At 70.6% G+C, this 57,671-nt stretch carries 46 protein-coding genes and 1 tRNA gene (2 of these 47 running past the window's edge); 23 read left to right on the forward strand and 24 right to left on the reverse strand.

The features are described from left to right. The 6 genes from AB5G72_RS15345 to gdhA form a co-directional block, all read right to left on the reverse strand. A protein-coding gene (locus AB5G72_RS15345) for an AMP-binding protein (protein ID WP_440220311.1) crosses the window boundary here: on the reverse strand, positions 1–348 show its beginning. It extends 2,292 nt beyond the left edge of the window; only the first 348 of its 2,640 coding nucleotides appear in the window; its start codon is at positions 346–348; its stop codon lies off the left edge, out of view. A gap of 54 nt (positions 349–402) precedes the next feature. Further along, entirely contained in the window at positions 403–840 is a 438-nt protein-coding gene (locus tag AB5G72_RS15350; RefSeq protein WP_120286434.1) for a heat shock protein transcriptional repressor HspR, read from the reverse strand. Further along, positions 837–2,018, reverse strand: a complete 1,182-nt coding sequence (gene dnaJ / locus AB5G72_RS15355; protein WP_120286435.1) for a molecular chaperone DnaJ — start codon at positions 2,016–2,018, stop codon at positions 837–839. The genes AB5G72_RS15350 and dnaJ overlap by 4 nt, the downstream gene beginning before the upstream one ends. A gap of 105 nt (positions 2,019–2,123) precedes the next feature. Next, a complete protein-coding gene (grpE, locus tag AB5G72_RS15360) occupies positions 2,124–2,756 on the reverse strand; it encodes a nucleotide exchange factor GrpE (protein WP_440220312.1) in 633 nt (210 codons plus the stop codon). Continuing rightward, positions 2,753–4,606 (reverse strand): molecular chaperone DnaK, encoded by a 1,854-nt coding sequence (gene dnaK, locus AB5G72_RS15365; protein ID WP_440220313.1) that lies wholly within the window; start codon positions 4,604–4,606, stop codon positions 2,753–2,755. The genes grpE and dnaK overlap by 4 nt, the downstream gene beginning before the upstream one ends. Positions 4,607–4,947: 341 nt before the next feature. Continuing rightward, a complete protein-coding gene (gene gdhA, locus AB5G72_RS15370) occupies positions 4,948–6,294 on the reverse strand; it encodes an NADP-specific glutamate dehydrogenase (protein ID WP_253002516.1) in 1,347 nt (448 codons plus the stop codon). Between the two features lie 239 nt (positions 6,295–6,533). Here gdhA and AB5G72_RS15375 point away from each other — a divergent pair, with 239 nt between their 5' ends. Continuing rightward, complete coding sequence (locus AB5G72_RS15375) at positions 6,534–8,162, forward strand: S1 family peptidase (protein WP_440220314.1); 1,629 nt, start codon at positions 6,534–6,536, stop codon at positions 8,160–8,162. A 174-nt stretch (positions 8,163–8,336) separates the two neighbouring features. Continuing rightward, complete coding sequence (locus tag AB5G72_RS15380) at positions 8,337–11,555, forward strand: (Fe-S)-binding protein (protein ID WP_253002518.1); 3,219 nt, start codon at positions 8,337–8,339, stop codon at positions 11,553–11,555. Positions 11,556–11,636: 81 nt separating this feature from the next. Here the strand turns inward: AB5G72_RS15380 and AB5G72_RS15385 are convergent, their stop codons facing one another. Then, positions 11,637–13,481: an NAD(P)-binding domain-containing protein gene (locus AB5G72_RS15385; protein ID WP_440220315.1), complete on the reverse strand. Its 1,845-nt coding sequence runs from the start codon at positions 13,479–13,481 to the stop codon at positions 11,637–11,639. Between the two features lie 68 nt (positions 13,482–13,549). Between AB5G72_RS15385 and AB5G72_RS15390 the strand changes: the two genes are divergently transcribed. Together AB5G72_RS15390 and AB5G72_RS15395 are read left to right on the forward strand one after the other, a co-directional pair. Next, complete coding sequence (locus AB5G72_RS15390; protein ID WP_440220316.1) at positions 13,550–14,632, forward strand: GAF domain-containing protein; 1,083 nt, start codon at positions 13,550–13,552, stop codon at positions 14,630–14,632. Positions 14,633–14,698: 66 nt separating this feature from the next. Next, a complete protein-coding gene (locus AB5G72_RS15395; RefSeq protein ID WP_069389501.1) occupies positions 14,699–15,952 on the forward strand; it encodes a pyridoxal phosphate-dependent aminotransferase in 1,254 nt (417 codons plus the stop codon). Between the two features lie 11 nt (positions 15,953–15,963). Here the strand turns inward: AB5G72_RS15395 and AB5G72_RS15400 are convergent, their stop codons facing one another. The 4 genes from AB5G72_RS15400 to AB5G72_RS15415 form a co-directional block, all read right to left on the reverse strand. Then, positions 15,964–17,367: a UDP-glucose dehydrogenase family protein gene (locus AB5G72_RS15400; RefSeq protein ID WP_440220317.1), complete on the reverse strand. Its 1,404-nt coding sequence runs from the start codon at positions 17,365–17,367 to the stop codon at positions 15,964–15,966. A gap of 95 nt (positions 17,368–17,462) precedes the next feature. Beyond that, a complete protein-coding gene (gene dcd, locus AB5G72_RS15405) occupies positions 17,463–18,026 on the reverse strand; it encodes a dCTP deaminase (protein ID WP_067719486.1) in 564 nt (187 codons plus the stop codon). Further along, positions 18,007–18,795 carry a hypothetical protein gene (locus AB5G72_RS15410; protein WP_440220318.1) on the reverse strand — a complete coding sequence of 263 codons (789 nt, stop codon included), beginning with the start codon at positions 18,793–18,795 and terminating at the stop codon, positions 18,007–18,009. Before AB5G72_RS15410 ends, dcd begins: the two co-directional genes overlap by 20 nt. 170 nt (positions 18,796–18,965) lie before the next feature. Continuing rightward, positions 18,966–19,814 (reverse strand): hypothetical protein, encoded by an 849-nt coding sequence (locus AB5G72_RS15415; protein WP_440220319.1) that lies wholly within the window; start codon positions 19,812–19,814, stop codon positions 18,966–18,968. Positions 19,815–20,030: 216 nt separating this feature from the next. Between AB5G72_RS15415 and AB5G72_RS15420 the strand changes: the two genes are divergently transcribed. Next, complete coding sequence (locus tag AB5G72_RS15420; protein ID WP_067719492.1) at positions 20,031–20,285, forward strand: hypothetical protein; 255 nt, start codon at positions 20,031–20,033, stop codon at positions 20,283–20,285. Between the two features lie 61 nt (positions 20,286–20,346). Beyond that, positions 20,347–20,417, forward strand: a tRNA-Gly gene (locus AB5G72_RS15425). 53 nt (positions 20,418–20,470) lie between these two features. Here the strand turns inward: AB5G72_RS15425 and AB5G72_RS15430 are convergent. Then, positions 20,471–21,487: a methyl-accepting chemotaxis protein gene (locus AB5G72_RS15430; protein ID WP_268092671.1), complete on the reverse strand. Its 1,017-nt coding sequence runs from the start codon at positions 21,485–21,487 to the stop codon at positions 20,471–20,473. 103 nt (positions 21,488–21,590) lie between these two features. Between AB5G72_RS15430 and ppsA the strand changes: the two genes are divergently transcribed. Both ppsA and AB5G72_RS15440 read left to right on the forward strand, forming a co-directional pair. Then, positions 21,591–23,894 carry a phosphoenolpyruvate synthase gene (gene ppsA, locus AB5G72_RS15435; RefSeq protein WP_440220320.1) on the forward strand — a complete coding sequence of 768 codons (2,304 nt, stop codon included), beginning with the start codon at positions 21,591–21,593 and terminating at the stop codon, positions 23,892–23,894. 188 nt (positions 23,895–24,082) lie between these two features. Continuing rightward, positions 24,083–25,921: an acyl-CoA dehydrogenase gene (locus tag AB5G72_RS15440; RefSeq protein WP_120286447.1), complete on the forward strand. Its 1,839-nt coding sequence runs from the start codon at positions 24,083–24,085 to the stop codon at positions 25,919–25,921. 179 nt (positions 25,922–26,100) lie between these two features. On the opposite strand, the gene AB5G72_RS15445 is transcribed toward AB5G72_RS15440, so the two are convergent. Continuing rightward, positions 26,101–28,041 carry a VanW family protein gene (locus AB5G72_RS15445; protein ID WP_440220321.1) on the reverse strand — a complete coding sequence of 647 codons (1,941 nt, stop codon included), beginning with the start codon at positions 28,039–28,041 and terminating at the stop codon, positions 26,101–26,103. Positions 28,042–28,236: 195 nt separating this feature from the next. Further along, positions 28,237–29,550 (reverse strand): acetyl-CoA C-acetyltransferase, encoded by a 1,314-nt coding sequence (locus AB5G72_RS15450; RefSeq protein WP_120286449.1) that lies wholly within the window; start codon positions 29,548–29,550, stop codon positions 28,237–28,239. Between the two features lie 123 nt (positions 29,551–29,673). On the opposite strand from AB5G72_RS15450, the gene AB5G72_RS15455 reads away from it, so the two are divergent. From AB5G72_RS15455 to AB5G72_RS15470, 4 genes are all read left to right on the forward strand, one after another. Continuing rightward, entirely contained in the window at positions 29,674–31,023 is a 1,350-nt protein-coding gene (locus AB5G72_RS15455) for a 3-oxoacyl-ACP reductase (protein ID WP_069389503.1), read from the forward strand. 6 nt (positions 31,024–31,029) lie between these two features. Beyond that, entirely contained in the window at positions 31,030–31,935 is a 906-nt protein-coding gene (locus tag AB5G72_RS15460; protein ID WP_120286450.1) for a MaoC/PaaZ C-terminal domain-containing protein, read from the forward strand. A gap of 237 nt (positions 31,936–32,172) precedes the next feature. Next, positions 32,173–33,417, forward strand: coding sequence for a PQQ-dependent sugar dehydrogenase (locus AB5G72_RS15465; protein WP_440220323.1), 1,245 nt, complete (start codon positions 32,173–32,175; stop codon positions 33,415–33,417). 119 nt (positions 33,418–33,536) lie between these two features. Continuing rightward, the gene (locus AB5G72_RS15470) at positions 33,537–34,799 is read left to right on the forward strand and encodes a PQQ-dependent sugar dehydrogenase (RefSeq protein ID WP_440220324.1); all 1,263 of its coding nucleotides are present in this window, start codon (positions 33,537–33,539) and stop codon (positions 34,797–34,799) included. Positions 34,800–34,841: 42 nt separating this feature from the next. Here AB5G72_RS15470 and AB5G72_RS15475 read toward each other — a convergent pair whose 3' ends face one another. Together AB5G72_RS15475 and AB5G72_RS15480 are read right to left on the reverse strand one after the other, a co-directional pair. Further along, the gene (locus AB5G72_RS15475; protein WP_440220325.1) at positions 34,842–35,648 is read right to left on the reverse strand and encodes a fructosamine kinase family protein; all 807 of its coding nucleotides are present in this window, start codon (positions 35,646–35,648) and stop codon (positions 34,842–34,844) included. Further along, positions 35,641–36,903, reverse strand: a complete 1,263-nt coding sequence (locus AB5G72_RS15480) for an MFS transporter (protein ID WP_440220326.1) — start codon at positions 36,901–36,903, stop codon at positions 35,641–35,643. Before AB5G72_RS15480 ends, AB5G72_RS15475 begins: the two co-directional genes overlap by 8 nt. 78 nt (positions 36,904–36,981) lie before the next feature. Between AB5G72_RS15480 and AB5G72_RS15485 the strand changes: the two genes are divergently transcribed. The 4 genes from AB5G72_RS15485 (at position 36,982) to AB5G72_RS15500 (ending at position 41,394) form a co-directional block, all read left to right on the forward strand. Then, on the forward strand, positions 36,982–37,923 hold the full coding sequence (locus tag AB5G72_RS15485) for an SRPBCC family protein (protein WP_206472993.1): 942 nt from the start codon (positions 36,982–36,984) through the stop codon (positions 37,921–37,923). 160 nt (positions 37,924–38,083) lie between these two features. Then, positions 38,084–39,136 (forward strand): beta-ketoacyl-ACP synthase III, encoded by a 1,053-nt coding sequence (locus tag AB5G72_RS15490; RefSeq protein WP_120286456.1) that lies wholly within the window; start codon positions 38,084–38,086, stop codon positions 39,134–39,136. Between the two features lie 109 nt (positions 39,137–39,245). Continuing rightward, a complete protein-coding gene (locus tag AB5G72_RS15495; protein WP_440220327.1) occupies positions 39,246–40,325 on the forward strand; it encodes an SGNH/GDSL hydrolase family protein in 1,080 nt (359 codons plus the stop codon). A 79-nt stretch (positions 40,326–40,404) separates the two neighbouring features. Continuing rightward, the gene (locus AB5G72_RS15500; RefSeq protein WP_440220328.1) at positions 40,405–41,394 is read left to right on the forward strand and encodes an SGNH/GDSL hydrolase family protein; all 990 of its coding nucleotides are present in this window, start codon (positions 40,405–40,407) and stop codon (positions 41,392–41,394) included. Between the two features lie 112 nt (positions 41,395–41,506). Here AB5G72_RS15500 and AB5G72_RS15505 read toward each other — a convergent pair whose 3' ends face one another. The 5 genes from AB5G72_RS15505 to AB5G72_RS15525 all read right to left on the reverse strand — a co-directional run bounded on the left by AB5G72_RS15505 (position 41,507) and on the right by AB5G72_RS15525 (position 45,809). Then, positions 41,507–42,790, reverse strand: a complete 1,284-nt coding sequence (locus AB5G72_RS15505; protein WP_440220329.1) for a Dyp-type peroxidase — start codon at positions 42,788–42,790, stop codon at positions 41,507–41,509. Next, complete coding sequence (locus AB5G72_RS15510; protein WP_440220330.1) at positions 42,783–43,364, reverse strand: copper chaperone PCu(A)C; 582 nt, start codon at positions 43,362–43,364, stop codon at positions 42,783–42,785. Before AB5G72_RS15510 ends, AB5G72_RS15505 begins: the two co-directional genes overlap by 8 nt. A 70-nt stretch (positions 43,365–43,434) precedes the next feature. Further along, the gene (locus tag AB5G72_RS15515) at positions 43,435–44,070 is read right to left on the reverse strand and encodes a hypothetical protein (protein WP_440220331.1); all 636 of its coding nucleotides are present in this window, start codon (positions 44,068–44,070) and stop codon (positions 43,435–43,437) included. A 76-nt stretch (positions 44,071–44,146) separates the two neighbouring features. After that, positions 44,147–44,656 carry an NUDIX hydrolase gene (locus AB5G72_RS15520; RefSeq protein ID WP_440220332.1) on the reverse strand — a complete coding sequence of 170 codons (510 nt, stop codon included), beginning with the start codon at positions 44,654–44,656 and terminating at the stop codon, positions 44,147–44,149. A gap of 118 nt (positions 44,657–44,774) precedes the next feature. After that, positions 44,775–45,809 (reverse strand): hypothetical protein, encoded by a 1,035-nt coding sequence (locus AB5G72_RS15525; protein WP_440220333.1) that lies wholly within the window; start codon positions 45,807–45,809, stop codon positions 44,775–44,777. Between the two features lie 424 nt (positions 45,810–46,233). On the opposite strand from AB5G72_RS15525, the gene AB5G72_RS15530 reads away from it, so the two are divergent. The 4 genes from AB5G72_RS15530 (at position 46,234) to AB5G72_RS15545 (ending at position 51,011) form a co-directional block, all read left to right on the forward strand. Further along, positions 46,234–47,685 carry a hypothetical protein gene (locus AB5G72_RS15530; RefSeq protein ID WP_440220334.1) on the forward strand — a complete coding sequence of 484 codons (1,452 nt, stop codon included), beginning with the start codon at positions 46,234–46,236 and terminating at the stop codon, positions 47,683–47,685. A gap of 71 nt (positions 47,686–47,756) precedes the next feature. After that, a complete protein-coding gene (locus AB5G72_RS15535; protein WP_440220335.1) occupies positions 47,757–48,695 on the forward strand; it encodes a PspA/IM30 family protein in 939 nt (312 codons plus the stop codon). A 27-nt stretch (positions 48,696–48,722) separates the two neighbouring features. Then, the gene (locus AB5G72_RS15540; protein WP_440220336.1) at positions 48,723–49,217 is read left to right on the forward strand and encodes an SRPBCC domain-containing protein; all 495 of its coding nucleotides are present in this window, start codon (positions 48,723–48,725) and stop codon (positions 49,215–49,217) included. A 153-nt stretch (positions 49,218–49,370) separates the two neighbouring features. Further along, complete coding sequence (locus AB5G72_RS15545) at positions 49,371–51,011, forward strand: DUF222 domain-containing protein (protein ID WP_440220337.1); 1,641 nt, start codon at positions 49,371–49,373, stop codon at positions 51,009–51,011. Between the two features lie 32 nt (positions 51,012–51,043). Here the strand turns inward: AB5G72_RS15545 and AB5G72_RS15550 are convergent, their stop codons facing one another. Further along, positions 51,044–52,513 carry an NYN domain-containing protein gene (locus AB5G72_RS15550; RefSeq protein ID WP_253002543.1) on the reverse strand — a complete coding sequence of 490 codons (1,470 nt, stop codon included), beginning with the start codon at positions 52,511–52,513 and terminating at the stop codon, positions 51,044–51,046. A 99-nt stretch (positions 52,514–52,612) separates the two neighbouring features. Here AB5G72_RS15550 and AB5G72_RS15555 point away from each other — a divergent pair, with 99 nt between their 5' ends. Beyond that, positions 52,613–53,473 carry a mycofactocin-coupled SDR family oxidoreductase gene (locus tag AB5G72_RS15555; RefSeq protein WP_069390118.1) on the forward strand — a complete coding sequence of 287 codons (861 nt, stop codon included), beginning with the start codon at positions 52,613–52,615 and terminating at the stop codon, positions 53,471–53,473. A gap of 130 nt (positions 53,474–53,603) precedes the next feature. Here AB5G72_RS15555 and AB5G72_RS15560 read toward each other — a convergent pair whose 3' ends face one another. Next, entirely contained in the window at positions 53,604–53,744 is a 141-nt protein-coding gene (locus tag AB5G72_RS15560; RefSeq protein WP_167492364.1) for a hypothetical protein, read from the reverse strand. 296 nt (positions 53,745–54,040) lie between these two features. Here AB5G72_RS15560 and AB5G72_RS15565 point away from each other — a divergent pair, with 296 nt between their 5' ends. Both AB5G72_RS15565 and AB5G72_RS15570 read left to right on the forward strand, forming a co-directional pair. Further along, entirely contained in the window at positions 54,041–55,282 is a 1,242-nt protein-coding gene (locus AB5G72_RS15565) for a fatty acid desaturase family protein (RefSeq protein WP_206473025.1), read from the forward strand. Between the two features lie 185 nt (positions 55,283–55,467). After that, positions 55,468–56,067, forward strand: a complete 600-nt coding sequence (locus tag AB5G72_RS15570) for a TetR/AcrR family transcriptional regulator (RefSeq protein ID WP_069390120.1) — start codon at positions 55,468–55,470, stop codon at positions 56,065–56,067. 46 nt (positions 56,068–56,113) lie between these two features. Here the strand turns inward: AB5G72_RS15570 and AB5G72_RS15575 are convergent, their stop codons facing one another. Then, positions 56,114–57,671 carry the 3' portion of an ABC transporter permease gene (locus AB5G72_RS15575; RefSeq protein ID WP_440220338.1) on the reverse strand. The gene runs 1,052 nt beyond the window's last position, so only the last 1,558 of its 2,610 coding nucleotides appear in the window; its start codon lies off the right edge, out of view; it ends in the stop codon at positions 56,114–56,116.

The following is a 57,671-nucleotide window of genomic DNA, read 5'->3' on the forward strand; positions in this document are numbered from 1 at the left end:
GGCCGGGAGGGGTCGGCCGTCCCCCGCGACAACGTCGGGGTGCCACGCCGCGAGGAGGTTGTCGGTGGCCGCGCCGTCCGGCGGCAGGAGGAGCACGACGTGGCCGGCGGAGTGGGCGGCGAGATAGTCCACGAGGAACTCGATGGTGTTCGTCGCCACCAGGCCGATCAGGCGACGACCGGTCGTCACGGGCGGGTACTCGGCGGCGCGCTCAGCGCTCATCCGGGAGAGCGCGGAGTAGGTGTACTCCGCCTCGTCGGTCACCACGGCGACCGCGGTGCCGCGCCCGGCGGACTCGTCGAACAGGCCGGGCGGAGCCTGCCCCTGATGCGTACGTGCGACGGTCACGCGCCGAACTATATTAGGTGAGGCTTCGCTATGAAAGTCGGGCGGATCCGGTCATCAGCCGTCGCGGCGGCCCGTCTCCCGCTGGTGACGGGGCCGCCACACGACCACCGACGTCGAGCGGGGCACGTGGACGAGTTCACCGCCCGCCCGGCCGGAGGACCCGGAACGGCGGCGGAGTTCGGCGACCTCCTCGACCAGTTCTGACACGCGGCTGCGCAGGGCGTCGACCTGATTGGTCAGCTCGATGATCCGCTTGATGCCGGCGAGGTTGACGCCCTCCTCCTGGCTGAGGCGCTGGACCTCGCGCAGCAGTGCCACGTCCCGCAGCGAGTAGCGTCGCCCACCGCCGCTGGTGCGCTCGGGGGTGACGATCCCGAGGCGGTCGTAGGTTCGCAGGGTCTGGGCGTGCAGCCCGGACAGTTCGGCGGCCACCGAGATCACCAGGACGCTGTCGTCGGGCCCCAGCTCCCCGACGTCCCGCCGGGGGCTCATGCCGACCCGGCCCAGCCCGACCGCGGATCGAAGCCGGCGGCGCGCAACGCGTCGTCATAGGCGGCGAGCTCGGCTTCGGCCATCCCGGCGGGGGGCGTGGCCACCCGGAGGGTGACCTTGAGGTCACCGGTTCCGGACTTGCGTGCGATACCCCGGCCGCGCACCCGAAGGATCTGTCCGTCGCGGGAGCCTGCGGGGATCTTGACGGTCACCCGCCCGGTGAGCGTGGGTACCGACACCTGGGCGCCGCGGACCAACTCCGGGTAGGACACCGGCAGGTCGACGAGCAGGTCGGCCCCGTCGCGGTCGAACACCTGGTCCTTCTGGACGGTGACCGTCACGTACAGGTCGCCCGACGGTGCCCCGCGGAAGCCCGCCTCACCCTGCCCGGAGAGCCGGATGCGCTGGCCGTCGGAGACGCCGGCCGGGACCTTGACGTTGATGGTGCGGGTGCGGTCCGTGACGCCGCTGCCCGCGCACTCCGTGCACGGGTCGTCGATCTTGGACCCGGTGCCGCCGCAGTCGGTGCAGGGCTCGGCGAAGCCGAAGGCCCCCTGGGTGCGCTGGGTGACGCCCGCACCGTGGCAGGTGCCGCACACCTTGGGGCTGGTCCCCGGCTTCGCGCCACTGCCGTGGCAGATCAGACACGGCGAGGCGGAGGAGAGTTTGATCTGGACCGTCTCGCCGAGGGCGGCCTCACGGAAGGACAGGGTCAGGGCGGTCTCGACGTCCTGGCCGCCCCGCGGGCGCTGTGCCCGGCCGCGGCCGGCCCCGCCGCCACCCGGGCGGGCCTGGTTGAACAGGCCGCCGAACAGGTCCGAGAATCCCCCGGCACCGCCGGCGGGCCCGCCGCCACCGAAGAGGTCGTTGATGTCGAAGTCACCGCCGGAGGCGGTGTACCGGCCCCCGCCGCCCGGGGCGAAGCCGCTGAACCCGCCGGAGGTGACCTGGTCGCGGAAGGCGTCGTACTCCTTGCGCCGGGCGGGATCGCCGATGACGTCGTTGGCCTCGCTGATCCGCTTGAACTTGTCCTCCGCGGCCGCGTTGCCCGGGTTGGAGTCCGGGTGGTTCTCCCGCGCGAGCTTGCGGTAGGCCTTGCGGATCTCGTCCTGGGTGGCGGACTTGGAGACGCCCAGTTCGGCGTAGTAGTCCTTCTCGACCCATTCGCGCTGACTCACCAGACGCCTCCCTTCTTCTTGTTGCAGTTCTTCTTCTAATTGCAGAGGTCGGGTCTACGAATTCTCTCAGTTCCCCGGCACATCCGGGGTGATGAGCCGGTGGGCTCAGCGGACGCTGACCATCGCCGTCCGCAAGGTCCGCTCACCGTGGCGGTAGCCCTTGCGCAGGACCGTCCCCAGCACGGGCTCGGATCCCTCGGATTCGTCCTGCACGGCCTCGTGGAGGGCCGGGTCGAACGGATCGCCCTCGTTTCCGAAGGACTCGACACCCTGGGATGCCAGTAGCGCGCGGACCTTGTCGGCGAAGACCTTGAGCGGCCCCTCGGCGAGGTCGCCGTGCGCCTCGGCCCGGTCGAGGTCGTCGACGATACCCAGCAGCTCGGTGAGGACCGAGCCCTTGGCGGTGTCGATGATCGATTGGCGGTCACGTTCGACGCGGCGCCGGTAGTTGGCGAACTCCGCCGACACCCGCTGCAGGTCGGCGGTCCGCTCGTCGAGCTGCGCCTGCAGCTCGGCCACCGGATCGTCCTCGCGGACGTCGCCGGTCGGGGCATCGCCGGCCGGAACCTCGCCGGTCGGGGCGTCCGCCGCGTCGGCTGCGGTGGCGTCGGCCGCCGGCGCTGCGCCCTCGTCGTCGACGATCTCGGCCTCGACCGCCTCGGCGGCCTGCTCGGCCTCGTCGTCAGCGCCGGCCCACGCCGCCTTCTCGGAGGCGTCGGTCTGCTCGGGGCGGGTCACTTGGACTCACCCTTCGACTCGTCCTCGTCGACCACCTCGGCATCGACCACGTCGTCGTCGGCCGAGCCCGCACCCGACGCGTCGCCGGCCTCGGCACCCTCGGCCGCGGAGGCCTCGTAGATGGCCTGGCCGACGGCCTGCGCCTCGGTGTTGACCTTCTCGACCGCGGACTTGATGGCGTCGACGTCCGAGCCCTCGAGGGCGGTCTTGGCCTCGGCGATCGCGGCCTGGAGCGACTCCTTCTTGTCGGCCGGGATCTTGTCCTCGTTCTCCGAGACGAACTTCTCCGTCTGGTAGATCGTGGACTCGGCCTGGTTGCGGGCGTCCGCCTCCTCGCGACGCTTGTGGTCCTCGGCGGCGTGCTCCTCGGCGTCCTTGATCATCTGGTCGATCTCCTCCTTGGACAGGCCGGAGCCGTCCTGGATGATGATCGTGTTCTCCTTGCCGGTGCCCTTGTCCTTGGCGGTCACGTGGACGATGCCGTTGGCGTCGATGTCAAAGGTGACCTCGATCTGCGGCACGCCACGCGGCGCGGGGGCGATACCGGCGAGCTCGAACGAACCGAGCAGCTTGTTCTGCGCCGCCATCTCGCGCTCGCCCTGGAAGACCTGGATCTGCACGGACGGCTGGTTGTCGTCGGCGGTCGTGAAGGTCTCCGAACGCTTGGTCGGGATCGTGGTGTTGCGCTCGATGAGCTTGGTCATCACGCCACCCTTGGTCTCGATGCCCAGCGACAGCGGGGTCACGTCGAGCAGCAGGACGTCCTTGACCTCACCGCGGAGCACGCCGGCCTGCAGCGCGGCACCCACGGCCACGACCTCGTCCGGGTTGACGCCCTTGTTGGGCTCCTTGCCGCCGGTGAGCTCCTTGACCAGGTCGGTCACGGCGGGCATACGGGTCGAACCGCCGACCAGCACGACGTGGTCGATGGAGCCGACCGAGATGCCGGCGTCCTTGATCACGGCCTGGAACGGGTTGCGGCAGCGATCGAGCAGGTCCTGCGTGATCTTCTGGAACTCGGCGCGCGAGAGCGTCTCGTCCAGGAAGAGCGGGTTCTTGTCCGCGTCGACGGTGATGTACGGGAGGTTGATCGAGGTGGACTGCCCGCTGGACAGCTCGATCTTGGCCTTCTCGGCCGCCTCGCGCAGGCGCTGCAGGGCCATCTTGTCCTTGGTCAGGTCGATGCCGTTCTGCGCCTTGAACTTGTCGACGAGCCAGTTGACGATCCGCTGGTCCCAGTCGTCGCCACCGAGGTGGTTGTCGCCCGAGGTCGCACGGACCTCCACGACGCCGTCGCCGATGTCGAGCAGGGAGACGTCGAAGGTGCCGCCACCGAGGTCGAAGACCAGGATGGTCTGCTCCTTGTCGCCCTTGTCGAGGCCGTAGGCCAGGGCTGCCGCGGTGGGCTCGTTGACGATGCGCAGGACGTTGAGGCCCGCGATCTGACCGGCGTCCTTGGTGGCCTGACGCTGGGCGTCATTGAAGTAGGCCGGAACGGTGATGACGGCGTCGGTGACGTCCTCACCGAGGTAGGACTCGGCGTCGCGCTTGAGCTTCTGCAGCGTGCGGGCGCTGATCTCCTGCGGGGTGTAGGTCTTGCCGTCGATCGAGTCCGACTTCCAGTCCGTGCCGATGTGGCGCTTGACCGAGCGGATGGTGCGGTCGACGTTGGTGACCGCCTGGTTCTTCGCCGGCTGACCGACGAGGACCTCGCCGTTCTTGGCGAACGCGACGACCGACGGGGTCGTGCGCGCGCCCTCGGCGTTGGCGATGACCGTGGCGTCGCCGCCCTCGAGGACCGCGACGGCCGAGTTGGTGGTGCCGAGGTCGATGCCTACTGCACGTCCCATGATGTTCTCCTTCTACTGACGTGTACGGGTTCTCTCTAAGCGGACCCGGCTCAAGGCTCGGATCGATGGCTCCACCCTGCCTGGCGGTGGCCTCCCGCGTCAACCCGAGTTGAGCCTGGCCCGCTGAGGTTTGTCGCCCCGTATAACCCCCACTTTGTCGAATCCATTCCGGCGGTGGCGCAACTCACACCATTGATTGAGCCCGCCGGGCTCAACAATGGGAAGAGCGCCCCGGCCGCCGCCTCTCGGCGGTGCGGCTCGGAGCGCTCTTCGTATGGGAAGGGAAGGTGCGGGAAGGAGAAGGAGGTACGACGACGAGGTCCGCCGTCACCCGGATCAGATCAGATGACACCCTGCGCGAGCATGGCGTCGGCGACCTTGCGGAACGCGGCGATGTTCGCCCCGGCCACCAGGTCACCCGGGGCGCCGTACTCCTCGGCGGTCGCCGCCGCGGTGGCGTGGATGGAGGTCATGATGCGGTCGAGCTCGGAGTCCACCCGCTCGAAGTCCCACAGCAGCCGACCGGCGTTCTGCCGCATCTCGAGACCGCTGGTGGCCACGCCGCCGGCGTTGGCGGCCTTGGCGGGCCCGAAGAGGATGCCGGCCCGGTGGATGACCTCCACCGCCTGCTCCGTGCACGGCATGTTGGCGCCCTCGGCGATCACGCGGCACCCGTTCTTGGCGAGCGTGCGCGCCTCCTCGGCGTCGAGCTCGTTCTGGGTGGCACAGGGCAGCGCGATGTCGCACTCCACGTCCCACACGGAACCGGTCTCCAGGTAGGTACAGTTGCCCCGCTCCCGGGCGTAGGCCGACAGCCGTTCGCGGCGGACCTCCTTGACGTCCAGGAGCAGGTCCAGGTCGAGACCGTCCTCGTCGTGGACGTAGCCCTGACTGTCCGAGCAGGCCACGACGGTCGCGCCGAGCTGGGCCGCCTTCTTGGCCGCGTAGATCGCGACGTTGCCGGAGCCGGAGACGACCACCCGGGAGCCCTCGAGGCTGTACTCGGTGTCGCGGAGCATCTCGCGGACGAAGTAGACGAGCCCGTAGCCGGTCGCCTCGGTGCGCGCCCACGAGCCGCCGTAGCCGACGCCTTTGCCCGTGATGACGCCCGCCTCGTTGCGGCCGGTCACCTTCCGGTACTGGCCGTACAGGTACCCGATCTCGCGCCCGCCCACGCCGATGTCACCGGCCGGGACGTCGAGGTCGGCACCGATGTGGTGCGCGAGCTCGGACATGAAGGACTGGCAGAAGCGCATCACTTCCGCGTCGCTGCGGCCGTGCGGGTCGAAGTCCGAACCGCCCTTGCCGCCGCCCAGGCCGAGACCGGTGAGGGCGTTCTTGAAGACCTGCTCGAACCCGAGGAACTTCAACGTGTCCTCGTCCACGGACTTGTGGAAGCGCAATCCGCCCTTATACGGGCCGAGATCGGAGCTGAACTGCACACGGAAGCCCCGGTTGACCTGGACCGCGCCGGTGTCGTCGACCCACGGCACCCGGAAGGACACCACGCGCTCGGGCTCGATGATCCGCTTGAGGATCCCGCCCTCGACATATTCCGGGTGCTGCTTGACCACGGGTGCGAGCGACTCCAGCACCTCGTGCACAGCCTGCCGGAAGAGGTGCTGTCCGGGATTGCGTCGCACCACGGTGTCAAGGGCGTCGTGAAGTGCGGCGTCAGCGTCGGACATGGGACCTCCGGGTAATAAGTCTTTGGTGATGACGCGTACGTCGTTGCCGAAGAGGCAGCCTAGCGGCAGGGCCCGCGATTCTCCGACTCAGCGTCGTCACATCAATCGACAATCGAATCCCACTAATCACACGTGTCACACTGGACTCACTAATCACATCTCCGTAATCTGAGCCGCGACAACCCGATCCACTGCCGGTCGACGCGCCGTCGCCCAGCCGTGCATTCCGGAAGGCCATCATGCGTATCACCTCGAAGTTCGCCGCCGTCGCCGCCGCCGCGGCACTGGTGGTCACCGCGACCCCTGCCGGCGCGGCCCCCTCCCCCACACCCGGTAACCCGGCTCCGTCCGCCTCCCGACCCGCCGTCGCCCAGCCCCTGCCGGCGTTGGCCGATGCCCTCGGTCCGGAGCTGACCTCACTCGTCGAGGCACTGCGACGTGATCTCGGACTCACTCCCGAGCAGTTCCTCGCCCAGGCCGGCATCGGGGAACGTCTGGCCGAGGCCCGTCCCCGGTGGGAGCAGCAGTTCCGTCAGTCGTTCGGCGGCGTCTGGCTGGACGAGGAGGGCACCGGCCTGGTCGGCGTGGTGGCCGGCGCCGCCGGAGACGAGCTGCGCGACGAGGCCACCCGGTCCGGGTTCACGGTCAAGGATGTGGCGCTGACCACGAGTGAACTCGAGGCGCGCGAGCGTCAGGTCATCAAGATCATCGAGGGCACCCCCGAGGACATGCAGGACCTCGTCACCGACGTCCGCGTCGATCCCACCCGCAACGCGGTCGTCGTCACGACCCGCGGCGGCGAGGCCGCGCAGCTCGGCAACCTCGACGCCCGACTGCGGGACCTCGCCGAGATCGACATGATCGAGGCCCCTGACCCGGCGTTCGACACGGCCCCGTTCGGCAGCGAGGGGGGCACCGGGTCCGACGGCGAGCCGACCGTCGACGGCATCGAGCCGGCCACCACCCGCGCGGACGACCCGGACGGGACCGGCGCGGCGCCCGGTAGCGGCGGCGACTCCGGCTCGCTCGGCAGCCTGGCCCTGCTCAATGACGCCGGCCTCGTCCCCGAGGGCCCCATGCGCACGGTCATCGACCTCCTCGCCGGCCTGACCCCCGGCACCGGGTCGATCATCGACGGGATGATGGCCCAGACCATGGTCGACCCCGGCACCCCCGTGCCCGAGGACCAGCCGCGGGCCATCGAATCGGTCCCCGCTCCGGCGGGGCCCGTCACGGGCGGTACCGGGTACCAGGTGGGCGTCCCGGGAGGAATCCTCGAGTGCTCGACCGGGTTCAACGGTGAACTGGACGGCAAGCCCGTCGTCATCACCGCCGCGCACTGTGCCGGCGCCGACGGCACCCGCGCGGCCCTCGCCGACGGCGAGGAGTTCGGCACCATGACCCGCAGCGAGCGGGAGGGCATCGACACCGCCCTCATCGCGGTCGACGACGACGTGGCGGACCGGTTCCGCACCAACCTGGTGGGAGACGGGCCGGACAGCACCCAGGAGATCATCGGCACCGCGGACCCGGTCGTCGGCCAGAAGGCCTGCAAGACGGGGTTCCGGACCGGCTTCTCCTGCGGCACGATCTCGCAGGTCGGCACGACAATCGACGTGGCGGGCACGCGCACCATCTCGAACGCCTTCACCGTGGACCTGTGCGCCCTGCCCGGCGACAGCGGCGGCGTCGTCTTCTCCGGCGACCGGGCCCTGGGTATCTCGAGCGCGTCCAACGTCGCGGACTCCGTCACCTGCGCCGACGCCGATGCCGTGGCCCGGACGGCCGGGTTCACCCCGCGCCTGTCGGCCGTCCCGATCGCCGACGTCCTCGCCGCACACCCCGGGCTGACGCTCCGGACCAACTGATCCTCCCCTTCCACGCGGGCCCCGCCTGCGAGTGGAGTCTGCTCCGGTAAGGGCAGCCTCAACTCGTCAGACGGGGCCCGCGTGGCTTACCTTTGACCTCGACACAGTCGACGGGCGCCCACAGGGTCCTATGAGTGCTCGTGCGTCGAGAAGTGCGACGAAAGGCCGCGAACCATGTCAGGCGTGACCATCACACTCGGGACGATCGGCGTCCTGCTCAGTCTGTTCTGCTGGGCTTCCTTCATAGGCGGCGTCACGCGCATGGTGCGCAGCCTGTTCCTGGGACAGAAGGACGGATTCGACCGGCTGCGGCCGATCCTGCCCCGATTGAAGAACGTCATCGTCGAGGTGGGCGCCCACACCCGGATGGCCCGCAAACGTTCGGTGGGCTTCTTCCACTGGTTCGTCATGGTGGGCTTCCTGCTCGGCTCGATCGTCTGGTTCGAGGCCTATATCCAGACGTTCAACCCCCGCGGCGGCTGGCCCTGGCTGTCCGACCAGGCCTGGTACCACGCCGTCGACGAGTTCCTGGGCCTGGGCACCGTCATCGGCATCACCGTGCTGATCATCATCCGTCAGATCAACCAGCGTCGCGGCCTCAACCGCTTCGTCGGCTCGGACCGCAAGGCCGCCTACTTCGTCGAGACCGTCGTGCTCCTCGAGGGCCTGGGCATGATCTTCGTCAAGGCCGGCAAGCTGTCGCTGCAGGCCGCCGACGGGTACGACTTCCACTGGTCCACGGACTGGGTCACCGGCCCGCTGTCGACGATCCTGCCGGCCAACGAGCTCATGGTCTCGGTCTTCGCGCTGATCAAGCTGCTCACCGGCATGATCTGGCTGTACGTCGTGGGCCGCAACATCACGTGGGGCGTCGCCTGGCACCGCTTCTCCGCGTTCTTCAACATCTACTTCAAGCGCGAGGCCGACGGCCGCACCGCGCTCGGCCCGCTCAAGCCGATGACCATGGACGGCGTCCCGCTGACCATGGAGAAGGTCGAGGAGCTCACCGAGGCCGACGAGGACTTCGAGCCCAAGCTCGGCGCGGGCGCCATCGAGGACTTCTCGTGGAAGGGCTGGCTGGACTTCTCCACCTGCACCGAGTGCGGCCGCTGCCAGGAGCAGTGCCCCGCCTGGAACACCGGCAAGCCGCTGAGCCCCAAGCTCATGATCATGTCCCTGCGCGACCACGGCGCCGCGAAGGCCCCGTACCTGCTCGCCGGTGGGCAGACCACGATGGGCGAGGAGACCGGACTGGTCGACGCCGAGGGCAACCCCGACGAGGCCAAGCTCGCCAAGATCCCGGAGGCGGCCCGCCTCGAGGCCCAGCGCCCCCTCGTCGGTCACACCACCGCGGACCTCTCCGACGACCCGATGGCCGCCGGCATCATCGACCCCGAGGCCCTGTGGTCCTGCACCACGTGTGGCGCCTGCGTCGAGCAGTGCCCGGTGGACATCGAGCACGTCGACCACTTCATCGACATGCGCCGCTACCAGGTCCTCATCGAGTCCGAGTTCCCGACCGAGCTCGCGGGCCTGTTCAAGAACCTCGAGAACAAGGGCAACCCCTGGGGCCAGAACAACTCCGGTCGCGACGAGTGGATGAACTCCCTCGACTTCGAGATCCCCGTGATCGGCAAGGACATCGAGGACTTCGCCGACACCGAGTACCTGTTCTGGGTGGGCTGTGCCGGCGCCTTCGAGGACCGCGCCAAGAAGACCACCCAGGCCGTGGCCTCGCTGCTGCACACCGCCGGTGTGAAGTTCGCGGTGCTGGGCCAGGGCGAGACCTGTACCGGCGACTCGGCCCGCCGCGCGGGCAACGAGTTTCTGTTCCAGATGCTCGCCCAGCAGAACATCGAGGTCATGAACGACGCGTTCGACGGCGTGCCCGCCGCGCAGCGCAAGGTCGTCGTGACGTGTGCCCACTGCCTCAACGCGCTGAAGAACGAGTACGGCGACTTCGGCGGCGACTACCAGGTGGTCCACCACACGCAGCTGCTCAACCGTCTGGTGCGCGAGAAGCGCCTCGTGCCGGTGGCCCCGATCGACGGTGGCGTCACCTACCACGACCCGTGTTACCTCGGCCGCCACAACCAGGTCTACGAGGCCCCGCGTGAGCTCATGGACGGCTCGGGCGTGACCCTCACGGAGATGCCCCGTCACGGGCAGCGGTCCATGTGCTGTGGCGCCGGTGGCGCGCGCATGTGGATGGAGGAGACGGTCGGCAAGCGGATCAACATCGACCGTGTCGACGAGGCCCTGTCGACCAAGGCCACGAAGATCGCCACGGGCTGCCCGTTCTGTCGCGTGATGCTCTCGGACGGGGCCACCGCCCAGACCGACGGCACCGAGCAGGAGGGCCAGGTCGAGGTCGTGGACGTCGCCCAGCTGCTCCTGGAGTCCGTCTCCCGTGACGGCGGCCTGCCCGAGCCTCGCGAGGCCGCGTGGCTGGAGCAGCCCACGCGTGAGAAGACGAAGGCGGAGAAGGAGGCCGAGCAGGCCGAGCGCGACGCCGCCGAGGCGGAGTCCGCCACGGCCGCCGCCCCCGCTGCCCCGGCCGAGGCCGCGCCGGACAACGCCGTCGTCGACGAGGGCGAGGGCGCGGAGGTCGCCGCCGCCGGCACCGGTGGCGCGGCCAGCGCGGCCGAGGCCGGCCCGTCGGCCGCCGATTCGACGGGCGCACCCAAGTCGGGTGGCCTCAAGCTCGGTGGCGGCGGCAAGGTCCCCGGCGGCCCCAAGGCCCCCGGCGCTCCGAAGGCCCCCGGCGCCGCCGGGAGCGGCGAGTCCGCCACCGAGGCCCAGTCCGCGGTGAAGGACGCCGAGCGCACGGAGGAGACCCGCGAGGCCGCGCAGGGCTCCGCTCCGGCCACCACCGGCGCTCCCAAGCCGAGCGCCGGCGCGCCGAAGTCCGGCGGGCTCACCCTGGGTGGCGGGGCCAAGGCGCCCGGCGGGGCCAAGGCTCCGGGCGGCGCGAAGGCCCCGGGCACGGCCAAGGCAGCGGCGTCCGAGCCGTCCGCGGGCGAGTCCGCCGCCGCGCAGACCGAGACCGCCGATGCCGGGTCCGCCACGGACACCGCACCGGCCGCGCCCGCGAAGCCGGCCGTCGGCCTGGGCCTCAAGGGTGGAGCGAAGGCGCCCGGCGCGCCCAAGGCGCCCGGTGCTCCGAAGGCCCCGGCCGCCGCCCCGGCGACCGAGGCCCCGGACAAGGCCGAGCCCGCCGACTCCGCCGCCCAGGCCGAGACGGCCGAGGCTGAGTCACCTGCGACCGAGTCAACTGCGACGGAGTCAACTGCGGCAGAGTCGACGTCGACCGACGCCCCGGCGAAGCCCGCGTCGGGCGGGACGATCCCCCGCTCGAAGAAGTCCGGAGGTTACGGCCTCTCTCTGGGCTGACGCCCACCGGACGCCACCGCGGCCCGTGATCAGGTCTCCTGATCACGGGCCGCGGTCGTTTCATTTCCGTGTTGTCCAGCGTCAGCAGGGGTGGTGAACTTCTTGAACCTGGTAGACGGGTGTCGGGATACCCTCCATCCGGGCCTTGAGCTGCAGCGCGAGGTACCTCGAGTAGTGGCGGGACTGATGCAGGTTGCCCCCGTGGATCCACAGTTGCTCGACGTTGGTCGGCTTCCACATGTTGCGCAGCTCGCCCTCCCACGGGCCGGGGTCGCGTGTCGTGTCCGACCCGTAGCCCCACACCTTCCCCACCCGGTCGGCGACCTCCTGGGACACCAGGTCCACGAGCCACTGGTTCATCGACCCGTACCCGGTGGCGTACACGATGATGTCCGCCGGAAGCACCCGGCTGCCGTCGAGCTCGACGCCGTCGGGCAGGATGCGTGACACCTGGCCGCTCTCGAGCGCGACCTCGCCGTCGATCAACAGCTGACTCGCACCGACGTCGATGTAGTAACCCGACCCGCGCCTGAGGTACTTGAGGAACAGACCGGAACCGTCCTCCCCGAAGTCGAGGTCGAATCCCACCTCGCGCAACTGTCGGTAGAACTCCGCGTCCTTCTCCGCCATCTGCTCGTAGACCGGGATCTGCGCCCCCGGGAGCAGTCGGTAGGGCCATGAGGCGAAGAGCATGTCCGCCTTCTCCGTGGTGACACCGGCGTCGAGAGCCTCTTCCGAGTAGAGGGGGCCCAGGGCGAGGGACATCAGGGATTCACTGCGGGAGATGTGCGTGGATGAGCGCTGCACCATCGTGACGTGCGCACCGTGATCCCACAGAGCCGCGCAGATGTCGTGAGCCGAGTTGTTCGACCCGATCACCACGGCCCGTTTGCCCGCGACGTCGCCCTCGCCCGTGAACTCGGACGAGTGCCACTGCCGGCCGGCGAAGTCCTCCGAGCCCTCGAACCGCGGGATGTTCGGGTACCCCGACACCCCGAGCGCGAACACGAGTTGGGTCGGGCGCAGCACGACCTTCTCGCCGCGGCGGTCGACCTCGACACGCCACGTCCCCGAGTCCTCGTCGAAGTCCGCCTTGAGACACTCCGTTCCGGACCAGTAGTCGAGGTCCATGATGGCGGTGTAGTGCTCGAGCCAGTCACCGACCTTGTCCTTCGCGGGGAACACCGGCCAGTCTTCGGGGAAAGGGATGTACGGCAGGTGGTCGTACCAGACCGGGTCGTGGAGATGGAGCGACTTGTAGCGCTTGCGCCATGAGTCACCCGCGCGTTCGTTCTTCTCGATGACGATGGTGGGTACCCCGAGGCGCTTGAGACGAGCGGCGAGCCCGATACCGCCCTGGCCGCCGCCGATGATGACGGCGTAGGGCTGCTCGGTGTACCCGAGGGTCTCCTGGCGCTCGATCTTCTGCTCGAGCCAGGTCTTCCGGCCCCGGGTGATGACGTGGTCGACACCCTGGTCGCGACCGTGGCGCTTCTTCTCCTCGTGGCCCTTGAGTTCCTGCAGGGTCGTCAGAAGAGTCCATGCCCGCCCGTCCCTCAGTCGGAGGTGGCCCCACCCGCGGCCCGTGGCCGTCTCGAAACGCACCCACGCCTCCACCACCCCGTCGCTGTCGGTGGCGGGTTCGTCGAGGGCCCACCCGGACGGTTCGACGGCTGCGAGCTGGCGGCTCAGCATGTCGCGGATCTGGTCGCGGCCCTCGAGTGTTCTGAGGTTCCAGGTGAAGGCGACGAAGTCGCGCCAGTACCCGTCGGTGCCGAACAGGTCGGCCGCCCGGCCCGGGTCCCCCGATCGCAAGGCCTCGTCGAAGGCCGCCAACCACCGTTCGACCACTGTGTCCGGTTGAACGCGGTCGACGTCCGGACCCCCGGGGCCGCGGTCTGCCGGTGCCTGCTGAGTCTCGGTCATGTCCACTCCTCCACTTCCTGTAGCTTCTGGGATGACGTAGATCACACTTTCTTCCCAAGGGGGTGGCAATGTCGTTGCACGCGACGTTGCGGTTCTCCGACCCGGGGGCGTTCGCGGCGCAGTCGATCAGGGCGCACGAGTCCGCCCTGGCCGGTGGGCTCCCCCCCGATCTGGACTCACGGCTCCTGCGCGCATGGAGGCGCAGCGGGGAGGCCGGCGTCTCCACCGACCAGGAACTCCCGGCGAGCGTGCTGTCCGGCGACGAACTCGTGACCGCTCGAGCGGACACCCCGCTGCGTCACATCGCGGACGACGTCGTCTCCTCACTGGCGGACACCTCCGCGGCCGGGCGACACGTGGTCGTCATCTCCGATGTCCGTGGTCGCGTGCTCTGGCGCTCGGGCAGTGCGCAGGTGCTCCGTCGGGCGGATTCGATCGCGTTCGCCGAGGGGGCCGACTGGTCCGAGCGGGGTATCGGCGCCAACGGGATCTCGATGGCGCTGGACGCAGGGACGCTCACGCACGCCACGGCGGGGGAGCACTTCGTGCGCGCCCACCACGGATGGACGTGTACGGCGAGTCCCATCAGGGACCCCCACGGACGGGTCCTCGGTGTCCTCGACGTCTCGCATCCCCTCCGGTTCTCGTGCGCCGAGACCGTCTCGCTGGTCCGGTGCGGTGTCCGCCTCGCCGAGACGCTGTTGACCGCCCGGGGCACCGCGACCCCCGCCGTCGCCCCCGGGCCGGATACCCCCGGCCCGCACGACCCACATTCCGAACCCGATGGGACGCGCTCCCCCGTGACCTCGATCCGTCTTCTCGGGTGGAAGCCGGCGGTGGTCCGTGCCGACGGGACCTCCGTCGCCCTGACCCCGAGGCGGGCAGAACTCCTCGCGCTCCTGGCCTCGCGGGAGGCGTGGTCAGCGCGCGCCCTGTCCGAGGCCCTCTATGACGACGGGTCCGCCACGACCACGGTGAGGGGCGAGGTCCGGAGACTTCGCCAGGCCACCGGTCTGAGCATCGGATCGCAGCCCTACTGTCTGGCGGCGCACGAGCGGCAGTGTGTGGACTACTTGTCCGTCGAGCATCCTGATGACCTCCTGCCGGACTCGGAAATCCCGGCGATCGTCGACCTGCGGTACGGGATCTGACCCCGCACCCCTCCCGGCCGGTCCGTGACACCGGACACGCGGACCGAGGTGGCACAATCGCAAGGTATGACGCCTGAGACCACGGGACGAACGCTCCACCAGCTGCGCACGCTCGACCAGTCCTCCAAGCTCAAGGACGTCCTCTACGAGATCCGCGGGCCGGTACTGGCCAGAGCCCATCAGCTCGAGGCCGAGGGTCACCGCATCCTCAAGCTGAACATCGGCAACCCCGCGCCGTTCGGGTTCGAGGCGCCGGACGTGATCATGCGGGACATGATCGCCGCGCTCCCCCACGCGCAGGGCTACTCGGAATCCAAGGGCATCCTGTCGGCCCGCCGGGCGATCTTCACGCGCTACGAGCTGGTCCCGGACTTCCCTCGTCTCAGCGTCGACGACATCTACCTCGGCAACGGCGTGTCCGAGCTGATCACGATGACCATGCAGGCGCTGCTCGACGACGGCGACGAGGTCCTCATCCCGGCGCCCGACTACCCGCTGTGGACGGCCATGACGTCGCTCGCGGGCGGCAAGCCCGTCCACTACCTCGCGGACGAGGACGACGACTGGAACCCGTCGCTCGAGGACATCGCCTCCAAGATCACCCCGCGCACCAAGGCCATCGTGGTCATCAACCCCAACAACCCCACCGGCGCGGTCTACTCGCGTGAGGTCCTGCAGGGGATCGTCGATCTCGCCCGCGAGCACAGCCTGCTCATCCTGGCCGACGAGATCTACGACCGGATCGTCTACGACGAGGCCGAGCACACCTCCATCGCCACCCTCGCCCACGACCTGCTCGTGCTGACCTTCAACGGACTATCCAAGACCTACCGCGTGGCGGGCTACCGGGCGGGGTGGCTGGCGATCACGGGCCCCAAGGCGCACGCGGCCGGCTTCCTCGAGGGGTTGGAACTACTGGCGTCCACCCGCCTGTGCCCCAACGTGCCCGCGCAGCACGCCATCCAGGTGGCGCTCGGTGGCTATCAGTCGATCAACGAGCTCATCGAGCCCGGCGGCCGGCTGCACGAGCAGCGGGGCATCGCGTGGGAGAAGCTCAACACGATCCCGGGCGTGAGCTGTGTCAAGCCCATGGGCGCGCTGTACGCCTTCCCCAAGCTGGACCCGAACGTCCACGAGATCCACGACGACCGGCTGTTCGCCCTTGACCTGCTCGAGCAGGAACGGATCCTCATCACCCAGGGCACGGGCTTCAACTGGCCGGACCCCGACCACTTCCGGGTGGTCACCCTGCCCGCCTCTCGCGATCTGGGTGTGGCGATCGAGCGGATCGGCAACTTCCTGGCCTCGTACCGGCAGTAGCGGCGGGAGGGTCAGGCCCGGGTTCGTGCCACGGGCGACGGCCCGGTGGATCCCGGCCCGGCGGGTGACGCCGACGGCACCGGCACCCCGCGTCCGAGGGCTCGGTAGGTCCAGCCGGCGGCGCGCCAGTGGTCGGCGGGCATGCAGTTGCGTCCGTCCAGCAGCACCCGGCCGCGCGCCACCCCGGTGACCGCGGCCGGGTCCAGCTCGACGAACTCCGGCCACTCGGTGGCCACCAGCACCACGTCCGCACCCTCACAGGCGGCCAGCGCCGACCCGACGTACGTCAGCGTGGGAAACAGGGCCCGGGCATTGTCCAGGGCCTGTGGGTCGTACACCACGGTGCTCGCGCCCTTGAGCGAGAGCATCCCCGCCACGTTCAGCGCCGGCGAGTCCCGCACGTCATCGGAGTTCGGCTTGAACGCCGCCCCCAGCACGGCGACGGTCTTGCCGATGACCGTCCCGCCGCACGCCTCGACGGCCAGGTCCACCATCCGCTCGCGTCGGCGCATGTTGATCGAGTCGACCTCCCGCAGGAACGTCATCGCCTCGTCCGCGCCCAGCTCACCGGCGCGGGCCATGAAGGCTCGGATGTCCTTGGGCAGACACCCACCGCCGAAGCCCAGGCCGGCATTGAGGAAGCGCCGCCCGATCCGCTTGTCCATGCCGATCGCATCGGCCAACACCGTCACATCGGCGCCGGCGGCCTCGCAGACCTCCGACACCGCGTTGATGAAGCTGATCTTGGTCGCCAGGAAGGCGTTCGCGCTGACCTTGACCAGCTCGGCCGTGGCCAGGTCGGTGACGATCACCGGGCACGGATCGGCCTCCAGGATCGGCGCGTACGCCTCTTCAACCAGCTCCCGCGCGAGCCCCAGTGCCGACTCACCGCCGGCCAGGCCGATCACGATCCGATCCGGCGTCAGGGTGTCCGCCACGGCGAAGCCCTCGCGGAGGAACTCCGGGTTCCACAGCACCTCGACGCGCACCCCGTCCGGGGCGCGGGAGTCGGCGATCTGTTGCAGCCGCGCGGCCGTGCCCACCGGCACCGTCGACTTGCCCACCAGCGCCGCATCCGCGGACAGCAGGGGCGTCAGTCGCGCCACGACGTCCTCCACGTGCGAGGTGTCGGCAGCGAACTCACCCTTGCGCTGCGGGGTCCCGACCCCGATGAAGTGCAGGTCCGCGAACGCGGCCGCCTCGGCGTAGTCGGTGGTGAACCGCAACCGCCCCGACTCCACGTGCCGCAGCAGGATCTCCGGCAGCCCCGGCTCGTAGAACGGCACCTCGCCCCGGCGCAGCCGCTCGATCTTGGCCTCGTCGACGTCCACCCCCAGCACCTCGTGGCCCAGCTCGGCCATGCAGGCGGCGTGGGTGGCACCGAGGTACCCGGTCCCGAACACGGTCATACGCATGGCGCTGTTCTACCCCGTCGACGCGGCGCGGTGGGAACGGGCTGGTGAACGGAGGGCGAGCAGTGCGCGCCGGATGGCCGCCGCCGTCCGCCGGGTCACCGGAAGTTCAGGTACGCCTTGGAGGCGGTGGGGCCGCGCTGGCCCTGGTACTTCGAGCCCACGGAGGCACTGCCGTACGGGGTCTCGGCGGGACTGGAGAGCCGGAACAGGCACAGCTGGCCGATCTTCATCCCGGGCCACAGCGTGATGGGCAGGTTCGCCACGTTCGACAGCTCGAGGGTGATGTGGCCGTCGAACCCGGGGTCGATGAAGCCGGCGGTGGAGTGCGTGAGCAGCCCGAGTCGACCGAGCGACGACTTGCCCTCGAGCCGGCCGGCCAGGTCGTCGGGCAGGCGGAGTCGCTCGAGGGTGGCCCCCAGGACGAACTCGCCGGGGTGCAGGACGAACGGGTCCCCCTCGGCGGGCTCGACCAGTTCGGTGAGCTCGTCCTGCTGCTGCGCGGGGTCGATGTGGGTGTAGCGCGAGTTGTTGAAGACCCGGAACATCCGGTCGAGCCGGACGTCGATGCTCGACGGCTGGATCAGCGCGGGGTCGAGAGGGTCGATGCCCAGCCGCCCGTCGGCGAGCTCGGTACGGAGGTCACGGTCGGAGAGCAGCACGGTCCTGAGGGTACCGCGCGCCCCCGGCGAGCAACCGGAGCTGGGTCCCCAGCTCGGTGACGTCCGTGCAGGCCTCGGCGAACGGCAGCCGTTCGCGCCGCGCGCGGCCCTCGCGGTCCGTCAGCTCGAGGTCGACGCCGGCGCGGTCGATGCCGATCAGGAGGGGGCGCTCGGCGGGCAGGCACCGGCAGACACGCAGGGCCAGCCGCGGCACCACCTGGCAGCGCGGATCGTTGAGGTGGTCGAGCCAGTGCCCCTCGAGGTCGGTGAAGGGGTCGGGCCCAGAGGTGGCGAGGTCGTCGAGGGCGATGTCGGTGACGCCGGAGTCGTCGGTGAGCAGGATCCGCTCCGTCCGGAGCCGGACGAGCGCCGACTCGGATCCGACCCCGAGCAGGGCCGAGTCGGGCAGGTCTCGCGCGATGCGGGTGGCGGCGTGGCGTTGGGCGCGCGTGTCGATCTGTTCGACCAGTCCGTCGACGACGACGAGGCGGCGACACCGGCCCCGGGCTGCCCCGCCGAGGATCTCGTCGAGCACCTCGAGACGGGCGTGCACTCCCCCGGAGGGGCTGGCGGCGGCGTCGGCCGTCGGGATGACCAGGCTGAGGTCTGCCGTGCCGGGAGCCCGGTGCACGAGCGCGACCGCGGGGGCGGCGGCTCCGGGGGAGCCGTCGGTGGGAGCGGGGAGGCTCAGCGTGGCCCTCGGGCAGCGCCGCAGTGCCGAGCTCGCCCGTTCGGCTGGCTCGGGAACGGGTCCCACCAGTGATCGCATGCCTTCGCCCTCTCGTCATCGCGGTCCCGGCCTTCTCCGTTCCGGCGCCTCAGGGGTAGTGGCGCCGGAACGGAAAACACCGGAGCGGGGACGTGACTACCCGCAGCGATTAACTTAGGTAAGGCTTACCTGTAAAGGCAAGGGCTTTCAGCGAATTCTTGTGAAGTGATTCACCGACTCAGCGACGAGAGTTGGCCGAGAACGTCGTCGGAATCGGCGCAGACCTGCGCGAACGAGAGCCTGACGAGGTCGCGGAACCCGCCACCGGTCGATCCGATGAGGAGGTCGACCCCGTACCGGTCGATCGCGACGATCCGCGGATCCGCGCCCGCGATCTGCCGCCCGGCACGCAACGCGAGACGGGAGGCGAGCCCGGTGTCGGCGGCGAGGCGGTGCAGCCAGACCTGCTCGTCGACGCCGATCGGGTCGACCGCCGCGGCGGCGAGGGACGCCCGGGGCACCACGTGGACGCCGTCCGCGGTGAGGTAGGTGATCTCGAGCGGCTGCAACTCGCTCAGGCGGAGCGACCCGCCCTCTGCGTTCGGGCCCGTCCCGCCCCCGTCGGCGGTGACCAACCTGCGCCGACGCGCCGGGGACGAGGCCGTCACGATCCCGGAGAGGGTGACAACCCCCCGGGCGACAGCGCAGTCGTCGTCGTCGCCCCCGGCAGCGCGCCCCCCACCGCCGGACCCTCGGCGTCCCGCACCACACGACGCGGGGCGGCCGTCGAGAGCGAACGACGGGCGCGGCGCGGAACCCCGGCACCGACCGGTACACACGGTGTCGACGATCTCGACGGTGGCGGTGGCTCCGGCGGCCGCGACCGGGTCGACGTCACCGGCCTCACGCGACATGCCTCCCACGTCGACCACCAGGACGATCACCCCGTCGTCCCGGACGCGCGCCGAGCGCAGCGGCCGCCTGAGGATCCCGGCCTCGATGGTTCCGGCCGCACCGCGGGCGAGCACCGTCCGCACCCGCTCGGCGATCGGCCGCTCCATGGCCTCGTGCACGTCCACCACGCACCTCCTGCAGGGCTGAGCCCGCGGACCGGCCACCCGGTCGCACAAATCGGACTGTCCTCCAGTTCAGCGCATGGCGCGACCGTTTCGTTCCCGAACCGGCCCTCGAAACCACGTGAGACCTGCCACATCCCGACGCTCCCGCGGCCCGGCGACCCCCTGGAGGGCCTGGCGGATATGCACCGACCCCCGCTGACGTGGTGAAATAGGCGCATGGACGAGATCAGGGACGAGCCCTCGAGGTACTTCTGGCGCTGGACCCAGTGGTCGTGGGTGTGTGTCGGCGTCGCCGTACTCATCGTGCTGATGGGGATCACCGGCGGCGGATCGGTCACGCCGTGGATCATTGGCGCGATCGCGGTGGCGGTGATCGGGGGCGTGGCGTTCGGATTCGTCCCCCGCGCGTCGCTCAACCAGCCCAAGCGGCCGATGACCACGGGCGCGAAGCGCAAGTCCGCCCGGAAGTGACCCCACCGCGCCTGCGGCCACCGGGGCTCGTGCTAATCTGAAGCCGCCTCCAGCAGGCACTGCCGATGTAGTTCAATGGTAGAACTTCTGCTTCCCAAGCAGACAGCGCGGGTTCGATTCCCGTCATCGGCTCCGCAAGACGAGAGGCCTTCCCAGATCGGGAGGGCCTCTCGTCATTCAGGAGATCACTCGGTCTTGCCGTTGTCCCCGCCGCGGCGGCGCAGGAGTTGGAATCCGGGGATGCCGGCGACCGCCTCGAGGCACTGTTGCGCCACCTCGAGGATCTGATGGACCTCGGGGGCAACGGTGTCCAGTGAGGCCAGGACCGGCATGACGTCGTTCTCAAGGGTGTCCCCCAGCGCCGGCAGGTGGTCGATGAACTGGATGACCGCCTTGACCTCGTCGGGGTCGACCGATTCGAGGACGTCGTCGGCGATCGGCTCGAGCAGTCGGATCGTCTTGTCCGCCCACGCCAGGACCTCGGTCATCCGGGTCGCCACGACACGAGCGGTCTCCACGTCCAGGTCGGCGTCCACGAGCAGTGCCTCGACGACCGGCTTGACCTGCGCGAAGGTGGAGTCCGCGAAGTCGACGAGGGGGACGACCCGTTCGATGAGCCCGCCTGCGTCGAGGACCAGATCGTCGGCGGTGTCCACCGTCGTCCGGACTCGAGCCACCACGCCCTCGGCGGACTCGACGGTGCTCCCCACCCGTACGACCACACCCTCGGCGGAATCGATCGTGCCGTCCACGCGCCGCACCACCCCCTCCGCGGAGTCGATCGTGCCGCCCACGCGACGCACCACCCCCTCGGCGGAGTCGATCGTGCCGTCCACGCGACGCACCACCCCCTCGGCCGAGTCGACGGTCGAGCCCACCCGCCCGACGATCCCCTCGGCGGCGGACACCGTGACGGCGACCTCGTCGACGACCCGGTTGGCCCTGGCCACCGTGGTGCGGACACCGTCGACCGTGTCGACGGCGGTGGCCACGATCCCGTCGATCTGGCGCACGGTGCGACTGACCTCGTCGAGCAGGTCCTGGATCCGGACGACCACGTCCTCCACGTCCGCGAGCAGCACGAGCACCCGGGCGGGCAGCATGAGCAACTCCCTGGCCATTCGCAGCTCCCACTCCACGACCCGGAACGCCGTTCCCACCACGGAGGAGGCAGAGGGAACACGGAGCTGGATGTCGGCCATGCGCTGATTGTGCCTGAACCGCCCACCCCGGGCAGCCGGTCCGCTCACCATGGAGGCAGCAACGGTTCCGACCGGTCGGGCCGCGATCTCGAAGGAGCGAGCGATGGACGCACGATGGGTCGCCGATTTCGCCGAGCTACGGCTCGCGGACGCACCGGAGTACGGCGGGAAGTCCGCGAATCTCGGGGAGATGACGGGCGCGGGGTTCCCGGTGCCGCCGGGCTTCTCGGTGGGCCAGTCCGCCTACCTCGCCGCGATGGAATCGGCCGGTGTCCGGTCGCGCCTCTACGACGGCCGGGTCCCTGCCGACGGGATGAGCGAGGCGGAGCTGATGTCCCTCGCGGCGGAGTTCAGCGGCACCGTCGCCGGGGTCGAGATGCCGCCGCGACTGCGCGAGGACATCGTGGCGCACTACCGGTCGCTGGGGTCGGACGTCCCCGTGGCGGTGCGTAGTTCCGCGCCCGCGGAGGACGCCGGTGACACCTCCTTCGCGGGGATCCACGAGTCGTACACGGACGTCGTCGGCGAGGAGGCCGTGCTCAAGGCGGTTCAGGACTGCTGGTGCTCGTTGTGGACGCCGCGCGCCATGACCTACCGGGCGGTGTCGGGGTACGACGACGAACCGTCGATCGCGGTGGTGGTGCAGAAGATGGTCCGTTCCGACACGTCGGGCGTGGCCTTCACCGCCGACCCCCGCACCTCCCAGGTCGACCGCGTGGTGATCGAGGCGGCGTTCGGACTCGGCGAGGTGGTGGTGGGCGGCAAGGTCGAACCCGACACGTACGTCGTGTCCAAGGCAGATCTGAACCTCCTCACCGTGCACGTGGGCCGGAAGGTCGCCCGGATCGTCGCGGGCCGCACGGTCGACGGGCTCGTCCCCGTTCCGGAGGCCGAGCAGTTGGACCGGGTGCTCGACGACGACCAGGTGCGCCGGGTCGCCCGCCTGGCCGTGATGTCCGAGCAGCACTACGGCGTGCCACAGGACACCGAGTTCGCCTTCGAGGACGGTGAGCTGTACATCGTGCAGACCCGCCCGATCACCACTCTGGACGCCGAGGCGGGGCGTGCGGGCGATCCCGTCGGCGCGGGGGGCGAGGTGGAACCGATCGTCTCCGGACTCGGCGCCGGGCCCGGCACGGCGATCGGGACAGCGCGCGTCCTCACCGAACTGGCGGACGGGGTGAACCTGGCCGCCGGCGAGATCCTGGTGGCCACGATGACCGACCCCGACTGGCTGCCGATCCTCCAGCGCGCCGCCGCGATCGTCACCGACGAGGGGGGCGTGACCTGTCACGCCGCCATCGTGGGGCGCGAACTGGGGCGTCCCGTGATCGTGGGCACGCGGTCGGCGACCGCCGACATCGCCGACGGGCAGACCATCACCGTCGACGGCACCGCCGGCGTCGTCTACCCGGGAGAGGTGCGCGCGGCCGAGGCGCCGCAGGCTCCCGCCGATGCCGGTGCGGCTCCCGAGGTGCGCACACGCGAGGTCACCGCCACCGCCGTCTACGTCAACCTCGCAACGCCCGACGCCGCGGCGCGGGTCGCGGCGATGGACGTCGACGGCGTCGGCCTGCTGCGGGCGGAGTTCCTCATCACCAGCGCTCTGCAGGGGTTGCACCCGCGCCGGCACATCGCGGAAGGCAGGACGGAGGAGTACGTGGAGCGGATGGCCTCGGGGATCAGCACCATCGCCGCCGCCTTCGATCCGAGGCCCGTGGTGTACCGCGCCACCGACCTGCGGTCCAACGAGTTCCGGGGGCTGCTCGGAGGGGAGGTGGAGGCCGAGGAGCGCAATCCGATGATCGGCTACCGGGGCTGCTTCCGCTACACCCGGGAGCCTGACCTGTTCCGGTTGGAACTGGACGCGCTCAAGCGGGTGCGGCGGCGGCACCGGAACCTGCACCTGATGATCCCGTTCGTCCGGACCGGGTGGGAGCTGCGGGCCTGTCTGGACATCATCGACGCCCACCCGATCGGTCGCGACACGGGGCTCAAGCGCTGGATCATGGCCGAGGTGCCCTCGGTGGTGCACTGGATCCCCGAGTACGCCGCCATGGGCATCGACGGCGTATCGATCGGTTCCAACGATCTCACCCAGTTGACGTTGGGGGTCGACCGCGACTCGGAGGTGTGTGCGGACCTGTTCGACTCGATGGACCCGGCGGTGCTCGCGTTCATCGACCAGATCATCGACCGCTGCCACGAGTCCGGCCTCACCGTGTCCCTGTGCGGACAGGCGGCGTCGACCGATCCCCGTATGGCCGAGCACCTCGTCCGGAAGGGGGTCACGTCGGTCTCCGTCACGCCGGACTACGCAGAGGTGACCCGGCGGACCGTCGCCCGGGCCGAGCGGACGATCCTGCTCGACGCCGCCCGGGCCGCCTCCCGTCCGGGACACGAGTGACCGCGCGGCGCGCCCTCGCAGGTCCGCGCCGAAATCAGAGCCTTCCCTCACCTTGGACTGTTTGCTGACAACGCACTAGCATCAGTTTTGTTACCGGCGAGTAGGTTCCGGCGTACCAGTGGTTACGTGCACCGACTCCTCGGGCGCGACACAGTCATGACACCGCACTCCGAACGGAGAAGACCGTAATGGGTCACTACAAGAGCAACGTCCGCGACCTCGAGTTCAACATGTTCGAGGTCCTGCGTATGAACGAGGCACTCGACGCCGGCGAGTTCGGCGACATGGACACCGAGACCGCCAAGGGCATCCTCTCCGAGGTCGCGACCCTGACTGAGGGCCCGGTCGCGGAGTCCTTCGCCTCCGCCGACCGCAACCCGCCGGTGTTCGACCCCGAGACCCACTCGGTCTCCATCCCGGAGGACTTCAAGAAGTCCTTCAAGGCCTGGTACGACGCCGGCTACTGGTCGATGGGACTGCCGGAGGAGCTCGGCGGGATGCCGGCCCCCCGCGCGATGGTGTGGGCCACCGGCGAGATGATGCTCGGGGCCAACCCGGCGGCGTTCATGTACGGCGCCGGCCCCGCCTTCGCCGCCGTCCTCTACGAGAACGGCACCGAGGAGCAGAAGCAGTGGGCCGCCACCTGCGTCGAGCGCGGCTGGGGAGCGACCATGGTCCTCACCGAGCCCGACGCCGGCTCCGATGTCGGTTCCGGCCGCACGAAGGCGATCAAGCAGGACGACGGCTCCTGGCACATCGAGGGCGTCAAGCGCTTCATCACCTCGGCCGACTCCGACGACATGTTCGAGAACATCTTCCACCTGGTCCTGGCGCGCCCCGAGGGCGCCGGCCCCGGCACCAAGGGCCTGTCGCTGTTCTTCGTGCCGAAGTTCCACTTCGACTTCGAGAAGAACGAGATGGGCGAGCGCAACGGGGTGTTCGTCACCGGCGTCGAGCACAAGATGGGCCTCAAGGTCTCCACGACCTGCGAACTGACCTTCGGCGGTCACGGCGTGCCCGCCAAGGGCTGGATGGTCGGCGGCGACGAGCTCAACCAGGGCATCCGTCAGATGTTCGATGTCATCGAGCACGCGCGCATGATGGTCGGCACCAAGGCCATCTCCACCCTGTCGACCGGCTACCTCAACGCGCTCGAATTCGCCAAGGAGCGTGTCCAGGGCGGCGACATGACCGAGATGGCCGACAAGACCGCCCCGCGCGTCACCATCACCCACCACCCGGACGTGCGGCGTGCGCTGATCCGCCAGAAGGCGTTCGCCGAGGGTCTGCGCGCGGTGTACATGTACACGGCGGCCCACCAGGACGTCGAGACCGCCGCGCGCGTCTCCGGCGCCGACGGCGAGCTGGCCCATCGGGTCAACGATCTGCTGCTGCCGATCGTCAAGGGCGTCGGTTCCGAGCGCGCCTACGAGCTGCTCACCGAGTCGCTTCAGACGTTCGGCGGGTCGGGCTTCCTGCAGGACTACCCGATCGAGCAGTACATCCGCGACGCCAAGATCGACTCCCTCTACGAGGGCACCACCGCGATCCAGGCACAGGACTTCTTCTTCCGCAAGATCGCCCGTGACCGCGGCACCGCCGTGGGCCACGTGTCGGCGCAGATCAAGCAGTTCCTGGACAGCGACGCGTGCGGCGGCCGACTGGCGGCCGAGCGGGAGCTGCTCGCGACCGCTCTCGCGGACGTCGAGGCCATGATCGGCACGTGCTTCGATCACCTCATGGGTTCGCAGGACGACCCCAAGCGCCTGTACACGGTCGGGTTCGCCTCGGTGCGCGTCCTCATGGCGTTCGGTGACCTCATGATGGGCTGGCGTCTCCTGGTCGGCGCAGAGGTCGCCCTCGGCGCGCTGGACGGGGCGTCCGACGACGACAAGGACTTCTACAACGGCAAGATCGCCGCCGCCCGGTGGTTCGCCAAGAACGAGCTGCCCCTGATCAGCGCCACCCGCGCGATCGTCGCAGACCTCGACAACGAGCTGATGGAGCTGGACGAGTCCGCGTTCTGATCCCCACCTGACGGGCCCTTCCGGGTCCCCACCGTCGATCCGCCGCCCCGGCCCGGGCGGCGGATCGACTCGTTTCGCCGGATGCGGGCAGCCCACCCCACGAATCCGCTACCCGGATTCCGGATCCGCTATGCCTATGGGAGTAGCGGATCCGGAATCCGGGTAGCGGATTCGGCGCTCTAGTTGCCGGGTACGCCGGGAATGCGGAACTCCGGCAGGCCCGGGATCCGGATCGGGTCACCGGGTCCGGGGAGCGGGGGCGGCGGTGGTGGCGGCGACGAGGTGGGATCGTCGTCCTCCGGAGTCTCGGCCCGGCACACGATCCGGTCTCGCGGCGCGTAGCTCGACGAGACGGTGTCGGTGCTCACGGTGTCGCCGCCGCGCAGGACGACCCGGGTCACGCGGGCGGTGTACCCGTCCGCGCCCGGACTCGGGGTACACCCGGCCGTGCCGACGACCCGGGTCTGGGCCCGCCGGATGTCGGTCCGGGGGGCCGTCGAGACCCTCACCGTGTACTCGGGCGTCCCCCACAGCCGGACCGTCACCGAGTTGCCGCTACCCGAGGCATCGATCACCAGGCCGGTGTCCTGGGCGTTTCGGAATCCGACGTCGGCCGAGGCGGTGGCATCGCGGCCCGCCGGGAACGCGTCGCCGTCGACACCGCGGGAGCTGCGGACGAGGTCCTGTGCGCCGGATTCGAACGCCGCGTTGAACAGGGCGGTGGCGACGGCGTCGGCGGACACGTCTCCGGAGACCGTGCCGGCGACCTCCGCCATGGAGAAGCTCCCGCCTGCCGGGATGAAGTGCCCGGCCAGCGAGGCGATCATCGACTGGGCCTGTCCGCTCGCGCCGACGGCCACGGTGAACTGGCCGACGGGCTCGCGGATGCCGGCCTGCTCGGCCTCCGCGGTGGTCAGCTCGGGGTCGCGGCCCACGTAGCCGACGGGGAGCACACGCGGGCCGTCGACGTCGGTGAGTTGCCCGGGCAGCCGACCGAGCAGCGGGCCCCATTCGACGGTGCGTCCCTGGACCGCGGGCACGATGGTGGCGCTCGACCCGCTGAACTCGAAACTCGCGTCCCTGCCCACCTGCTCGGTCTCCTCCAGGAGCGGGTCCAGGATCCCCTTGGCGGCGTCGGCGTCGAAGCGGGGCTCGAGCACGTCGCCCTCGCGGACGAAGCTGAGGTACTCCCCGATCCGGTCGCGGGGGAACAGCACCGGCACCGCGCCCGGGTCGCCCGGGTCGACCATCTCGATCTCCCGCTCGGGGGGCTCGGGCCGCTCGCGCCCGGGGCCCGGTGGCGGGGCGGGGAGCCTGGTGGTGACGGTGGTGGTCGCCGGCTCGGTGCCGTCGTCGCGCATCCGCGACGCCAGCAGCGTCAGGTCCCGGGAGGCGGCGGGCTCGGCCACGTCCCGGATCAGCGCCCGCACCTGTTCGGCGTCGGTCTCGGTGGGCGTGTAGTCGACGGGCAGGTCCACTCCGTCGTCGTCGAGCCAGTGCTCGAGCACCGCGTCGCGGGAGTTCTCGATCTGTAGGCGCTGCCCGTCGAGCGGGATGGCCGAGCGGACCTGATCCCGGTCGAACCAGATGGCGCCCTCGCGGGGTTCGAAGTCCGCCTGGAGGGCGAGGCGCTCGAGGAAATCGGTCAGCCGTGCGTCCGGGATGACGCTGGCGATACCGACCTCGGTCGACCACACCACGCTGATCAGCCGCTTCAGCGGGTTCAGAGGCTGTTCACCGCCCCGGTCGAGCGTGCCCTGCCAGTCCACCGACAGGCCGACCGAGTCGGGGTCCAGCGTGGTCGACACGGCCCCGGCGCGCAGATCCACCTCGTCGTCGACCCGCGGTCCGAGCTCGGCGATCAGTCGCCGTTCGGCGTCGGCGGTCCGCATCCCGCCCACCTGGATGCCGGCGACCTCCGTCCCGCGCGGGACCCGGCCGATGCTGTGCACGAGATCGAAGCCGTACAGGACCGCGAGTGCCATGAACAGGCCTACACCGGTGTAGATCCACCGCGACCGCACCCGGTACCGATGTCGGTCGGACGCAGCCGGGTGCGGGCCCGCGCCCTCGATCGCGACGGGGCGTGCCGGGGTGTCGTCATCGTGGGACTCGACCACGCGTCATCCACCTCCTCCCGAGCGGGGGACGGCGGAACCCCGCGGGCCGCCGGCCGGGGACGTCCCCGCCCGAACCACTGTGAACACCACTATGACGGACCGATACCGATGAGTGCAGCCCCCGCGCCGGACGCGGGGGCTGCGCTCATCGGACTCACGGGACGAGCCCGCGGCGAGGTGGACGAGGTGCGGGGGTCAGCGCTCCACGATCGCGGTGACGCCCTGGCCGCCCGCGGCGCAGACGGAGATGAGCGCCCGGCCGGAGCCCTTCTGCTCGAGCAGCTTGGCCGCGGCGGCCAGGATGCGGCCGCCGGTGGCGGCGAACGGGTGACCGGCCGCCAGCGACGAGCCGTTGACGTTGAGCTTGGAGCGGTCGATCGACCCCAGGGCCTTGTCCAGGCCCAGACGCTCGGTGCAGTACTCCTCGGACTCCCACGCGGCCAGGGTGGCCAGCACCTGCGAGGCGAACGCCTCGTGGATCTCGTAGTAGTCGAAGTCCTGCAGGGTCAGGCCGTTGCGGGCCAGCAGCCGCGGCACAGCATAGGTGGGGGCCATGAGCAGCCCGTCGGGCGTGCGACCGTCGTGGCCGTGGACGAAGTCCACCGAGGCGGTCTCCGAGTCCACCAGGTAGGCGCGGACCGGCAGCTTGTTCTCCTTCGCCCACTCCTCGCTGGCCAGCAGCACGGTGGAGGCGCCGTCGGTCAGCGGGGTGGAGTTGCCGGCCGTCATGGTGGCCTCGGTGCCGTGGGCCTCGGCGTCGCGCTTGCCGAAGACCGGCTTGAGCTTGCCCAGCTTCTCTTCGGAGGAGTCGGGCCGCATGTTGTCGTCGCGGGCCACGCCGAGGTACGGCGTCACCAGGTCGTCCTGGAACCCGGAGTCGTAGGAGGCGGCGAGGTTGTGGTGGCTGGCGACGGCCAGCGCGTCCTGGTCTGCGCGCGTCACCCCCATCTCGCGGGCGGTGATGGCGGCGTGCTCACCCATCGACAGCCCGGTACGCGGCTCGGCGTTCTGCGGCTGCTCGGGCACGAGGCCCTGCGGGCGGATCTCACCGAGGAGCTTCAGGCGGTCGACGGTGGACTTGGCGGAGCTGACCTTGATGAGGGTCTTGCGCAGGTCGTCGTTTACGGAGAGCGGCGCATCCGAGGTGGTGTCGGTGCCTCCGGCGATGCCGGACTCGATACGCCCGAGGGCGATCGCGTCGGCCACCTGGATCGCGGCGGCCAGGCCGGTGCCGCAGGCCTGCTGGACGTCGTAGGCCGGGCTGGCCGAGTCGAGCACCGAGCCGATCACCGACTCGCGGGTGAGATTGAAGTCGCGGGAGTGCTTGAGCACGGCGCCGGCGACGACCGACCCGACGCGCTTGCCCTGGAGGTTGTAGCGGCTGGCCAGTCCGTCGATCGCGGCGGTGAGCATGTCCTGGTTGGAGGCGTCCGCGTACTTGCCGTTCGAGCGGGCGAAGGGAATTCGGTTGCCGCCGACGATGGCGACCTTGCGGGGGCTGGTGGTCACGTGTGTCACTCCCGTTGTGTTCTCGGTGTCCGGTGGCCCGAAACGCGGCCCTGCACGTATTGTTACTCAGCAGTAAGTTATTTGTCGACCCGTAGTACCGCACCTCTCCAGGAGATGATCGCCATGGCACAGGGCAACCTCGACCTCTACTCACAGTTCGTGACCTCGGCCCCGGGGTCGTTCATCGCCGGCAAGGTCGGCCTCCCGCAGCCGGAGCAGCTGCGCCGGTACGAGGCCGGGCAGCCCGCCCTGCACGGTCCCGTCCTCATCGGCGGCGAGGGCCGCCTGGCCGAGCCCGTCCGGGAGATGCTGGCCGGCGACTACGAGCTGGCCGCCGCGGGCGCCGAGGGCAAGTTCGCCGGTCTCGTCTTCGACGCCACCTCGCTGCGTCGCCCGGAGGACCTCAAGGCCCTGTTCGAGTTCTTCAACCCGGTCGTCCGCAACGTCGCCGCCAGCGGCCGCATCGTCGTACTGGGCACCACCCCGGAGGAGACGGGCTCGGTCGAGGAGCGCATCGCCCAGCGCGCGCTCGAGGGCTTTACCCGCTCGCTCGGCAAGGAGATGAAGCGCGGCTCCACCGTCCAGCTCGTGTACGTCTCCCCCGACGCCGACGCGGGAGCCTCCGGACTCGAGTCCACCCTGCGGTTCATCCTGTCCGGCAAGTCGGCGTACGTCGACGCGCAGGTGTTCCGCGTGGGGGCCGGCTCGGCCACCGCCCCGGCATCGTGGGACCGCCCGCTCGAGGGCAAGCTCGCCGTCGTCACCGGCGCCGCCCGCGGTATCGGCGCCGAGATCGCGGCCGTGCTCTCCCGCGACGGCGCGCACGTGATCTGTTGTGACATCCCGGCCGCCGGCGAGTCGCTGTCCGCCACCGCCAACAAGGTCGGCGGCACCTCGCTGCCGCTGGACGTCACCGCCGCCGACGCCGCCGAGGTCCTGGCCAAGCACGTGACAGAGCGTCACGACGGCCGCGTCGACGTGCTCGTCCACAACGCCGGCATCACCCGTGACAAGACGCTGGCCGGCATGGACAGCGCCCGCTGGGACTCCGTCATGGCCGTCAACCTCATCGCCCCCGAGCGCATCACCGCCGAGCTCGCCGAGAAGGGCGTGCTGGGCGAGGGCTCGCGCGTCGTGGGTGTGTCCTCGATGGCCGGCATCGCCGGTAACCGCGGCCAGACCAACTACGCGGCCTCGAAGGCCGGTGTCATCGGGTTCGTCAACGGCGCCTCGGCCGAGCTGGCCTCGAAGAACGTCACCGTCAACGCCGTGGCGCCGGGCTTCATCGAGACGCAGATGACGGCCGCCATCCCGTTCGCCACCCGCGAGGCCGGCCGTCGCATGAACTCCATGCAGCAGGGCGGTCTGCCGGTCGACGTGGCCGAGACGATCGCCTACTTCGCCAACCCCGCCTCGTCCACGGTCACCAACAACGTGATCCGCGTGTGCGGCCAGTCCCTGCTGGGTGCGTGATCTGACGTGGAGTACACCCGCCTTCCCGCCATCCCCAATCTGCTCGCCCAGTACGGCAAGGCCGCGGTGGGAGCCATGCCCGTCGTGGGCGGCTCCCGCGACGGTAAGTCCATGCCGTCGAGGGGCGTCGAGGTCGCCGGCGTGCGCGTGGACGTGGCCAACCTGGCCGCCTACGCCCGCGTCTGCGGCCTGCGACTGACGGACGAACTGCCGCTGACCTACCCGTTCACCCTCGCGTTCCCGCTGAGCATGCAGCTCATGCTGGATCCGGACTACCCGGTGCCGGCGATGGGGTCGGTGCACCTGACCAACGAGATCGAATCGCGCCGCCCGCTGCGGGTCGGCGACGAGCTCAACATCCGGGCGCACGCCGAGAACCTGCGTGAGCACCCCGCCGGGTTGCTGCTGGACGTGGTCACCGAGATCCGAACCGGTGACGACGACGAGCCCGCCTGGGTGCAACGGTCGGGCCTGCTCTCGAAGCGGCGGACCTCGCTGACCCCGGCCAAGGACGCCCCGCGCCCGCCGAGGCCCGAGCCGCCGACCGCAGCCGAGATCGGCGACCCCACCGTGGTGAAATCGGTGTCCGAGGCGCAGATCGCGGAGTACGCGGCCGTGTCCGGGGACCGCAATCCCATCCACGTGTCCAAGGTGGGCGCGAAGGCGTTCGGCTTCCCGAACGTCATCGCCCACGGCATGTGGACGGCCGCCACGCTCCTCGGCACGGTCGAGGGCGGGATCCCCGAGCGGGCCCGCTACTCGGTGGAGTTCGGCAAGCCCGTGATCCTGCCGGCCAAGCTGGGCATCTACGCCCGTCGCGGCGGCGCGGGTGATCCCGCCTGGTCGTTGACCGTGCGCAATCCCAAGAAGCTGGGCACCGTGCACGCGACCGCGAGCATCGAGGAGCTCTAGGCCCCACCCGGCGCGCGGCCCGACCGGGCCCCGGCGTCGAGAAGAGCGTCCCGCACACGTCGCCCGAGAGGCAGGTGTGCGGGACGCTCTTCTCGTTGGCTGGCCGGAGCCTCCGGGCCGGAGCCTCCGAGCCGGTACCGCCGGGACGAGATCCGGTGTCGCGCGGGCCGCGCGTCGAATAGGTTCGGCCGCACGGGGAGCCCTACCGCATCCCCTGATCCCGGCCCAGGAGTAGCCGTGCACCGCACCGAGTTCCCCCGTCTCCTCTCCCGGCTGGCCGCCCTCGTGGCAGTGGCCGTGGTCGTCACCCTCACCGGCTGCTCGACGACCGGCGATCCGGACGGCGGCGGTTCCGGTGGCGTGGGCTCCGGTGGCGTCGGCTCCGGTGGCGCCCCGGGCGCCGACCGACCCGGGTCGCAGCCGCCCGGGCGAGCGCTCCCGGCAGGCCCTGCCGTCGAGGTGGAGACGGTCGCCGACGGGCTGACGATCCCCTGGGACGTGGTCCGGGACCCCGAGGGCGTCATCGTCACCGGCGAGCGGGGTTCGGGCACCCTGTACGCGATCCGCGGGAACGGTGAGCGGACCGTTGTCGAGGCGGGCGTCGGCGATCTGTACGACCGGGGCGAGAGTGGCCTGATGGGAATGGCGCTGGCGGCCGACTTCGCCACCAGCCGCGAGGTGTACACCTGCCACTCCGACGCCGCGGAGAGTGACAACCGGGTCACCGCGTGGACCGCAGCCGAGGACTGGTCGACCCTCGAGGCGCCTCGCGTCCTGGTGGACGGCATTCTCCTGGCCGAGCGGGGGTTGCACTCGGGCTGCCGCATCCTGGTCCACCCGGACGGCACTCTGTACATCGGCACCGGCGATGCGTTCACCGGCCCGGCGTCCCAGGACCTCGATAGGTTCTCGGGCAAGATCCTGCACATCACCCGCGACGGCGAGCCGGCCGGCGACACCATCGGCGACTCCCCCGTCCTGACGTACGGCCACCGCAACGTGCAGGGGCTGGCGCTGCGGCCGGACTCCGGTCAGATCGTCGCCTCCGAGCATGGTCCGGACGTCGACGACGAGGTGAACCTCGTGCTCCCCGGGTCCAACTACGGATGGGATCCGAACTCCGGCGGTCGGTACGACCAGAACGTCCCGATGACCGACACCGGCGACTTCCCCGATGCTGTGGAGGCGGTGTGGCGATCGGGGGCCCCCACACTCGCTCCGGGCGGGATCGCGTTCCTCGACGACCCCGCGTGGGGCGAGTGGGACGGGGCCCTGGCGGTGGCCATGCTCAAGTCCAGCCAGGTCGTCCTCATGACGCTGTCCGAGGACGGCTCCACCGTCACGCGGACCGCGGCGATCCTGCGCGGAGAACACGGCCGCCTGCGATCCATCACCCACGAGCCCGGCGGGTCGCTGCTCGTCACCACCTCCAACGGCGGGGGCGAGGACGAGATCCTGCGCGTCCGGCCCGCAGCAGGCTGAGACCCCACCCCGGCCCCGGCCCCGGCCCCGGAGCGGTACCGGTCCGGTACCGCCGGTGCCACATCACCCCTAGGTTGTGGGCCGCACCACATTTGACGCCACACTCCAGGGAGATCTCCGTGCCGTACAGCTCCACTCCTCGCGCGCCCCGCGCAGCCGCCCGTTCCCGCGCCCGAACCGCTGTCGGTCTCGCCGCCGCGGCCACCGCCGTGACTCTCGCGCTGCCTGCCGTGGCATCCGCCCAGCTCGGCTCCGTCGGGGCCGGTTCGGTGGACACGGGTTCCGTCCCGCCTGGCCTGCTGTTCCCGCCGACCCCCGGCATCGGTGCCGGACCGGACGTCGAGATCGTCGAGGGCCCGGCCGTCGAGACCGCCGTCGTCATGAACGGGCTCAACATCCCCTGGGACGTGGTCCGCGCCCCGGACGGCACCCTCCTCACCGGCGAGCGCGGTGGCCGGATGCTCGTGCAGCGCCCAGGCGAGGAGCAGCGCACCGTGTCGATCGACCTGCCGGGTCTGTTCCGCCAGTCCGAGAGCGGACTGATGGGCATGGCCGTCGACGAGGGCTTCGACCAGAACCGCGAGATCCACGTGTGCTGGTCGCGATCGGCCGGCGGCGAGCGCGACAACCGGATCACCACGTTCACGGTCGACGAGAACTGGACCACCATGACCAAGGCCCGGGACACCCTCATCGGGATTCCCCTCGGCGCGGAGGGCATCCACAGCGGCTGCCGTCTGCTCGCCGCCCCCGACGGGTCGATCTACGTGGGCACCGGGGACACGTACAACGCCACGGGTCCGCAGTCCACCGACTCCCTGGCCGGCAAGACGCTGCACATCAACCCCGACGGGACCCCGGCCACCGGCGACTCGGTGATCAACACCATCGGACACCGCAACGTCCAGGGGCTCGCGATCCAGCCCGGAACCGGAAACCTCTACTCCGCCGAGCACGGCCCGGACGTCGACGACGAGGTCAACCTCCTCCAGTCCGGCGGGAACTACGGCTGGAACCCGAACGTCGCGGGGCAGTACAACCAGAATGTGCCGATGACCGATACCGAGGAGTTCCCGGACGCGATCGAGGCGGTCTGGTCCTCCGGGGCCCCGACCCTCGCGCCCGCCGACATCGAGTTCCTCGGACCCGAGTGGGGCGAATGGGAGGGTGCGCTGGCGATGGCCAACCTCAAGACCCAGAAGTTGGTCCTGCTCCGGCTCGGCGAGGACGGTCGCTCGGTCGTCGATGGGTCGGTGCTGCTCGAGGGCGAGTTCGGTCGCCTGAGGTCCTTGACCCCCGAGCCCGACGGCTCGCTGCTGGTGACGACCTCCGACGCCGACAACCGGGACCAGGTTTTCCGGGTCAGCCCGGCGGACGCCTGAGGCCCGGACACCTGAGACCCGGACGCCCGGTGCTCGGGTGACCTAGAGCCGCAGCACCTGCCGGGCGGCGTCGGCCAGCGCGATCGCGTAGCCGGCGCCGTGCCCGGCGGAGTGGGTGGCCAGCGGGTGCAGTTGATGCAGCGGGACCCTGTCGCGCCATCCCTCACGAAGCGGGTGCGCCTCGTCGTACCCGCGGAGGATCTCGTCCAGGTGCGGGGCTCCGAACAGCGCGAGCATCGCGAGGTCGGTCTCGCGGTGGCCGCCGTGCGCGGCGGGGTCGATGAGCACGGCCTCGACGTCGTTCTCCCCGCCGCCCTCCCCTCCGGCCCGCGCCGGGGTCCACAACACGTTGCCGGCCCACAGGTCTCCGTGGATGCGCGCGGGGACGTCGCCGGGGTCGTCGAGCTCGCCGGACGCCACGCGGTCGCAGGCCCGCTCCACCACGGCCAGGTCGGCGCCGCCGAGGACACCGAGGTCCACCGCGATCCGGACGAACGGCCGGACCCGCTGCTCGGCGTAGAACTCGCCCCACGACTCGGTGGGCGCACACTCCTGGGGCCGGTTGCCGATGAAGCACCGGCCCGCCCAGCCGTCCGCGGGTGCGCCCCAGGCGGCCGCGCCCGCATCGTGCATCGCCGCCAGCGACCGACCGAACCGCAGAGCCGCCCGCGTCGTCGCGCGACCCGCGGGAATTCTCTCGAGGGTGATCTCGTCGTCGTCGACCTCCTCCACCCGGACCACCCTCGGCCCGCCGGGGGCCGCGGCGAGCCAGGCCAGACCCGCGACCTCGTGGCGGAAGAAGTCGGGGCCGTGGCGGGAGCCCCTCTTGACGAACACCCGGTCATCCACGTCGATCTCCCCTCGTGTCGCGGTCGAGCAGCGGCCCGGCGAGCGCGGCGATGAGCACGCCGCCCACCAGCATCGGCACGACCGTCCAGCGCATCCCGACATGCTCCGCGATGAGACCGACGAGCGGCGGGGAGGCCAGGAAGCCCAGTCGCAGGACCCAGTTGAGCACCGCCAGGCCCGCGCCGGGCGCCAGGCCGGGCACGGAGTCGGCGGCGACCATCGCACCCGGGATCACGGTGGCGATGCCCCACCCGGCCAGCGCGAATCCCGCGAGCAGGACCATCAGCAGGGCGGGGCCGTCGAGCAGTGACGACGCGACCAGCGCGGCACCCGAGCCCAGCACCACGCACGCCCCGCCCATCCGGCCGACGTGCGCCGCGCCGAACCCCTCGACCAGGCGGTCACCGGTGACGCGTCCGACGAGCTGCGTGCCCTGCACCGCGACGAACCCGAGACCCGCCAGGCCGGCGCCCGCTGCCGCGACCTCGCGCAGGTGGAGCGCGGACCAGGTCTGGGCGAAGTCCTCGACGAGGGTGGCGCAGCCGGCGAGCAACCCGAGCGCGAGCAGGAGCAGCAGCGCGCGACCGACCGGTACGCGGCGGGAGACGTCCCGGTCGGCGGGAGGGGGCGCCGCGGACGGGGGCGTGGTGTCGAGGTCGCGGCCGGAGTCGTCCTCGGCGTCCGGCGGCCCCAGTCGGAGGGGAAGTGCGGCCAGCGCGGCGAGCGCGCAGACGACGCCCGCCACGATCATCTGCCCCACCACCGGCGTGCCGGTGCCCGCGGCCACCGATCCCCCGGCCGCGCCGAGCGCCGCACCGAGCGACCACACCGCGTGGAACCGGTTGATCAGCGACCTGCCGTGACGCGACTGCACGCGGATCCCGTGGGCGTTCATCGCCACGTCGGTGATCGCGTCGGTCAGCCCGAACAGCAGAAGCAATCCCGCGAACACGGCCACGACGGGCGAGAAGCCGACGAGCGCCGCGACGCCCGACGCGACGACCATCGCCGCGACGGCGACCGCCCCGTCCGAACGCCGCCGCATCAACGCGGGGGTGAGCAGGCCACCGACGAGCGCGCCGGCCGGATAGCAGGCCATGGCCAGGCCGAATCCGGCCGGGCCCAGGTCGAGCGCGTTCTTCAGGTCGGGCAGGCGGGGCACGATGGCGCCGAAGATCGCACCGTTGGCGGCGAAGAGCAGGGCGGTCGCTGCGATCGGTCCGCGGGTGGTACCGGTCCGGGTCGTCGCACTCACGACCGCCACACTACGTCCGGCCGGCGCGCCGGTAGCGTTACGCGGCAAGAGCAGCGGACCGGTGAGGGGAGTACGCCCGTGTACGACGTGACGGCGGGGATCGAGACCGAGGACGGCGGTCGGCGCGTGGCGTGCCGGGTGCCGCTGCCCGTGGCGCCCGCGGTGGTGTGGGACGCGGTCGCCACCGGCGAGGGGATCTCCTCCTGGTTCGTGCCGTGCGCGATGGAACCGCAGGTCGGGGGCCGGATCGTGCAGTTCGCCGACCCCGGCGCCCCCGATCCCACGACCGGCCCGGAGGCCGCGGCCGAGGCGATGCTCACCGCGACGGTCGGCGAGATCACCGTCTACACGCCGCCCGCCGGGAGTGTGCCCGGACTGTTCTCCTACGCCGAGCGGGACTGGATGGGCGAGGGCGTCCCGGTTCCGCCGTGGGAGACGTCGTGTGAGGTGGTCGACGACGGCGAGGGCGGCAGCGTGCTCACCCTGCGGTCGGGGTTCGGCTCCGGCGGGCAACTGGCGGAGGAGTCTGTGGATGGCAGTCTCGACGGGTGGGTGCAGGCGCTGACGGTGCTGGCCCACCGGCTGACCCATCGCCCGGCCGACGGGGTGGTGACCGTGGACGCGGCCACCGATCCGGTCGAGGCCACGGTGCCGGAGCTGTGGGCCCGGGTCACGGCGGCGCTCATCGCCCCGGCGTCCGGTGTGGGCGGGAACCCGGGTGACGGCGGCGTGGTCGCCAGGTCCGGTGAGGTGGGCGGCATCGTGGCGACCGGGTCCGAGGCCTCGCGGACGCTCATCCTCTCGGCGCCGGCTGACGGCATGCTCGAGCTGTTCGCCTTCCCCGCCGGCGAGACCCACGAGGACGCCGTCGGCCGGGCCGCGCTGGCGGTGCGGGTGTTCGAGTACGTCGACGCCCCCGGTGGCGACGGCCGACCGCTCGGGGCCGCCGCGGTGGACGTCCCGCCTACCTGGGACGCGCCGCGCTGGCGGGAGTGGCTCGAGGGGCTCGCCCGCGGCTGAGCCGCGCACCGGAGGGGGTGATCGCTGCCGGGGGCGAAACGTCGCGGTCGTATGCGCCGATGTTCTCACCGACCGCAGTACTGTTGCGGGGACGTATCGTGACGGTCCGCGCCAGCGTGACCCGATCGCGAACCGCACACCGACGAGGAGCTACATCCGTATGGCGGATTCCAACGAGACCGTGACCATCGCGACCGGCGAGGGCGCGCCCGGCTCCACCCTGCTGGGTATCGGCGCGTACCGCCCGGAGCGCGTCGTCAGCAACGAGGAGATCTGCGAGACGATCGACTCGACCAGCGAGTGGATCTACGAGCGGTCCGGGATTCTCAACCGTCGTTTCGCGAGCGCAGACGAGTCGATCGTCATGATGTCGACCGAGGCGGCCCGGAAGGCCGTGGCCTCCGCGGGGATCGAACCCGAGCTCGTCGACGCGGTCATCCTGTGCACGTCGACCAACTGGACGCAGGTGCCCCACGCCGCGCCCCAGGTGGCCACGAACCTCGGACGCAACGGCATCGCCGCGTTCGACCTCACCGCCGGCTGTGCCGGGTTCGGGTACGGCCTCGCGGTCGCGACGAACATGATCCGTGGCGGTGCTTCCCGGTACGTCGTGGTGATCGGTGTGGAGAAGATGAGCGACGGCATCGACTTCACCGACCGGAACACCTCGTTCATCTTCGGCGACGGCGCCGGCGCGGTCGTGGTGGGCCCGGCGGAGACCAACGACATCAGCCCGGTGGTCTGGGGCTCCGACGGCGAGCAGGGCAGCGCCATCAGCCAGACCAAGGACTTCAAGGCGTACGTCGACGAGGTCGACTCCGGCGCCGAGGACGTCCGTCAGCCCTTCCTCACCATGAACGGGTCCAAGGTGTTCCGTTGGGCCGCCGTGCAGGTGTCGAAGGTGTGCGCCGAGACGCTGGAGACGGCCGGGGTGACCGCGGAGCAGATCCAGGCCTTCGTCCCGCACCAGGCCAACGGTCGTATCAACTCGGCGATGGCCAAGCACCTCGGTCTGCCCGACACCGTGGCGATCGCGAACGACATCGAGCAGACCGGCAACACCTCGGCCGCCTCGATCCCGCTGGCCATGGAGACCATGCTGCGCGAGGGCCAGTCCAAGCAGGGCGACGTCGCACTGTGCATCGGGTTCGGCGCCGGCCTCTCCTACGCCGGCCAGGTCGTCCGACTCCCCGCGGCCCCGCCCGTCGACTGACGGCCCGGGCGTCCCTCCCGGGGCCTCCCGAGGCCTCCCCGCGTGCCCCGGAAGGCCTCGGGAGGGACGCCAACTAGACATGTGTTCATGAGAAAGTGACCTCATGCACATGTCTCTTTCCCGGCGCGTCACGCGCCGCCTGGTCTCCGGTGCCGTCGCGGCCACCGCCGCCCTGCTGTCCCTGCTGCTGGCGGCCCCCGCCGGGGCCGCGCCCGCCATCCCCGGACCCGTCGCGCCGCAGGCCTCCCCACTCGAGCTCGTCAGCGGATCCGCGCAGACGCTGGGCGGCACCATCGCCGGACAGGTCACCGGCACCGGGATGGGCCCGACCGTCCTGTCGGGGGCGGGCACCGGCCCGTCCAAGTACGTGGCGCTGGGCGACTCCTACGCCGCCGTCGGCAGGATCGCGCCCGGCGCGTGGGGTGCCGGCCCGGTCGCGTGCGTGCGCACCGACGACGCCTACCCCACTGTGGTCGCCCGCGAGCTGGGGGTGGGCACGTTCGTCAACGCCAGCTGCGGCGGCGCGGTGGCCGATGACTTCCTCGCGGTCGGCCGGACCGGGGCCCCGCCCCAGTTCGACGCCCTCGACGCCGATACCGATCTGGTGACCATGACCATCGGTGGCAATGACGTGGGCTTCGCCGCCGTGATCGTGGCGTGTGCGCTGCGGCCCAACACCGCGCCCGAGCTGCTGCCGATCGTCGATGCCGCGACGGCGAGCCTGTCGAAGGGCTTCGATCCCACCGCCGGCTGTTCGGACGTCATCGACCGCCAGGCCGCCCGCGCGCTCGAGACTCTCGACCAGCGCATGGACGCGGTGTACGCCGGGATCGCCGAGCGTGCGCCACAGGCCCGCGTGGTGACGGTCGGGTACCTGGCCGCGGTGCCCGCGGACGACCGGATCATCGAGCAATCCCCGGCCTGCGCTCCGTTCATGGCGATCAGCCGGGAGGAGCGGGCCAAGGTCCGCGGCTTCCAGGACAGCATCAACCGCGTCGTCCGCGACGCCGCCGAGCGCAACGGCGCCACCGTCGTGATCCCCGATGAACCGGGCCACTCGATGTGCACTCCGCCCGAGAACCGCTGGGTGGACTTCACCGGGCTGGACACGGGCGCGGTGCCGGTCCATCCGACCAGTGCCGGCCACGCCCACGTCGCGGACAGGGTGCTGGCCGCGCTCGACGGCTGACACCGGACACTCCATCTGACGGGTGTCCATTTAGCCCGAATGGCTCCCGACGCGGCGGCGATGAGAGAACACTGAGCACATGCTCACCTCTCATCGGCGCCGCTTCGCCGGTTCCCGCACCCTCACCACGTCCCTCGCCCTGGCCGCGTCCGTCGTCCTCACGGCCGCACCCGTCGCTGGTGCCCAGTCCACCACCCAGGCGGACGGCACGATCGCCCTCGGCTCCCTGGGGTCGAGCGTCGGCACCCCTGTCAGTGCGTCGGGTTCGCTCGGCTCGCTCTCGACTCCGGCCTACGCCGACTACGTGGCGCTCGGCGACTCCTACGCCGCGCTCGGTGACAACACCACGCCCGCCGGTGGGCCCGAGGGCTGCGGCCAGAGCCTGGCGAACTATCCGAACCAGCTCGATGCCAACCACGCCGTGGGCGAGCTCACCGACGCCACGTGCGGCGGCGCCCAGACCGAGGACATCCTCGTCGACACGCAGTACCCTGAAGCCCCGCCGCAGATCGAGGCACTCGACGCGGACACCGACCTGGTGACGCTGTCCATCGGCGGCAACGACGTGGGCTTCGGCACGATCGTCGGGTGCATCACCGCGCATCTGCAGCCCGCCGGGCCGGATCAGCCGATCGACTGCCGCGAGGAGCTCGGTGGGGTCGTCGCTCAGGACATCGCCGACATCTTCGGGGAGGGCGGAGCGGTCGACGAGGTCTACGCCGCCATCGAGTCGGCGTCGCCCGACGCGACCGTTGTCGCTGCCCAGTACCTGCCGCTCATGCCAGCGTCCGACGAGGACGGGTGTCTCTTCACCACCCTGATCGGAGCCGACAATCTCGAGTGGGCCCGTGAGGTCACCGAGGCCATCAACGACGCAGTCGACGAGGCCGCTGAGCGCAACGGGCACATCTCGGTCCTGCCCTCCTCTGACACCGACCGCAGCGGCTGCGCTCCGGTGGACGAGCGGTGGGTCGTGTTCGCGGATGGTTCGGCGAACAACACGGCCGCCTTCCACCCCACTGCCCTGGGCCAGCAGGCCATGGCCGACGCGATCGCCGCGGCGATCTGACCGCCGCCATCCCGGTACGACCACAGCCGCCCCTGGGGAGGGCGTCTGGCGCGCACCGAAGCGCGCGCCAGACGCCACGCCCGGGGGCGGCTGCGTCGTTGGGGGGCGCCCGTCAGCCCTCGAACAGCCCCTGCCCCACGTACCCGCCCTCCGGCGCGCCGGGCGGCAGCGCGAACACAGCCGACCCGATCGGGATGGTCCACGTGTTGAGCGCGTCCTGCTCGGCGAGCCGCCGCTGAACCGGCACGTAGGTGCGCACCGGGTCGGCCTGATAGGCGGTGAACAGCAACCCGGAGTTGCTGATCTCGCCGCCCTCCGGCGGGTCGTCGTAGTTGTACGGCCGCCGCAGCATCGCCTCACTCCGCTCGAGCTGCCTCGCCCGCGCGATGTGGGACTCCGCCGGGATCACCGGCAGGCCCACCTCGTCGATCGCCTCGAAGTCGGCCGGGTCGTGCTCGTGCACCCCGGTCAACGGCGCGCCGGTGTCGAGCCGCCGGCCGACGCTCAGCTCGCGTGAGGTGCGGTCGATCTCCTCCCACGTGTCCATCGTCATGCGGATCCGCCGCAGCACGAGCGAGGACCCACCCCGCATCCACCGCTGGACCTGCCCGTCAGAAGAGGTGCCGTCGGAGAACAGGATCTGGTCGAAGTCCACGTCCTGCTCGGTGGGGTTGACGGTGCCGTCGACCTGTCCGAACAGGTTGCGCTGGGTCCGCCCGGTCGGGTCGGTGCCGACGGCCTTGCGGAAGCCCCGCTGCACCCACTTCTGCCGCGCGACCCCCCGCACGCCGGAGGCCAACACCCGCGCGGCGTGGGACACGATCAGCGGGTCGTCGGCGCAGATCTGCAGCAGCAGGTCCCCTTCGGACCACCGGTCCTCGAGCTGGTCGATCTGGGGGAACGCCGGCAACTGTGCCAGCCACGCGGGCCGTTTGTCCGGCATCCCGATCGCGTCGAACAGCCCGGGCCCGAACCCGATGGTCACCGTGAGCCGCGCCGGGTCCTCGGCGAGTTCGGGTTCGAGGTCCGCGAGTCCGCCTCGCCCCCGGGTGAGCCGGGCGGCGTCCTGGGACCACGCCCTCAGGACACCGTCGATCTCCGTGCGGGTCGCCCCCGGGACGATGTCGAACGCCACGAACGCGGCATGCGATTGCGGGCGCGTGGTGATGCCGGCCTGGTGCGGGCCGTGGAACGGTTCGGTGGCCGTCCCGACGACTCGTGAGTCGGCGACCGCCTTCCAGTCTCGGATCACCTCGTCGTCGTCGACAACGCCTCGCCCCGCATACCCCGCGGCACCGCCGACGACGGTGCCACCGACGACGCCGGCACCCACCGCCGCGACGCCGCCGCTGAGCACCGACCGCCGGGACAGACCGCGACGGGCCTGCTCAGCCATCGTGGCTCGTGCCCCCGCTCATCTCGCCGTGACCGCCGCCGACGTACTCCTCTTCCCCGCCCTGGAAGTCGCGGGCGGAGACGGTGACGTCCTGCTCGGCGCCGTCGAACTCGAGGGTGAGGGTGATCTGCTGGCCGGTGGTGATGGGGCGCCCCAGCTCCATGAGCATGATGTGGTTGCCGCCGGGCGCCAGGGCGAGCTCGCCGCCGGCGGGGATCACGAAGCCGTCCTCGCGTTCCTGCATCATCATCCCGCTGCCGCCGGGGACGGTCTCGTGCAGTTCGGCGCTGCCGCCGAGATCGCTCTCGACGCCGATCAGGTGCAGGTCGGCGTCGCCCGGGTTGGTGATGGTGCCGAAGACGCCGGTCATCTCCGTGCCGGTGGCCTTGGCCCAGCCGTCGTCGAAGGTCACGGTCGTGTAGGCGCCGGAGTCGGCGGTGTGGGCGGTGTCGGCCGCGGCGGCGGGAGTGGCGGCGGTCGTGGTGTCGATGTCGTCGGTCGCGCAGGCGGTGGTGGTGAGGGCGAGCGCGAGTGCGGAGGCCGCGACGAAGGCGGCACGAGTGTGGGTACGCATGGTGTGGGAGTCCTCGTGTGGTGTGTGTGATCGCCCGGCAGCGCGGGGCGCGTACCGGTGCGAAGGGTGGTCACACAGACACGGGCGGCGCGCGGGTTCCCCCGCGGGCCAGGAGGAACCGTCCGCGGGGGGTGTCGGCGTCGTAGGAGGCCAGGAGTCGGGCGACGACGACGAGGTGGGCCGTCGCCACCATGGGCGGTATCCGAGCCGCCAGCCAGGACAGTGTCCCGGAGAGGATCGCGACCAGCGCGAGCGTGATGGCGATCGCTGCCACGTGGGCGCCCAGCATTCCCGGGGTGAGTAGTGCTGCCGCGGAGGATGCGGGGGCGACGCCGACGGCGTCCATCGCGGCCCGGACCGCTTCCGGATCCGTGGCGTGGTGACCGAGCGCTCCGGCCGTGCCGGCTGCGCCGTGGGTGTGGCCGGTGGCCAGCACGAGGTGGACGAGTCCCTGTCCCGCGATCAGGCCTGCTGCGGCGGTGAGGACGGGGGCCCGGCGGCGGGCGACGGCGGCGGTCACCACTCCGATCCCCGCGCTCGTGGCCGCGACGGAGAGGGTCTGGCCCGTCGTGGGCGGGCCCGCGAGCGCGCCGGCGGCCAGTCCGTGGGCGCTGATGCCGAAGATGCCGCTGACCAGTGCCACCACGATGCCGACGGCCGCGGTCATCGCGGGCGGGACCTCGGCGCGGAGGCGGTCGGCGGACATGGCTCGATTCTATGCCCCGGGGGGGTGTGACCAGTATCCGGAGGTGGCGGGAGTGATACAGATCCGCCGGGACCGTTCAGGCGGGGGAGCACCCGGTGGTGTCGCCCTCGGTGGTGGTGACGATGCGGGCGCGTTCCTCGTCGGCCAGCCCGGAGTCGATCCGGGCGAGCATGTGGGGTCGCATCTCGGGCAGGTCGTCGACGTCGAACCAGCGGACGTCGGTGTTCTCGCCGTCAGCAGGGTGCGGGTCGCCGCTCAGGTAGGTGCAGGCGAAGGTGTGGTCGATGTACTGGGCTTGGTCGCCGTTGTCGTAGGTCACCATGCGGGAGACGCCGATGGAGGCGACGCGGTCGACGCGGATGGTCACGGCGGCTTCCTCGCGGGCTTCGCGTACGGCGGCGTCGGCGGGGTGTTCGCCGGGGTCGACGATGCCGGTGACGGGGGTCCACCAGCCGTTGTCGCTGCGCCGGACCAGGAGCACGCGGGCACTCTCGGGGTCCTGGATGACCGCGGTTGCTCCGGCCAGCCACAGCGGGGCGGAGCCCACGTGCTTGCGGAGTTCGAGGACGAAGTCGGGGGTGGCCATGTCCGAGAGCGTATCCGGGGGCCCGAAATGGCGGATCCCCCGCCGACCGTGTGGTCGACGGGGGATCGCCGGAGTGCTATCCGGTTGCTGACTCAATCAGCGTGGATGGGGCAGAACCTCAGTTCTGCTCCTCCTCGGGCTCGCACTCATCCTGCTCCATGGAGCCGTTGCTCTTCAGGAAGTCAATGGCCTCCGGCGGGAGGTTGCAGACGAGGCCCACGTTGATCTCGGGCAGCGGCGGGAGGTTGACGCCACCGGAGACGGCGAGGCCGATGCCGATGCCGGCAGCGGCCAGCGAGCCGACAGCCAGAACCGTGCCGGCGTCAGATCCGGTGCTCGACCCGGGAACGTTGATGTCACCCGAACCGAAGTCGGAGCCGGCGCCGTCACCGGAACCGGAGGCCGAGCCGGTCAGCTCACCGAGGATGTCCTCGAGCGATCCACCGGAAAGGGAGTCGGTGTCGGAACCGGTTGCCAGCGAATCCGAGTCAGAACCCGTGCCCAGCGAATCGGTGTCCAGCGAATCCGAGTCAGAACCCGTGCCCAGCGAATCGGTGTCCAGCGAATCCGAGTCAGAACCCGTGCCCAGCGAATCGGTCAGCGAGCCGAGGTCTTCCGAGCCACCAGCGGAAGCCGTCTGGAGCTCCGTGATGATCGAGGTGAGCGATCCACCGGAAAGGGAGTCGGTGTCAGAACCGGTACCCAGCGAGTCGGTGTCAGAACCGGTACCGAGTGAAGCCGGGTCGAGCGAATCGGTGTCCGAGCCGGTGGCCAGCGAATCCGTGTCCGAACCCGCATCCAGCGAATCCGAGTCAGAACCCGTGCCCAGCGAGGCCGGGTCGAGCGAATCCGTGTCGGAACCCGTGCCCAGCGAGGCCGGGTCGAGCGAATCAGTGTCGGAACCCGTGCCCAGCGAATCCGTGTCGGAACCCGTGCCCAGCGAATCGGAGGACAGCGCGGGCAGCTCCGAAGAGCCCTCTCCGGACGAGCCGAGCGCCGCGCCGAGGTCCACGCCCAGGCCGAGCGAGTCACCCAGGCCGAGGCCGAGGTCGAGGTTGAGGCCAGCGCTCTGGGCGTTGGCGATACCCGGCATGCCACCGAGCACGAGTCCGGAGGCCGCGATGACGGCCATCATCCGCTTCGAGTTCTTCATAGGAATTGCCTTCCTGTTGTCGTTGACGACGCGGCGATTCGGAATCTCCCCCTACCCGCCGGCCCGGCATGTGGTGTTGACCACCCGCCGTTCGATCGTGTCATCACCATATCGAGACAATCTTCAGGGCTGTTACACCAGGTTCGTATTAGTCACAGCAATTCGCCGACGATGGGCAGTTTGCCAACCCCGCAGCTAGACGCGGAATCGTGGGCCCCACAGCGGTTCTCGCCCCACGACCTCGGTATATGCAAATATTAAGAAATAAATCATCGTTAACCAATTGCTTGCAATTCGCCGTTGGGTGAGTTTAATCACATACTCGGGCAGCGGCGCTGCCGAACCGGGCGAGAGTGCGCGAAGGTGGACCACACCGGCCGAAGTTGAGGCTAACCTCGTATTATCCCCGTTTATCAGGAGCGTCATGGCATCTAGCACCACCGGAGTCCTCTTCCCCACCGATTCCTCCGGGAACCGCTCGACGGGGCGACTGGCCAAGGACGTCGTCGCCGACGCACTCTCCCCCGTCGACCCGGCCGCCGCCGAGCGGGTCCACCGCATCAAGGACTGGCGCAAGGGCTACATCGAACCCTTCACCGATCTCGTGCGCGTCGGCGTCTCCGACCCCGCGGCCTGGGACGGCGTCGCGAGGTCCGCCCTCCAGTCACTGCAGTCGCGCATGCGCGGCGTCCATGACGTGGACGGAGAGACCGCTGAGACCCCGATGTCGGACTACCTCGCCGTCGTCGCCCCCACCACCACGCCGACCACCGACACGATCCAGGGCACTGCGGCCCCCGTCACCGAGTTGTCCATCCCCTTCCGCGGCGAGGAACTGACCGGGGACCTCCTGCGCGCCCGGCTTGACAAGTGGGTCGCGGCCGGCGTGATCGAACCCAGCTGCGCCGACGCCCTGAAGCTCGTGCAGGACAATCCCCAGTGGCTCTCCCTGCCCGGCCGCGCCATGCTCGTCCTGGGCCTCGGCTCGGAGATGGGGCCCGCCCGACGTCTCCTGCAGTGGGGCGCCGACGTGATGGGCGTCGACCTGCCGTCGAGCCCCGCGTGGGATCGCTTCCGCGGGGAGGCCTCGACGTTCGCCGGGCGCCTGCACGTCCCCACCGGACCGGACGGCCGCCCCGGCATCGACCTGCTCACCCAGCTGCCCGAACTCGCGGCATGGGCCAGGGCCGCGGCCCCCGCACCGCTCACCGTGGGCAGCTACTTCTACGCGGACGGCGGAACCCACGTCCAGCTCTCCTCCGCGGCGGACGCCCTCGTCGTCGACCTCCTCCGCGACAACACCGCCGACGCGCTCGCCTACCTCGCCACCCCGATGGACACCTTCGTCGTCCCCGCGGACGTGCGGGAGGCCGCCAACGCGGCACTCGCGTCGCGCAAGATCACCGACGTCAAGCGACTCGTCGGTTCCGTCGCCCGCGGCAAGGTCTTCGCCCGCAATTACCCCGCCGGCCACGGCCCGGCGGTGCACGACGCCCTCGTACCCCAGCAGGGCCCTAACTACACCCTGGCCAAGCGGGTGCAGCGCTGGCGCGCCACCACCGCGTTCGCCGACGGACACACCGTCTCGGTCAACGTCGCCCCTGCCACCGACACCCACTCGGTGACCAAGAACAAGATCCTCGCCGCCACCTACAAGGGCGCCTACGCCTTCGGCATCGAGATCTTCGCGCCCGACACCTCCGCCGCCCTGCTCGCCGCGCTGATGGTCCACGACCTCAACGTGGGCCGGCCGCAGGTGGACGTGCAATGGCAGCACGAGTCGTCGGGAGCGGCATCCGGCGGATTGTGGCGTCAGCCGTACCTGCCACGGACCGCCCTGCCGGTGGCCGCGCTGATCGGTACCGTCAAGAGGTAGGAGCACGCACCGAACTGCCGTCGGGACACCTGACACCGACCCCTGACACCGAGACATCTAAGGACGCCGCCATGCCGAACCCCTTCGCCAAGGGCTGGAACTACCTCAAGGCCTCGCTGGACAAGTCGGTCGACGACAACGCGGACCCCAAGGTCCTCGTGCACCAGGCGATGAACCACGCGCGCGACCAGCACAAGTCGGTGTCCGACCAGGCGGCCGCGGTGATCGGCAACGCCAAGCAGCTCGAGATCGCCATGGGCACCAAGACGCGGCAGCTCGACGAGGTGCAGGGACAGATCCGACAGACCCTGCAGGTGGCCGAGCAGGCGCGCGCGGAGGGCGACACCTCCCGCGCCCAGCAGTTCGACACCCAGGCCGAGCAGCTCGCCGGGCGGCTGGTGGCACTGGAACAGGACCTCGACCACACCAAGCAGCTGCACGGCCAGGCCGTGCAGGCCGCAGAGCAGGCCAAGCAGGCGGTGAAGGAGTCCGAACAGCGGCTGCGCGAGACACTGGCGCAGGAGGATCAGCTGCTCCTGCAGGCCACCCAGGCCGAGATGCAGCACCGGACCACCGAGTCCATGAGCTCCCTGCAGGGCGCCGGCGGCGGCAACTCCCCGACCTTCGACGAGATCCGCGCCAAGATCGAGGGCCGCTACACCACCGCACTGGGCAAGCAGGAGCTCGCCGAGGCGACCGGCGCAACATCGACCGCACAGCTCGACGCCGCCGCGTTCACGCGCGAATCCGAGGGCAAGAGCAAGCTCGAGCAGATCCGCGCCTCGATGGGGCTCGACTCGGGCTCCGACTCCGGTGCCGACCGCCAGCTCACCGGAGGCGAGGGGCAGTCCGGGTCGTCGGCGGGGTCGCCGGCCGCGTCGTCCACCGGCCAGGCCGGGGCGCCCGGCCAGGCGGACCCGGAGGCGCCGAGGGATCCCGACGAGGCGACCGACCAGCCGAGCCCCGAGGACCTCTCCGGGCCCACGCTCCCCCGGGACACCAGGGAGTAGCCCCGGGCTATCGGCGAAGGAGTCGCCATGACCGCCACACCCCGGGCCTCCGGATACCTCGCCTCGTCGGGCGCCGTGGTGTTCCCCCGCCGGCTGCCCATGTCCCGTGACCAGGCGTGGGCGGCCGTCACCGATCCGGCCCGCACCGCACGCTGGATCGGGTCGTGGTCGGGCGACCCGGCGTCGGGCACCGTCGAGATGACGATGTGCGCCGAGGAGGGCTCACCCGCAGAGACCGTTGAGGTACTGCGGTGTGAGGCACCGAACCTCGTCGTCGTCAGGATCGGACCGGACGGCTGGGTGGTCACCGTGCGCATCGAGGGCGACGACGACGAGGTCACCATTTCCCTGGAACAGGACATCGCGGACGCCGAGTCCGCGTCCGACATCGGTCCCGGGTGGGACTTCTATCTGGACCGGTTGGTCGAGGCCGAGGCGGGCCGTGATCCGGAGGCCCTGCGCTTCTCCCCCGACTACCACCCCGCCCTGGCCGACCACTACCGGGCGTTGCTGCGCGGCTGAGGCGGTTGGCCGCCGCTGCGGTCGTCGATTGCGCGACCTCCACCTGTTTTCGCAGGTGAGAGACTCATGTCGGACCCCCTTGCTAGTGTTTCCTCAATCGAACACACAGGCGAAGCAGGGTCGTGGCGGGCAACCGCCGGCAAGGGGGTGCACATGCGGGAGACGACCACCGGGGATGATGCCGGAGCGGTGGCCGGCAGTCCCGCCGTCACCGCCGCCAGCTCCGCGGCCCTGGCCGCGTTGAACGCCGAGAACCGCGCGGCCGCCGCCCGACTGCGCGCCTGCCACGACCTGTGGGCCACCTGCCGCGAGGAACAGGAACTGCGCGACATCGCCGCCGGCTACGGCCCCGGCCTGGACCAACGCCCCGAACACGCCGTCATCGACCCACTGACCATCGCCACAAGTGAGATCGTCGCCGCCTACGGCGTGCACCACAACCGCGCCCGCAGCCTGCTCACCCTGGCCATCACCCTGGTCACCAAGTTCCCCTCCCTCGTCGAGGCCATGGACACCGGCCGCCTCGACGAAGCCACCGCCACCCTGCTCGCACGCCACATGCGCACCGTGGACTCCCTGCACCGCGACGACGTCCACCGCGAGGTCATCGACTGGCTCCTGGCCGCCCTCGCCGCCGGCAGACGCCCCGGACGCGACGCAATCCTGGCCCACACCGACCGCATCATCGCCGCCCACGACCCCGACGGCGTACGCCTGCGCCGCACCGCCGCGGTCCGCGAACGCCGCATCACCCTGCGCCGCGGCCCAGACGGCATGGCCGACCTCGCCGCCCACCTCACCGCCACCGAAGCCTTCGCCATCCACACCCTGCTGCAGACCAGGGCCACCGACCAACGCCACCGCGACACCCGCACCCGCGTCGAGACCACCCACCGCCACGGCGCCGACACCCTCGACACCGACACCATCCGCAGCATGGACGAACTGCGCGCCGACGCCCTCGTCACCGCCATCCTCGGCCACCCCGACACCGGCACCGACAGCAGCACAGGCGAAGGCACGGGTACGAGCGCGGGCGCGGGTGCGGGTGCGGGTCACCGCCCGCCGGCCACCCAGATCCGCCCCACCATCACCGTGCTCGCACCCCCCGGCCCCGACGGCGAACCCGAGGTCTACCTCCCCCGAGGCGGCCCGGCCACCATCGACGCCCTCATCGAACTACTCACCCGCAGCACCGGCGCCACCATCACCGTGCCCGACACCGCACCCGGCGCCGCAGACAACCCCCACCACGCCCACCGCTACCGCATCAGCGACCGACTGGCCCACCGCATCCGCCTACGCGACGGCACCTGCCGCCACCCCGGCTGCTCCGTCCCCGCCGACGCCTGCGACATCGACCACATTCGCCCCTTCAACCACACAGATCCCACCAGTGGCGGACTGACCCTCGAGAACAACCTCGCCGCCCTGTGTCGCAACCACCACCGCTTCAAAACCTTCCACGGCTGGCACTACACACTCGCCCCCGACGGCACCTTGACCGTCACCACCGACACCGGACACACCCTCACCACCCACCCCGACGGCCCCCTCGCCCGCTGGCGCCACCACACCAGCGAGAGCGACACCGGGGCTGAGACCGACACCAAGGCCGGCAGCGGCAGCGACATCCCGCCCCCACGCCGACCCTGGCTCGACCCCCGACCCCAGAGCACCCACTGGTACCGACGCGCTCTGCGCCTGGCCGCCGAACGCAAAGCCAACGCCATGGCCCCACCACCAGACACCCCACCCGACCACCACCACGACCCCGACCCACCGCCCTTCTGACCGGCGGGCGGCGGGCGGCGGGCGGGAAGGAGTCAGCGGTGCTTGAGCAGGACTGCCCGGATCCCCTCGTGGAACCCGTCTCGCAGGCGAACCCGCTGGGCTTCCGTCAGAGTGAACTCGTTGAGCATCTGGCAGGCGAACTGCAACAACGGGCGGTCGATCCCCGGGGGAAGCACGCCGCCCGAGAGGAGATGCGCCTGGTCCCGCTGACTCTCCGTGGCGGCCCGCTCGTACCACCACGTTGCGTACTGCTGACCCACGTCGAAGGGGGTCTGCTCACCGGACGAGGTCCAGACCTCGTCCGGGAGCGGTACGAACTTCGACCGCAATGGCCGACGATGGGGAGCCATCATCGAGGGGTTCGGCCGGGACGACCCGTTGGAATCCGCACCGGGGTCCGAGGGCTTCTGGACCGAGCCCGCGAACTGGGGAGCGACCCGGGAGGACTGCGCCGGGGGCTGGGTGCCCGGGTGGGCCTCGGCGGCATCGGGGGAAGCCTCGGGGGACGCCTCAGTCCGGCTGGCCCGCTCGGGCTCGCCCACCTTGTCACGCTTCTCTGCCTTCTCGGGCTTGTCGCTCTGCTTGGCCAGTTGCGCGGGCGACGGCCCCGGGTTCTGTGCACTCTCGGGCTTCGACGGCGCGCCGGGCGTGGGGACCTTTCCGGCCGTCGGCGATTCGGCTGGTTTCTGCGCGGGCTCCCCAGCGTCCGGTGCGGGGGACTCGGACTCGGCCCTCGCCGCGCACTCCTGCTCGTCCGCCGCCAGCTCCTCCGCATCGGCCGCACGCTCCTCCTCGGCGGCCGTCAGGCGGGTCTCGTCGGCCACCGAGGTGGCCGAGGCGCGATCCGAGCGCAGGACGACGTCGGCCATCCCCACCGACTCCTCGGTCTCGTGGGCGTCCTCCCCCGGATGCACCGGAGGCGCCGTCGGGGTCCTGACCTTCGGGGGGATGGGGCCCTCGAGGACCCTGATCTGCATGGCGTCGTGAAAGTCGGTGCGGGGATCGAGCACGGTCGTGGTGTCGCAGGCGTGTCGCAGCGCAGAGGAGATCGAATCCCAGCCGAAACCGACGAGGTGCATACGGACACCGGCGTCCACGGCAACCCGCACGCCGGGGATCATGTCGGCGTCCCCGGTGACCAGGACCATGTCCGAACACTGACCCTTGTAGGCGGCCTGGATCATATCCGCGACCAGGAGGGTGTCGACCGCCTTCTGGGTTCGTCTCTCACCCCACTCGATCAACTGGCCGGCGCGCAGCTGCACGCCCTCGATCACACGGAGAGTGCGCTGATACCGGTGCGGGCCGGAGTCCGGGATGCCGTCATACCAGTTCTGGCGCTGGACCGGCTGGTCCACCAGACCGTGGGCTACATGGTCTAAACGGTGCACGACCGTGGCCAGGGATATCTCCAACTGGCCGCGCGCACCCTCCTCCCACGAGTTGTAAAAGCTAGCCAGTAGATACGAGGTATCCACGAGGACCAGAGTTCGTTCAAGCATGATGATCACTACCTGTTCTGATTGTCTACGTTGACTTCCAGCATGCCGCAGGGCGGGCGGCCCCGCAGGGTCCGCTGCCGAACCACGTCAGGAGCCCCGATGTCGCAAGCCGTCCCCACCCAGGCCGATCTGAGCGGAAGGGTCGTGCTGGTCACCGGCGCCGCACGCGGCCAGGGGCGCGCACACTGCGAGGCGTTCGCCGCCGCCGGATGTGACGTGATCGCTCTCGACCTGTGCCGGGACATCGAGACGGTCCCCTACCCGATGGCCAATCCGGAGGACCTCGAGGCCACCGCCGAGTCCGTTCGCGCGCTCGGCAGGCGCTGCATCACCGGGGAGGTCGACGTTCGGGACCTTCCCGGCATGCGTGCAGCCGTCGACGCCGCGGTGGCCGAGCTGGGCGGCCTGGACTTCGTCGTGGCCAATGCCGGGGTCTCGCCCCAGCCCGCCGCGTCCTGGGAGCGGAGCGAGGAGGAGTGGGACACGACGCTCGACATCAATCTCAAGGGCACGTGGGTGACGACGACGGTGGCGATCCCCCACATCCTGACGACCGGGCGCGGCGGCTCAGTGGTCTTGATCAGCTCGATGGTGGGACTGCGGGGCGGCTCCTTCACCGCCAGTTACGGGACGTCCAAGTGGGCCGTGCGCGGACTCGCCAAGGCCCTCGCCGGTGAGCTCGGGTTCTCAGGCGTCCGGTGCAACTCGATCCACCCCGGCAACGTCCGTACGCCGATGATCGAGAACCCCTCGATGATCGCCATGATGTCGGGCGGGCAGGGCACCACGCTCGAGGACACCGCGGAGACCTTCAGCGGCATGAACCAGATGCCGCAGCCGTGGGTCGAGCCGTCGGCGATCGCGTCCATGGCCGTCTACCTGTGCAGCGACGCGGGCGCGGGTATCACCGGCGCCTCCATCCCGATCGACCTGGGTGGCAGCGAGAAGTTCGGCCTCTGAGCCGGCGGCACGGCCGCTGCCACCACCGCCACCCACCCGGCCGACCGGATGAAACGCGGCAGCCCGCCCCTCGAGCGAGGGGCGGGCTGCCGCGGAGATCACCGGGCGATGAACCCGGCGCTCGAAAGGATCAGACCGACTCGGGAGTGCCCGCGGGAGCGGTCGGACGGGGAACACTGATGGTCGAACCGGTGGCGGTCCACACCAGCGACCAGAAGATGTCGATGACCGGCTGGATGGCCTGCAGGAAGATGTCGTTGGCGTTGCTCATGATGTATCCCCTCGTATTTACTGCTGCGTACTGAGTCGTACTGCGGTATCGGGCGTCGTGTCTGTACCCCACGTAACGCCATCTATGTCGTCACGAACCCGCTCGACGTTACACAACCGTGATGTCCGGCGTGACATCGTCGAACTCCCGCGCAGGCCACGCACGCTTCGGCGCCGGAAAAGAGTCCTCGGCCACACCACAACTGGGCGGTGATCGATCAGCTCACCGCACACCGAAATTGTGACCCACGCAACCGAACGCACCTACGCGACCGTAAGTTACGGTACCGTAGCTTCATGGCCATCACCGACATCCCGGAATTCGCGCACCTCTCCGAGTCCGACATCGAAGCCCTCGGCGCGGAGCTCGAGCAGATCCGTCAGGACATCATCGGCTCCCTCGGCGAGCGAGATGCCGCGTACATCCACAATACGATCCGTTTCCAGCGGGGACTCGAGATCGCGGCCCGTGCACTGCTCCTCGTGGGCTCGCGTAACCGCACGGCCTGGGCGATCGGCGCAGGCACCCTCGGTGTCGCCAAGATCGTCGAGAACATGGAACTCGGCCACAACATCATGCACGGGCAGTGGGACTGGATGAACGACCCCGAGATCCACTCCACCACCTGGGAGTGGGACATCGTGGGCACCGCCGAGCACTGGAAGCAGACCCACAACTACATCCACCACAAGTACACCAACATCGTCGGCCTGGACGACGACGTGGGGTACGGCGTTCTCCGGGTGACCCGCGACCAGCGTTGGCACCCCTTCTACTACGGGAACATCGCCTACAACGCGGCCCTCGCGCTGCTGTTCCAATGGGGCGTGGGGATCCAGCACCTCGAGCTGGGCAAGGTCGCCAAGGGTCGTGACGACCGTCGCGAGACCATGAGCAAGCTCTCGCTCTTCGCCAAGAAGGCCGGCCGTCAGCTCGCCAAGGACTACGTCTTCTACCCGCTGCTGTCCGGCAAGGGGTGGAAGTCCACCGCCACCGCCAACCTGGTCGCCAACGGGATCCGCAACGTCTGGACCAACGCGGTGATCTTCTGTGGCCACTTCCCCGACGGTGCCGAGAAGTTCACCAAGAAGGACGTGGAGAACGAGACGCAGGCGGAGTGGTACCTGCGGCAGATGCTCGGCTCCGCCAACATCACCGGCGGTCCGGTCGTCGACTTCATGTCCGGCAACCTGTCGTACCAGATCGAGCACCACATCTACCCGGACATGTCGTCCAACCGGCTCGCGGAGGCGTCCATCCGGGTACGTGAGGTGTGCCGCAAGTACGACCTGCCCTACGTGGCCGGTCCCCTGCCGGTGCAGTACTTCAAGACCTGGCGCACCATCGCCAAGCTGTCGCTGCCCAACCACATGCTGCGCGACACGACCGATGACGCGCCGGAGACCCACTCCGAGCGGATGTTCGCCGACCTGCCCAAGCCGCTGCCGGCCGTGGAGGGTCAGCGGGCGGGCCTGAAGACCGCGCTGCAGCACCACCGCGCCACGCGGCGGGCCCGCAAGGTCGCCGCCGTGGCCTGACCAGCGGCCGCAGGATCGACGCCAGGGACGCCCCGGCACCGGAGCCCGGTGCCGGGGCGTCCGTGATTCCGACGCCGACGGCCCCGTACGGCGATAGGCTGTCGCTCGAGTCGGCGGGACCCGTCGACGTCCGGCACTACACCGGTCGAGCTGAATGTCCGTGGAACACGACGACGGGAGCCCCCATGGAGGACCGGCGCATGCTCATCGCCGATTCCGCGATCGAGGTCGTGGCGAGGGACGGGGTCCGTGCCCTCACCCATCGCGCCGTGGACTCGGAGGCGGGATTGCCCTCGGGCTCCACCTCCTACTACTGCCGCACCCGCGCGCAGCTGCTCACCCTCACCGTCGACCGGCTCACCTCGCTGCTGAGGGGGTTCGTCGAGGTCTCGGGGATCCAGGAACTGGCGTCCTCCGACGCCGACGACGTGCTGGGGATGCTCACGCGCATGGTCGACGGACTGTTGGCCGACTACCGCGGTGAGCTGGCGGCCAGGTCGGCGTTGATCGTCGAACTCGCCGGCAAGGAGGACACCACGGACCTCGTGGCCGCACTGCTCGATCCGAGCGACCTCGTGGGCGCGCTCGACGCCGCCGGGCTACGCGACCCGGCCACCGCCGCCCTGGACCTGTTGACCGTGTACGAGGGCCTGCTGTGGGAGCGCACGGTCGGCAGGCTGGCCGGCGTCGAGGTCGACCACAAGCATGACGCCGAGGTGCTGGGCGCGGTGCTCGCCCGCCACGAGCACCGCGGTCCCCGCAACCTCTTCGGCCTCCGCCGCTAGCGCGGGCGCCACCCTCGCGGGCGTCACCCGCGCGCGGCACCCGCGGCTAGTCCGAGATCGCCTCGAGCGGGTCGGTCTTGGCGGCCCGGTGCGCGGGCCACAACGACGCGAGGACCCCGACGACCGCCGAGGCCGCCAGCACGACGCCGATGCTGCCCCACGGGATCGTCGTCTCCGTCAGTCCGCTGTCCGCGAGCACGGTGACGAACGCCCAGCCGAGGTAGACGCCCACCGCCGCGCCGATCAACGCGCCGAACACGGCGATCTGCGTGGACTCGAGGTTGATCGTGCGGCGGACCTGCGAGCGCTGCATGCCCACCGCGCGGAGCATCCCGATCTCGGTGCGACGCTCGATCACCGACAGGGCGAGGGTGTTGACGATCCCCAGGACCGCGATGACCAGGGCCAGCCCCAGCAGCGCGTAGATGATCGTCAACAGCTGGTCGATCCCGCCGGTCTGGGTGTCGATGTACTGCTGCTTGCTCTGGACCATCGCGATCGGGATGTCGGTGAGCTCGTCGGTCACCGCCGCGAGGACCTCGTCCTCGCTCACCCCGTCATCCGCCGCGACGAGCACGTTGAAGGTCGACCGCAGGTTCTCCGGCACCAGGCGTTCGTAGACGTCCATCCCGGTGTAGAACTGCCCGAGGATCTGGGAGTCCTCGTAGATCCCGGTGACCCGGAGGGTGCTCTCACTGCCGTCGGGCGCGACGAGCGGCACGGAGGCGCCCATCGTCCACCCCTTGTCCCTGGCGGCGGTCCGGGACACGACGAGCGAGTCGGGGCCGGGGTCGAGCGAACCGTCGACCACGGTGGCGTCGATCATCTCGCCGACGGGCCCGCCGGCGGCGGACAGCGCCTGCGGTTCCCCGGCGAGCTGGGCGAACGCGAACGCCAGCCAGGCCACGTCACCGACCTCGTCGACGTCGGCGATCTGCTGCTCGATGCCGCCGGGCAGCGGGGTCGGCGGGCCCTGGGACGCCACGCCCTGGACCACGACGTCGGCGTTGATGTCCTGGTCGATGACGCCGCTGACGCTCTCCTTCGTGGTGGCGCCGAGGGTTCCGAACGCCGCCACCAGGGTCAGTCCCAGCGTGAGCGCGAACGCGGTCGCGGCGGTCCGGCGGGTATTGCGTCCGGCGTTGGTGGCGGCGAGCTTGCCGACCGCGCCGAACGGTGCGCCGATCACCCTGCCGATGCCACCGGCGATCGGTTTGGCGAGCGCGGGCATCACCAGGAAACTGCCGATGATCAGCGCGGCCGCACCCACACCGACCGTGATCGCACCGTCCCGCGTCGTCTCCTGCCAGGTACCTATCACCGCGAGCATGAGGCCACTCACCACGGCGAACAGGCCGACGGAGGTGCGCCATCCGCCGCCGGCCTCGGTGGTGGCCGAGCCGACTCGCATGCCCTGTACCGGGGCGACGCGTCCGGCGCGTCGGGCGGGCGCCCAGGCGGAGAAGACGGTGACGACGAAGCCCAGCACGAGCGGCGTGATGACCGACATCGGGGTGAGCGAGAGGGCGCCGGACGGGATGCCCAGGTCGAAGGCCTCGAGCGCCACGAAGATCAGCTGGGCCAGGCCGAAGCCCACCACCACG

The organism is Dietzia sp. MNB45 (genome assembly GCF_051994785.1).
GTDB lineage: Bacteria > Actinomycetota > Actinomycetes > Mycobacteriales > Mycobacteriaceae > Dietzia > Dietzia kunjamensis.

Coding starts and splice junctions, on each gene's coding strand:
- AB5G72_RS15560 (WP_167492364.1), bottom strand. CDS start 53,744: ATGAGCAACGCCAACGACATCTTCCTGCAGGCCATCCAGCCGGTCATC.
- AB5G72_RS15530 (WP_440220334.1), top strand. CDS start 46,234: ATGGCATCTAGCACCACCGGAGTCCTCTTCCCCACCGATTCCTCCGGG.
- AB5G72_RS15490 (WP_120286456.1), top strand. CDS start 38,084: ATGGCGGATTCCAACGAGACCGTGACCATCGCGACCGGCGAGGGCGCG.
- AB5G72_RS15385 (WP_440220315.1), bottom strand. CDS start 13,481: ATGACCGAGACTCAGCAGGCACCGGCAGACCGCGGCCCCGGGGGTCCG.
- AB5G72_RS15505 (WP_440220329.1), bottom strand. CDS start 42,790: ATGGCTGAGCAGGCCCGTCGCGGTCTGTCCCGGCGGTCGGTGCTCAGC.
- AB5G72_RS15515 (WP_440220331.1), bottom strand. CDS start 44,070: ATGTCCGCCGACCGCCTCCGCGCCGAGGTCCCGCCCGCGATGACCGCG.
- AB5G72_RS15380 (WP_253002518.1), top strand. CDS start 8,337: ATGTCAGGCGTGACCATCACACTCGGGACGATCGGCGTCCTGCTCAGT.
- gdhA (WP_253002516.1), bottom strand. CDS start 6,294: ATGTCCGACGCTGACGCCGCACTTCACGACGCCCTTGACACCGTGGTG.
- AB5G72_RS15535 (WP_440220335.1), top strand. CDS start 47,757: ATGCCGAACCCCTTCGCCAAGGGCTGGAACTACCTCAAGGCCTCGCTG.
- AB5G72_RS15390 (WP_440220316.1), top strand. CDS start 13,550: ATGTCGTTGCACGCGACGTTGCGGTTCTCCGACCCGGGGGCGTTCGCG.
- AB5G72_RS15565 (WP_206473025.1), top strand. CDS start 54,041: ATGGCCATCACCGACATCCCGGAATTCGCGCACCTCTCCGAGTCCGAC.
- AB5G72_RS15350 (WP_120286434.1), bottom strand. CDS start 840: ATGAGCCCCCGGCGGGACGTCGGGGAGCTGGGGCCCGACGACAGCGTC.
- AB5G72_RS15495 (WP_440220327.1), top strand. CDS start 39,246: ATGTCTCTTTCCCGGCGCGTCACGCGCCGCCTGGTCTCCGGTGCCGTC.
- AB5G72_RS15570 (WP_069390120.1), top strand. CDS start 55,468: ATGGAGGACCGGCGCATGCTCATCGCCGATTCCGCGATCGAGGTCGTG.
- AB5G72_RS15410 (WP_440220318.1), bottom strand. CDS start 18,795: ATGCGATCACTGGTGGGACCCGTTCCCGAGCCAGCCGAACGGGCGAGC.
- AB5G72_RS15520 (WP_440220332.1), bottom strand. CDS start 44,656: ATGGCCACCCCCGACTTCGTCCTCGAACTCCGCAAGCACGTGGGCTCC.
- AB5G72_RS15400 (WP_440220317.1), bottom strand. CDS start 17,367: ATGCGTATGACCGTGTTCGGGACCGGGTACCTCGGTGCCACCCACGCC.
- dnaK (WP_440220313.1), bottom strand. CDS start 4,606: ATGGGACGTGCAGTAGGCATCGACCTCGGCACCACCAACTCGGCCGTC.
- AB5G72_RS15550 (WP_253002543.1), bottom strand. CDS start 52,513: ATGCTTGAACGAACTCTGGTCCTCGTGGATACCTCGTATCTACTGGCT.
- AB5G72_RS15525 (WP_440220333.1), bottom strand. CDS start 45,809: ATGAAGAACTCGAAGCGGATGATGGCCGTCATCGCGGCCTCCGGACTC.
- AB5G72_RS15375 (WP_440220314.1), top strand. CDS start 6,534: ATGCGTATCACCTCGAAGTTCGCCGCCGTCGCCGCCGCCGCGGCACTG.
- AB5G72_RS15430 (WP_268092671.1), bottom strand. CDS start 21,487: ATGGCCGACATCCAGCTCCGTGTTCCCTCTGCCTCCTCCGTGGTGGGA.
- AB5G72_RS15510 (WP_440220330.1), bottom strand. CDS start 43,364: ATGCGTACCCACACTCGTGCCGCCTTCGTCGCGGCCTCCGCACTCGCG.
- AB5G72_RS15555 (WP_069390118.1), top strand. CDS start 52,613: ATGTCGCAAGCCGTCCCCACCCAGGCCGATCTGAGCGGAAGGGTCGTG.
- AB5G72_RS15545 (WP_440220337.1), top strand. CDS start 49,371: ATGCGGGAGACGACCACCGGGGATGATGCCGGAGCGGTGGCCGGCAGT.
- AB5G72_RS15420 (WP_067719492.1), top strand. CDS start 20,031: ATGGACGAGATCAGGGACGAGCCCTCGAGGTACTTCTGGCGCTGGACC.
- AB5G72_RS15455 (WP_069389503.1), top strand. CDS start 29,674: ATGGCACAGGGCAACCTCGACCTCTACTCACAGTTCGTGACCTCGGCC.
- ppsA (WP_440220320.1), top strand. CDS start 21,591: ATGGACGCACGATGGGTCGCCGATTTCGCCGAGCTACGGCTCGCGGAC.
- AB5G72_RS15395 (WP_069389501.1), top strand. CDS start 14,699: ATGACGCCTGAGACCACGGGACGAACGCTCCACCAGCTGCGCACGCTC.
- AB5G72_RS15500 (WP_440220328.1), top strand. CDS start 40,405: ATGCTCACCTCTCATCGGCGCCGCTTCGCCGGTTCCCGCACCCTCACC.
- AB5G72_RS15540 (WP_440220336.1), top strand. CDS start 48,723: ATGACCGCCACACCCCGGGCCTCCGGATACCTCGCCTCGTCGGGCGCC.
- AB5G72_RS15440 (WP_120286447.1), top strand. CDS start 24,083: ATGGGTCACTACAAGAGCAACGTCCGCGACCTCGAGTTCAACATGTTC.